This window comes from Chryseotalea sp., assembly GCF_057350905.1.
Window position 1 is genome coordinate 1 of the sequence record NZ_JBMRCF010000016.1, and the last position, 57,671, is coordinate 57,671.

Annotated in this window: 48 protein-coding genes and 1 tRNA gene (1 of these 49 running past the window's edge); 32 read left to right on the forward strand and 17 right to left on the reverse strand. The window is 41.0% G+C overall.

The window, feature by feature from the left end:
• Positions 1 to 251: 251 nt before the first annotated feature.
• Entirely contained in the window at positions 252 to 1,715 is a 1,464-nt protein-coding gene (locus ACO1XM_RS17515) for a glutamate synthase subunit beta (RefSeq protein WP_486231382.1), read from the reverse strand.
• A gap of 38 nt (positions 1,716 to 1,753) precedes the next feature.
• Entirely contained in the window at positions 1,754 to 6,274 is a 4,521-nt protein-coding gene (gene gltB / locus ACO1XM_RS17520; protein ID WP_486231384.1) for a glutamate synthase large subunit, read from the reverse strand.
• 257 nt (positions 6,275 to 6,531) lie between these two features.
• On the opposite strand from gltB, the gene ACO1XM_RS17525 reads away from it, so the two are divergent.
• Entirely contained in the window at positions 6,532 to 7,434 is a 903-nt protein-coding gene (locus ACO1XM_RS17525) for a hypothetical protein (protein WP_486231386.1), read from the forward strand.
• A 17-nt stretch (positions 7,435 to 7,451) separates the two neighbouring features.
• Here the strand turns inward: ACO1XM_RS17525 and ACO1XM_RS17530 are convergent, their stop codons facing one another.
• Positions 7,452 to 7,796, reverse strand: coding sequence for an MmcQ/YjbR family DNA-binding protein (locus tag ACO1XM_RS17530; RefSeq protein WP_486231388.1), 345 nt, complete (start codon positions 7,794 to 7,796; stop codon positions 7,452 to 7,454).
• A 158-nt stretch (positions 7,797 to 7,954) separates the two neighbouring features.
• Between ACO1XM_RS17530 and ACO1XM_RS17535 the strand changes: the two genes are divergently transcribed.
• Together ACO1XM_RS17535 and ACO1XM_RS17540 are read left to right on the forward strand one after the other, a co-directional pair.
• Complete coding sequence (locus tag ACO1XM_RS17535) at positions 7,955 to 9,844, forward strand: CocE/NonD family hydrolase (RefSeq protein ID WP_486231390.1); 1,890 nt, start codon at positions 7,955 to 7,957, stop codon at positions 9,842 to 9,844.
• A 353-nt stretch (positions 9,845 to 10,197) separates the two neighbouring features.
• A complete protein-coding gene (locus tag ACO1XM_RS17540) occupies positions 10,198 to 10,644 on the forward strand; it encodes a DUF6232 family protein (RefSeq protein WP_486231392.1) in 447 nt (148 codons plus the stop codon).
• A 77-nt stretch (positions 10,645 to 10,721) separates the two neighbouring features.
• Here ACO1XM_RS17540 and ACO1XM_RS17545 read toward each other — a convergent pair whose 3' ends face one another.
• The 3 genes from ACO1XM_RS17545 to hflX form a co-directional block, all read right to left on the reverse strand.
• The gene (locus ACO1XM_RS17545) at positions 10,722 to 13,136 is read right to left on the reverse strand and encodes a DUF5686 and carboxypeptidase regulatory-like domain-containing protein (protein WP_486231394.1); all 2,415 of its coding nucleotides are present in this window, start codon (positions 13,134 to 13,136) and stop codon (positions 10,722 to 10,724) included.
• A gap of 476 nt (positions 13,137 to 13,612) precedes the next feature.
• A tRNA-Arg gene (locus ACO1XM_RS17550) sits at positions 13,613 to 13,684 on the reverse strand.
• A 22-nt stretch (positions 13,685 to 13,706) separates the two neighbouring features.
• Positions 13,707 to 14,915, reverse strand: a complete 1,209-nt coding sequence (gene hflX / locus ACO1XM_RS17555) for a GTPase HflX (RefSeq protein ID WP_486231396.1) — start codon at positions 14,913 to 14,915, stop codon at positions 13,707 to 13,709.
• A gap of 149 nt (positions 14,916 to 15,064) precedes the next feature.
• Here hflX and ACO1XM_RS17560 point away from each other — a divergent pair, with 149 nt between their 5' ends.
• From ACO1XM_RS17560 to crcB, 13 genes are all read left to right on the forward strand, one after another.
• Positions 15,065 to 16,177 carry a glycosyltransferase family 4 protein gene (locus ACO1XM_RS17560; RefSeq protein ID WP_486231398.1) on the forward strand — a complete coding sequence of 371 codons (1,113 nt, stop codon included), beginning with the start codon at positions 15,065 to 15,067 and terminating at the stop codon, positions 16,175 to 16,177.
• On the forward strand, positions 16,167 to 16,724 hold the full coding sequence (gene rfbC, locus ACO1XM_RS17565) for a dTDP-4-dehydrorhamnose 3,5-epimerase (protein ID WP_486231400.1): 558 nt from the start codon (positions 16,167 to 16,169) through the stop codon (positions 16,722 to 16,724). Before ACO1XM_RS17560 ends, rfbC begins: the two co-directional genes overlap by 11 nt.
• Before the next feature lie 91 nt (positions 16,725 to 16,815).
• Complete coding sequence (locus ACO1XM_RS17570) at positions 16,816 to 17,511, forward strand: polysaccharide biosynthesis/export family protein (RefSeq protein ID WP_486231402.1); 696 nt, start codon at positions 16,816 to 16,818, stop codon at positions 17,509 to 17,511.
• A 14-nt stretch (positions 17,512 to 17,525) separates the two neighbouring features.
• Complete coding sequence (locus tag ACO1XM_RS17575; RefSeq protein WP_486231404.1) at positions 17,526 to 19,841, forward strand: polysaccharide biosynthesis tyrosine autokinase; 2,316 nt, start codon at positions 17,526 to 17,528, stop codon at positions 19,839 to 19,841.
• Positions 19,841 to 20,569, forward strand: a complete 729-nt coding sequence (locus ACO1XM_RS17580; RefSeq protein WP_486231406.1) for a tyrosine-protein phosphatase — start codon at positions 19,841 to 19,843, stop codon at positions 20,567 to 20,569. The genes ACO1XM_RS17575 and ACO1XM_RS17580 overlap by 1 nt, the downstream gene beginning before the upstream one ends.
• Positions 20,569 to 21,555, forward strand: a complete 987-nt coding sequence (locus ACO1XM_RS17585; RefSeq protein WP_486231408.1) for an NAD-dependent epimerase/dehydratase family protein — start codon at positions 20,569 to 20,571, stop codon at positions 21,553 to 21,555. The genes ACO1XM_RS17580 and ACO1XM_RS17585 overlap by 1 nt, the downstream gene beginning before the upstream one ends.
• Positions 21,556 to 21,610: 55 nt before the next feature.
• The gene (locus tag ACO1XM_RS17590; protein WP_486231410.1) at positions 21,611 to 23,017 is read left to right on the forward strand and encodes a tetratricopeptide repeat protein; all 1,407 of its coding nucleotides are present in this window, start codon (positions 21,611 to 21,613) and stop codon (positions 23,015 to 23,017) included.
• Positions 23,017 to 23,820, forward strand: a complete 804-nt coding sequence (locus ACO1XM_RS17595) for a phosphosulfolactate synthase (RefSeq protein WP_127122649.1) — start codon at positions 23,017 to 23,019, stop codon at positions 23,818 to 23,820. Before ACO1XM_RS17590 ends, ACO1XM_RS17595 begins: the two co-directional genes overlap by 1 nt.
• Before the next feature lie 8 nt (positions 23,821 to 23,828).
• The gene (locus ACO1XM_RS17600) at positions 23,829 to 24,767 is read left to right on the forward strand and encodes a polyprenyl-phosphate transporter (RefSeq protein ID WP_486231412.1); all 939 of its coding nucleotides are present in this window, start codon (positions 23,829 to 23,831) and stop codon (positions 24,765 to 24,767) included.
• 1 nt (position 24,768) lies between these two features.
• A complete protein-coding gene (locus ACO1XM_RS17605) occupies positions 24,769 to 25,515 on the forward strand; it encodes a shikimate dehydrogenase family protein (protein ID WP_486231414.1) in 747 nt (248 codons plus the stop codon).
• 83 nt (positions 25,516 to 25,598) lie between these two features.
• The gene (gene uvrB / locus ACO1XM_RS17610; RefSeq protein ID WP_486231416.1) at positions 25,599 to 27,623 is read left to right on the forward strand and encodes an excinuclease ABC subunit UvrB; all 2,025 of its coding nucleotides are present in this window, start codon (positions 25,599 to 25,601) and stop codon (positions 27,621 to 27,623) included.
• Between the two features lie 6 nt (positions 27,624 to 27,629).
• Complete coding sequence (locus tag ACO1XM_RS17615; protein WP_486231417.1) at positions 27,630 to 28,367, forward strand: lysophospholipid acyltransferase family protein; 738 nt, start codon at positions 27,630 to 27,632, stop codon at positions 28,365 to 28,367.
• Positions 28,364 to 28,732 (forward strand): fluoride efflux transporter CrcB, encoded by a 369-nt coding sequence (gene crcB, locus ACO1XM_RS17620; RefSeq protein ID WP_486231419.1) that lies wholly within the window; start codon positions 28,364 to 28,366, stop codon positions 28,730 to 28,732. The genes ACO1XM_RS17615 and crcB overlap by 4 nt, the downstream gene beginning before the upstream one ends.
• A gap of 1 nt (position 28,733) precedes the next feature.
• Here the strand turns inward: crcB and rsmG are convergent, their stop codons facing one another.
• The 5 genes from rsmG to ACO1XM_RS17645 all read right to left on the reverse strand — a co-directional run bounded on the left by rsmG (position 28,734) and on the right by ACO1XM_RS17645 (position 37,125).
• Positions 28,734 to 29,360, reverse strand: a complete 627-nt coding sequence (gene rsmG, locus ACO1XM_RS17625; RefSeq protein ID WP_486231421.1) for a 16S rRNA (guanine(527)-N(7))-methyltransferase RsmG — start codon at positions 29,358 to 29,360, stop codon at positions 28,734 to 28,736.
• A gap of 37 nt (positions 29,361 to 29,397) precedes the next feature.
• Positions 29,398 to 30,009, reverse strand: a complete 612-nt coding sequence (locus tag ACO1XM_RS17630) for a sigma-70 family RNA polymerase sigma factor (RefSeq protein ID WP_486231423.1) — start codon at positions 30,007 to 30,009, stop codon at positions 29,398 to 29,400.
• The gene (locus tag ACO1XM_RS17635) at positions 29,997 to 31,109 is read right to left on the reverse strand and encodes a glycosyltransferase (RefSeq protein WP_486231425.1); all 1,113 of its coding nucleotides are present in this window, start codon (positions 31,107 to 31,109) and stop codon (positions 29,997 to 29,999) included. Before ACO1XM_RS17635 ends, ACO1XM_RS17630 begins: the two co-directional genes overlap by 13 nt.
• 75 nt (positions 31,110 to 31,184) lie before the next feature.
• Positions 31,185 to 34,463: a hypothetical protein gene (locus ACO1XM_RS17640; RefSeq protein WP_486231427.1), complete on the reverse strand. Its 3,279-nt coding sequence runs from the start codon at positions 34,461 to 34,463 to the stop codon at positions 31,185 to 31,187.
• A gap of 682 nt (positions 34,464 to 35,145) precedes the next feature.
• Positions 35,146 to 37,125, reverse strand: coding sequence for an alpha-ketoacid dehydrogenase subunit alpha/beta (locus ACO1XM_RS17645; protein WP_486231429.1), 1,980 nt, complete (start codon positions 37,123 to 37,125; stop codon positions 35,146 to 35,148).
• Positions 37,126 to 37,229: 104 nt separating this feature from the next.
• On the opposite strand from ACO1XM_RS17645, the gene ACO1XM_RS17650 reads away from it, so the two are divergent.
• From ACO1XM_RS17650 to ACO1XM_RS17680, 7 genes are all read left to right on the forward strand, one after another.
• The gene (locus ACO1XM_RS17650) at positions 37,230 to 37,667 is read left to right on the forward strand and encodes a tellurite resistance TerB family protein (protein WP_486231431.1); all 438 of its coding nucleotides are present in this window, start codon (positions 37,230 to 37,232) and stop codon (positions 37,665 to 37,667) included.
• A gap of 66 nt (positions 37,668 to 37,733) precedes the next feature.
• Complete coding sequence (locus tag ACO1XM_RS17655) at positions 37,734 to 38,978, forward strand: M16 family metallopeptidase (protein ID WP_486231433.1); 1,245 nt, start codon at positions 37,734 to 37,736, stop codon at positions 38,976 to 38,978.
• 14 nt (positions 38,979 to 38,992) lie between these two features.
• Positions 38,993 to 39,499 (forward strand): 2-C-methyl-D-erythritol 2,4-cyclodiphosphate synthase, encoded by a 507-nt coding sequence (gene ispF, locus ACO1XM_RS17660; protein ID WP_486231435.1) that lies wholly within the window; start codon positions 38,993 to 38,995, stop codon positions 39,497 to 39,499.
• A 2-nt stretch (positions 39,500 to 39,501) separates the two neighbouring features.
• On the forward strand, positions 39,502 to 40,167 hold the full coding sequence (gene mnmC2 / locus ACO1XM_RS17665; RefSeq protein ID WP_486231437.1) for a tRNA (5-methylaminomethyl-2-thiouridine)(34)-methyltransferase MnmC2: 666 nt from the start codon (positions 39,502 to 39,504) through the stop codon (positions 40,165 to 40,167).
• A gap of 46 nt (positions 40,168 to 40,213) precedes the next feature.
• Complete coding sequence (locus tag ACO1XM_RS17670) at positions 40,214 to 41,095, forward strand: carbon-nitrogen hydrolase (RefSeq protein ID WP_486231439.1); 882 nt, start codon at positions 40,214 to 40,216, stop codon at positions 41,093 to 41,095.
• 32 nt (positions 41,096 to 41,127) lie between these two features.
• Positions 41,128 to 41,481, forward strand: a complete 354-nt coding sequence (locus tag ACO1XM_RS17675; protein WP_486231441.1) for a four helix bundle protein — start codon at positions 41,128 to 41,130, stop codon at positions 41,479 to 41,481.
• Positions 41,478 to 42,560, forward strand: a complete 1,083-nt coding sequence (locus ACO1XM_RS17680) for an agmatine deiminase family protein (RefSeq protein ID WP_486231443.1) — start codon at positions 41,478 to 41,480, stop codon at positions 42,558 to 42,560. Before ACO1XM_RS17675 ends, ACO1XM_RS17680 begins: the two co-directional genes overlap by 4 nt.
• Here the strand turns inward: ACO1XM_RS17680 and ACO1XM_RS17685 are convergent.
• Entirely contained in the window at positions 42,553 to 43,125 is a 573-nt protein-coding gene (locus ACO1XM_RS17685) for a 5-formyltetrahydrofolate cyclo-ligase (protein WP_486231445.1), read from the reverse strand. The genes ACO1XM_RS17680 and ACO1XM_RS17685 overlap by 8 nt on opposite strands.
• A gap of 168 nt (positions 43,126 to 43,293) precedes the next feature.
• Entirely contained in the window at positions 43,294 to 43,713 is a 420-nt protein-coding gene (locus tag ACO1XM_RS17690) for a nucleoside-diphosphate kinase (RefSeq protein ID WP_127122672.1), read from the reverse strand.
• A gap of 187 nt (positions 43,714 to 43,900) precedes the next feature.
• Between ACO1XM_RS17690 and ACO1XM_RS17695 the strand changes: the two genes are divergently transcribed.
• The 5 genes from ACO1XM_RS17695 (at position 43,901) to udk (ending at position 47,763) form a co-directional block, all read left to right on the forward strand.
• Positions 43,901 to 44,917 (forward strand): DHH family phosphoesterase, encoded by a 1,017-nt coding sequence (locus ACO1XM_RS17695; RefSeq protein WP_486231447.1) that lies wholly within the window; start codon positions 43,901 to 43,903, stop codon positions 44,915 to 44,917.
• 9 nt (positions 44,918 to 44,926) lie between these two features.
• Complete coding sequence (locus ACO1XM_RS17700; RefSeq protein ID WP_486231449.1) at positions 44,927 to 45,838, forward strand: FKBP-type peptidyl-prolyl cis-trans isomerase; 912 nt, start codon at positions 44,927 to 44,929, stop codon at positions 45,836 to 45,838.
• Positions 45,835 to 46,401: an FKBP-type peptidyl-prolyl cis-trans isomerase gene (locus ACO1XM_RS17705; protein ID WP_486231451.1), complete on the forward strand. Its 567-nt coding sequence runs from the start codon at positions 45,835 to 45,837 to the stop codon at positions 46,399 to 46,401. The genes ACO1XM_RS17700 and ACO1XM_RS17705 overlap by 4 nt, the downstream gene beginning before the upstream one ends.
• Complete coding sequence (locus ACO1XM_RS17710) at positions 46,401 to 46,988, forward strand: non-canonical purine NTP diphosphatase (protein WP_486231453.1); 588 nt, start codon at positions 46,401 to 46,403, stop codon at positions 46,986 to 46,988. Before ACO1XM_RS17705 ends, ACO1XM_RS17710 begins: the two co-directional genes overlap by 1 nt.
• A gap of 136 nt (positions 46,989 to 47,124) precedes the next feature.
• Positions 47,125 to 47,763, forward strand: coding sequence for a uridine kinase (udk, locus tag ACO1XM_RS17715; protein WP_486231455.1), 639 nt, complete (start codon positions 47,125 to 47,127; stop codon positions 47,761 to 47,763).
• A 24-nt stretch (positions 47,764 to 47,787) separates the two neighbouring features.
• On the opposite strand, the gene ACO1XM_RS17720 is transcribed toward udk, so the two are convergent.
• Positions 47,788 to 48,780 carry a thioredoxin domain-containing protein gene (locus ACO1XM_RS17720; RefSeq protein WP_486231457.1) on the reverse strand — a complete coding sequence of 331 codons (993 nt, stop codon included), beginning with the start codon at positions 48,778 to 48,780 and terminating at the stop codon, positions 47,788 to 47,790.
• Positions 48,781 to 48,787: 7 nt separating this feature from the next.
• The gene (locus ACO1XM_RS17725; protein ID WP_486231459.1) at positions 48,788 to 49,711 is read right to left on the reverse strand and encodes a hypothetical protein; all 924 of its coding nucleotides are present in this window, start codon (positions 49,709 to 49,711) and stop codon (positions 48,788 to 48,790) included.
• A 184-nt stretch (positions 49,712 to 49,895) separates the two neighbouring features.
• Here ACO1XM_RS17725 and ACO1XM_RS17730 point away from each other — a divergent pair, with 184 nt between their 5' ends.
• From ACO1XM_RS17730 to ACO1XM_RS17745, 4 genes are all read left to right on the forward strand, one after another.
• Entirely contained in the window at positions 49,896 to 50,252 is a 357-nt protein-coding gene (locus ACO1XM_RS17730) for a hypothetical protein (RefSeq protein WP_486231461.1), read from the forward strand.
• A gap of 139 nt (positions 50,253 to 50,391) precedes the next feature.
• Complete coding sequence (gene secDF, locus ACO1XM_RS17735; RefSeq protein ID WP_486231463.1) at positions 50,392 to 53,391, forward strand: protein translocase subunit SecDF; 3,000 nt, start codon at positions 50,392 to 50,394, stop codon at positions 53,389 to 53,391.
• Between the two features lie 100 nt (positions 53,392 to 53,491).
• On the forward strand, positions 53,492 to 54,955 hold the full coding sequence (locus ACO1XM_RS17740) for a potassium/proton antiporter (RefSeq protein WP_486231465.1): 1,464 nt from the start codon (positions 53,492 to 53,494) through the stop codon (positions 54,953 to 54,955).
• A 43-nt stretch (positions 54,956 to 54,998) separates the two neighbouring features.
• Entirely contained in the window at positions 54,999 to 55,448 is a 450-nt protein-coding gene (locus ACO1XM_RS17745) for an RDD family protein (RefSeq protein WP_486231467.1), read from the forward strand.
• Positions 55,449 to 55,535: 87 nt separating this feature from the next.
• Here the strand turns inward: ACO1XM_RS17745 and ACO1XM_RS17750 are convergent, their stop codons facing one another.
• Together ACO1XM_RS17750 and ACO1XM_RS17755 are read right to left on the reverse strand one after the other, a co-directional pair.
• Positions 55,536 to 56,867, reverse strand: coding sequence for a DUF58 domain-containing protein (locus tag ACO1XM_RS17750; protein WP_486231469.1), 1,332 nt, complete (start codon positions 56,865 to 56,867; stop codon positions 55,536 to 55,538).
• A protein-coding gene (locus ACO1XM_RS17755) for an AAA family ATPase (protein ID WP_486231471.1) crosses the window boundary here: on the reverse strand, positions 56,867 to 57,671 show its 3' portion. It continues 185 nt past the right edge of the window; 805 of the gene's 990 nt are visible here — the last part of the coding sequence; the start codon falls outside the window, past its right edge; its stop codon occupies positions 56,867 to 56,869. The genes ACO1XM_RS17750 and ACO1XM_RS17755 overlap by 1 nt, the downstream gene beginning before the upstream one ends.

The following is a 57,671-nucleotide window of genomic DNA, read 5'->3' on the forward strand; positions in this document are numbered from 1 at the left end:
CGAAGATAGCATAATGCCTTGTCTGAGCATGCTGTGATGAAGCATGGGAAATTCAAATTTAACTATAAGAACATTTTTTTGATTTCTTCAATCAACGAATTAACACATCAGCACATCAACTCAGATTGCTTCGTCATGCCAGCGCACAACCAAACGCTAACTCCTTGCAATGACGTGTATATTTTATTTAATTCTTTAATCAACGAATTAGCACATCAGCATATCATCACATTAGCACATCAACCCATCAACTACACTACACTCAAGATTCCTTTCTCTTTCGCTTCTAAATTTGATTTGCCCATCAGGCTTTCATCAATCGCTCTGGCAGCTTCACGTCCTTCGCTGATGGCCCATACCACCAGACTTTGTCCTCTGCGGCAATCGCCAGCGGCAAATACTTTTTCTTTTGAGGTCTTGAAATTTCTACCTTTAACATTGCCGCGCTCATCGTACTCAAGGCCTAACTGATCAAGTAGTCCGTGATGTTGTGGATGCAAGAAGCCCATAGCCAGTAAAGCAAGCTCGCAAGGAATTATTTTTTCACTTCCCGGCACTTCTTCAAAGGTGGGCGCTGAACCTGGATTCGTTTTCATCACTACATCGGCTACTTTAATACCTTTAAGCTGACCTTGTTCATCACCTATAAATTCTTTACTCACAATACTCCACTGGCGCTCACACCCTTCTTCATGCGAGGTTGAAGTTCGTAATATCGTTGGCCAGTTCGGCCATGGCATGGCGGCAGTTCTTTCTTGTGGGGGCTTATTCAGAATCTCAAGTTGTGTTACTGACTTTGCACCCTGTCGGTTAGAGGTGCCCACGCAATCAGAACCTGTATCGCCACCACCAATCACCACCACATTTTTGTTTGTAGCCAACAGTACTTCTTCTTTCACAGCTTTGTCTGACACTCTTCGGTTTTGTTGTGTTAAAAAATCCATTGCAAAATGTACGCCCTTCAACTGTCGACCCGGTAAGGGTAAATCTCTCGGTACAGTGGAGCCTACACAAAGTAATATAGCATCGAAGTTATCAAAGAGTTGATCGACAGCATAGTTTACACCGATGTTTGTATTGGTTTGAAACTTCACACCTTCTTCCATCATCAATTTGATTCTTCGGGTGAGCACAAGCTTATCCAGTTTAAAATCCGGAATACCATAACGCAACAAACCGCCTACTTCATCGGCACGTTCGAATACAGTTACGGTATGCCCCGCATAATTCAATTGCGCTGCGGCAGCCAGACCTGTTGGTCCGGAGCCGATGATGGCTACAGTTTTATGCGTTCGGTTAGCAGGAATACGTGGCTTTACATAACCGGCTTCAAAGGCTTTTTCAATAATTGACTTCTCAATGTATTCAATAGCAACAGCAGGTTTGTTAATGCCTAACACACAGGATGCCTCGCAGGGTGCGGGGCAAATTCTGCCTGTAAATTCAGGAAAGTTATTGGTGGAAACTAAAATTTCGTAAGCAAGTCGCCAGTTCTCCTGGTAAACAGCATCATTAAATTCTGGTATGATGTTACCCAACGGACAACCACTATGACAGAAGGGTGTGCCGCAATCCATACAACGGGAGGCCTGCTTGTTGGTGATACCGAAATCCAGTGCACCATCAACTTCATTATAATCTTTTACACGAACCTTTGGATCGCGTTTTTTCGGCAGCGCTCTGTCTTCTTCTAAAAATCCTGTTGGTTTCCCCATGTTAAAATGATTTGAATAGAATACCTGATGTATTTATTTTAATTCGTTGCTTGTTTAACCTTCCCAGTAAGCTTTTGCTTTTCTAAAACAGCTTTGTACTCGACTGGCATTACTTTTACAAATTGTTTAAAGGCAGTTGACCAATAACTGAGAATATGCGCAGCAACAGTGCTGTTGGTATAATTCGCATGCGTCTGAATAATTTTTTTCAACAGTACTTCATCATCTGATTCCAGTGTATCGAGTAATACCATTTCCATATTGCAGTTCTTGACAAAGTGTTTATTCACATCCCATACATAGGCCACACCACCACTCATCCCGGCTGCAAAGTTCCTACCGGTTTCTCCCAGCACCACCACTACACCACCAGTCATGTATTCACAACCATGATCACCTACACCTTCTACTACAACGCGTACACCAGAGTTGCGCACAGCAAAACGTTCGCCCGCCATGCCATTGATGTAACTTTCACCGGAAGTGCCACCGAAGAAAGCAACATTGCCTACGATAATATTTTTTGCAGCGTTGTATTTTGATTTTTTATTTGGATGTAAAATCAGTTTAGCGCCGGAAAGTCCTTTACCAAAATAGTCATTGGCATCACCTGCTAGTTTAAAAGTAATGCCATGTGTTGTAAAGGCACCAAAACTTTGTCCTGCGGTACCTGTAAATGAAAACTGGAGTGTATCATCAGGTAATCCTTTTCCTTTATAAATTTTTGATACTTCATTCGAGAGCATCGCACCCACGGAACGATCCTGGTTGGTGATAACAAATTCTTCAGCCACACTTTCACCCTTCAGTAAGGCAGGCTGTGCCGCAGTGATTAGTTTTCTGTCCAGCACATCTTCGATGTTATGATCTTGTGCTTCTTGCTGGAAGATAGCAGTGTCTAATTGTACTGCGGGCTTAAACAATAAAGGTGAAAGATCAAGATGCTTACTTTTCCAATGCTGATTCGATTCACGTAATGCTAAACGATCACTCTGTCCAACCATTTCGTCTACTGTTCTGAAACCGAGTTCAGCCATTAGCTCTCTCAGTTCTTCAGCCAGAAATTCGAAGAGGTTTACCACATGTTCAGGCTTGCCGGTGTACAAGGCACGCAGTTCTTTGTTCTGCGTTGCCACACCAACGGGGCACGTATTCAAATGACACTTGCGCATCATAATGCAGCCTGTGGTTACAAGTGCCGCAGTAGCAACACCCCATTCTTCAGCACCAAGTAAAGCAGCAATGGCTAAATCTCGTCCGGTTCGTATTTGTCCATCGGTTTGTAGCACAACACGTCCACGCAATTTATTTTTTACTAATGTTTGATGTGCTTCGGCTAAACCTAATTCCCAGGGCAAACCAGCATGACGAATGGAGCTGAGTGGAGAAGCACCTGTACCACCATCGTGGCCGGAAATAAGAATGACATCCGCATGTGCTTTGGCTACACCAGAAGCGATCGTGCCAACGCCAGCTTCACTTACCAACTTAACGCTTATGCGCGCTTCGCGATTGGCATTTTTTAAATCGAAAATGAGTTGGGCTAGATCTTCTATTGAATAAATGTCGTGATGTGGTGGTGGAGAGATTAAACCAACACCGGGAGTGGCATGACGCACACGACCAATCCAATCATCTACTTTATGACCGGGCAATTGCCCGCCTTCACCCGGCTTGGCGCCTTGCGCCATTTTTATCTGCAATTCTTTAGCGTGCGTCAGATAGTTGCTGGTAACACCAAACCGACCAGAGGCTACTTGTTTAATGGCTGAGTTCTCCCAATCACCATTTTCTTTTTTATAGAAACGACTTTCTTCTTCACCACCTTCACCACAATTACTTTTACCACCGATGCGATTCATGGCAATCGCCAGTGTGCTGTGTGCTTCATGCGAAATGGAACCGAAAGACATAGCGCCCGTAGCGAAGCGTTTAAAAATGTTTTCTTTTGATTCTACTTCATCGATGGGTATAGATTTTCCTTTTTTGAATTTTAAAATGCTACGCAGGGTAATGGCTTTTTCACTTTGCTCATTGATGAGTGCTGTATACTTTTTGAAAAGTGAATAATCTTTTGTTCTGGTGGATTGCTGCAGCAAGTGTATGGTCTGAGGATTAAACAAATGCGCTTCTCCTCTTTGTTTCCATTGGTAGACGCCTCCCACTTCCAATTTTGGTTGCGTACCATAATTTTTTGGAAAGGCCAACTGATGTTTTACCAATGCCTCTTTCGCAATATCATCCAGCGTTAAACCGCCAATACGGGAAACAGTTCCGGTGAAGTAGTGGGTGATAACACTTTGATGAATGCCCAGCGCCTCAAATATCTGTGCACCATGGTAAGATTGTAGCGTGCTGATGCCCATTTTGCTCATGATTTTTAGCAACTCACCACCTACTGCTTTTTTATAGTTATAGATTGCTTTCTCTTCTGTCAAATCATTTTTTAACAGATTTTGTTTCTTCATATCGTGTATAGTCTGGTACACGAGATAAGGATTAACACCAGAGGCGCCATAACCAATCAACGTTGCATAATGATGTGTCTCCCATACATCGCCCGCCTCAACTAACAAACCAACTTTACCACGCAGCCCTTTGCGAATCAGATCGTGATGTACTGCGGCAACAGCGAGTAGCGAAGGGATTTGCGCATGACCACTGTCGAAGCTTCGGTCAGAAAGTATAATAATAGTAAAACCATCTTCAATGGCATCCTCTACATATTGACAAACGCGATTGAGACCATTTTCCAGCGAACCCGCTTTGCCATCGGCACGAAAATAGGTGTAGATGGTTTTGGTTTGAAGATGGCGATGATCGATGTACCTGATTTTTTCTAACTCAGTATTGGTCAGGATGGGCGTTGGTAATTCGAGTGTAATGCAATGCTCGGGTGATTCTTCCAGCAGATTCAACGAACCCCCTACATGCGAAGCAAGTGACATCACCAAACGTTCGCGAATGGAATCAATCGGTGGGTTGGTAACTTGTGCAAAAAGCTGCTTGAAGTAATTGGATAAATGTTGTGCCTGATTGGACAGTACAGCCAGTGGTGTATCATTTCCCATGGAGCCGATCGCTTCCTTGCCCGTTTCACACATTTGTAACAGAATGGTGCGGATGTCTTCCGAGGTGTAGCCGAAAGAGATCTGTCGTTTTAAGAAGGTAACAGGATCGTATTTGTGAAAACTTCCTCCGGGCTCAGGCAGGTCTATAAGTCTTACTTTATTTTCTTTCAGCCATTTTCCATAGGGTTGGAGTGTGCAAATTTCTTTTTTTAATTCATCATCACTGATAATACGGCCTTTCTCCAAATCAACCACAAACATTTTACCCGGTTGCAAACGACCTTTGGAAATGACTCTGGCAGTATCAATGTCTAAGACACCCACTTCTGATGCCATGATCACCATGTCATCATCGGTAACAATAAAACGCGATGGACGAAGTCCGTTTCTGTCGAGTGTAGCGCCCACAATTTTTCCATCAGTAAACGTGATGGAAGCGGGACCATCCCAGGGTTCCATCAAATTAGCGTGGTATTCGTAAAAATCTTTTTTCTCCCGACTCATCGCTTCATTGCCGTCCCAGGCTTCAGGAATGAGCATCATCATCACGTGCGGTAAGGAGCGGCCGGCATGCACGAGTAATTCAATGGTATTGTCGAGGTTGGAAGAGTCCGATTGTTTGGGATTACAAATCGGTAAAATCATGTCCAACTCTTCACGGGTAAAATAAGGTGAAGAGAAAAATGTTTCTTTGGCTTTTAACCAATTGATATTGCCCTGCACAGTATTAATTTCTCCATTATGTGCGATATAACGGAAGGGCTGTGCTAATCTCCAGGAAGGGGAGGTGTTAGTTGAGAAACGAGAATGGATTACCGCAAGTGCAGAAACCACTTCTTCATTTTCCAGGTCATGAAAATAGTAACGCAGTTGGCCTGACATGAGCATGCCCTTGTACGAAATCGTTTTATAAGATAGCGATGAGAAATAAAATTGATTATCGACACCTTTTACAGACTCCGTTATTAATTGCGTGACATATTTTCTAAGAATAAAAAGTTTACGTTCGAAATCATCCGCATGAGTACCATCATCCAGTCTTTTGATAAAGATCTGCTCCATTACGGGTTCTGACTGAAGTGCAGTTTCTCCCAATGCTTCGTTGCTGGTTTCGAGCGTGCGATAGCCCAACAACTGCATTTTCATTTTTTTGATTTGTCTGCTAAGCACCGTGCGACACTCTTCACGCACTTTTGCATCGCGTGGAAAAAAAATGAGCCCTACCCCGTAGTTACCGAATGAAGGTAACTTAAAACCAAGCTTACGACATTCGCTGCTGTAGAATTCATGTGGCACTTGTATTAAAATGCCTGCGCCATCACCCGTGTTGGGTTCGCAGCCACAAGCACCTCTGTGCTCCATGCGTTCTAACATGGTAAGTGCATCGCTTATAATCTGATGCGACTTATGCCCTTTAACATTGGCAATAAATCCAACACCACATGAGTCGTGTTCAAAACTTTCGTGATACAATCCTGCTGATGACAATTCTTTGAAGTTAAGGTTGACGTAAGACAGTCAATTTAATGAATCAAAGAATCCCATCCTGATCGTTGAGAAAAAAGTGTTATAAAAAGATTTAAAAACAAACTAACGATCAGTAGCGAAAACGTTTGTGTTGGAGACAGTAACCCTTGTTTAGCATAGTCATGGGGTTGATTTTAAATTTGAAATTTCAAATTTGAAATCAACTCATCCAGCATTGAGGATTTTATAATGTTGTAGAATAGTGTTAAATTACTTTCATGCAAGTAAAAGCGCTGGTATTAAAGCTGATGGTGCTTTGTTCACTTTCGGCAAACGCACAACAATTGGCTGACACTTTGTTCAAGCCTACGATTATAAATCCCGCTTATCAAAGAGGAACAGGATCTGTAGTGAGGATTGATGAAGCACATCATAACTTTCACACCATGCACGGACGCTACCTTCCTTTTACCCGCGTGCTGGAACAGGATGGTTACAGGGTTGAAAGGGGCACACAACTTGTTTCAAGAGAAAATCTGGATTCAGCTAAAATTTTTGTGATTGCGAATGCTTTGCATACTTCTAACCAGCAACGTTGGACGTTGCCAACACCCTCTGCTTTTACAGATGAAGAGATTGAAGTGATAAAAAAATGGGTAGAAGATGGTGGCTCATTATTTTTGATAGCGGATCACATGCCTTTTCCGGGAGCCGCTGAAAAACTTGCCAAGGCTTTTGATGTAACGTTCATCAATGGTTTTGCCATGAAAAACGGAGGCAAGGATATTTTTACTAGCGATGATGGACTAGTGAAAAGTAGTATAACACAGGGTCGCAACGAAGAAGAGTCTGTTACTGCTGTGCAGACTTTTACAGGTCAGGGATTTAAAGTTCCTGAAACTGCACAAGCGATTATTGCATTGAATAGTAAATATCAAGTTAAAATACCGGAGGTTGCCTGGGAGTTTGATAAAAAAACATCTTCAATATCAGGTGAAGACCTTGTGCAGGGTGCTTATATGAAATTTGGTAAGGGTAGAATTGTGGTGTTTGGTGAAGCGGCTATGTTTACGGCACAGCGCCAAGGCAATAGTAAAATTGGAATGAATGAGAAAAGTGCTTCGCAGAATATGCAATTGCTCTTAAACATTATTCACTGGCTGGATGGCATGATTGATTAAATCAATTACGCAGCCTCTTAATCTTTAGGCCTTACTTGTTCAGCCAGTTTTTTTGGAGCCACTTCACAATAGGCCGTAGTTAAAGCATCCGCAAGTAAATCTTTCCGCACCTTTTTCATTTCAATTAAGGTCCAGCCTTGCTTACCCCATTTATTGTCTAATGGATAAATGATTGTTTTGTCAGCTGAGGAAAACACGTGCTGATCAACTTCAGAAAGTTTAATGCAAAGTCTTTCATTTTTCTGATCGTAGGTAGCAAATATCTTTGCTTTCACCCTGAATGAAGTCTTTTCAAAATGTGGCATTTCTGTGGCTTCCGGAAATGAAAGCGCCAGTTTTCTCACGGAATTAATTTTTACCATATTTTAAACCATTGTTCTGTTTATACTTTGAAAAGGATGTTTCCGCATAAACCTACATACAAATAAGTAAACGCTACAGAAGCCATTGACCGATCATCTAATTTCCAATACATATCAAGATCAATCATTTAACTTCAATTTCCAACCAAGTCGATGTTATGAAGAAACCTAAACTAATGCTTGCCTTCCTGCTATTCTTGCTATGCTTAATTAACGGATATGCACAAGACAATACGAATGTACTGGAAGAACTTAAGAAAGTAGCCGTTATCGATCAGAAAGTAATGATGCCGATGCGTGATGGCGTACGTCTTTCAACCGACATCTACCGACCGAAAGGTGAGGGAAAGTATCCGATAATATTTTCACGTACCCCCTATAATTTTAACAGCTACCGCGATGGTGAGTTGGTAACACGGACCTTGCAAACTGCTTTGGAAGCGGTGCAGAAAGGGTATGCCTACGTAGTACAAAATGAACGTGGTCGCTTTTTCTCAGAAGGAGAATGGGATATTCTGGGTACACCTACTACGGATGGCTATGATGCCTTTACCTGGATGGCAGCACAAAGCTGGAGCAACGGAAAGATCGGAACCCTGGGTTGTTCATCAACGGCAGAATGGCAAATGGCGATTGCTGCGCTTGAGCATCCTAACCTGGCTGCTATGGTGCCGCAAGGTTTTGGTGCAGGCGTGGGTCGCATTGGTAAATACTATGAGCAAGGTAACTGGTTCAGAGGCGGTGCACAACAAATGTTATTTACTGCCTGGTTGTATGGTACGCAACACGATGAGTTTAAACCTTCCTTGCCTTCAAATATTACACAAGAGGATTTGCAGCGTATACAACGTTTCTACGATATGGCACCACGTTACCCAAAAGTAGATTGGTCTGTAGGTTTGAAACATTTACCAGTGCAGGATATTATTAAAAATGTAAATGGACCCAAAGGCATTTACGAAGACATGATACGGAGAACACCTAACGATTCGGCCTGGTATAAAGGCGGGCTGTATCATGACGACATGCCTTTTAACACACCAAGTTTCTGGTTTGTGTCATGGTACGATGTTTCTAGCAGTCCTAATCTTGCCTTATATAATCATGTGCGTAATAATGCGAAAGATGCAGCTGTACGCGACAATCAATATTTAGTAATTGCACCCACTTTGCATTGTGCTTATACAAGAGCAACTGAAAATACCATTGTGGGTGAGCGTAGTGTTGGTGATGCACGTCTTAATTACAGCGAACTTGTTTATGGCTGGTTTGATGTATGGCTAAAGGGTGAATCAAAAGATGCCTTGAAAAAAATGCCTAAGGTAAAGTACTTTACTATGGGGAGTAACCAATGGCAAAGTGCTGATACCTGGCCACCTGAAAATGCAGTGATGACGACTTACTATTTAAACAGTCAGGGGAAAGCAAACACAGGTACAGGTAACGGAACCTTGAGTACGAAAAAACCAACAAAAGATAATCCGGATACTTTTAAGTATGATCCCATGAATCCTGTGATGTCGTATGGAGGCAACGTATGCTGTACTGGAAATGCAGTGCAGGGCGGATCGTTCGATCAGCAGGAAATGGAGAAACGCGATGACATATTGGTGTATACCAGTGAACCGCTTGCAGAAGGAATAGAGGTAAGCGGATTTATTGAGTCTACACTTTATATATCTTCTGATGTGAAAGATACTGATTTTACGATCAAGCTGATTGATGTATATCCGGATGGTAAGGCATATAACCTCGATGAAACTATTCAAAGAGTCCGTTATCGTGAGGGTTATACAAAAGAAGTATTTATGCAGGCTGGCCAGGTGTATAAAGTGGACTTAACACCCATGTCCACTAGCAATTATTTTGAGAAAGGACATCGCATTCGTATTGAAGTGTCGAGCAGTAACTTTCCACGCTTCGACAGAAACTTAAATACAGGCGGGAATAACTATGATGAATCGGAAGCAAAAGTGGCAACGAACAGTGTGCATCACGCAGCAAAATATTTAAGCAGCATCCGTTTGCCTATTGTAAAAAAGAAGTAGTAGCCGCTAATTGATTTTAAGTAACACCCGTTTCTATTTACGGTAATGCTAAAGAGTATACATGCGTCTGACCGATGATTGCTGAAGAATACATCGGTCTGACGCATTTGCTATTGAAAGGATCAGTAGTGAGAAATTCACTCCTGATCTTTTTGTTTGATCATAGCGCATCTCATTAATTATAAGTTTTCTTAATATCCGCACAGAAACCATCTTTTTACTAGGATTTAACACTTACAGTCCTCGTTGTAATCAGCAGTTCGTCAATAAAAATAAGCCGTTTAAAGATGCAAGTGCCTCGCAACTCATCCGCAATATTTCGTGCATCGTTTAAACAGTAAAACCAGTATGCTATGAATACGGAAAAACTATTGTATACAGATGGTCATAAGATCACTGTTACGGATTCGACTTTTAAAGTGAATAAGAGCTTGTATCACTTAGAGGGAATCATCCGGCACGATTTCAGGGTAATTCCACCCAGGCGCATTCCGGTGCTTGTGATGCTCGCACTGGGTCTTGTCTTTTTGGCTTTGGGTGTTTTTAACCTAACGCCTGTTAATGCCATACAAAATTTGCAAGTAGGTGAATACGTACTGACAGCACGTTTGCTTTCATTGATCTTTGGTGCCATGCTATTTTTGGCGGGCATTATTTTTCTGATCATTGAAAAGGAAAAGTATGGTGTACAAATTGTAACAGCAGAAGGAGAGAAGGAAGTGGTTGTCAGTAAAGAAAGAGCATACATCGCCATGATACACGAAGCACTTAGCAAGGCTTTGGAGCGGTGGAGATTCTAAACAGTCAGTATAAAATAAAAAAAACCGGAGTGCTCCGGTTTTTTTTTGGAAATAAATTTGACTTTTGGCCTCAGTCTTTAATAACTCCAATCCAGTTTCCAGGTATCAATAATATCAAACGATATTTTAAAATCTGATGTAGGTGCTAAACTGTTAGACTGACCGAGAATGCCATAAACGCCTAAACGCAATCTCCTTCTTGGCCCGAGTTTAAAAATACGTTCCAAGCCTGCAAAAATTTCCTGGTGACGATAATTACTATCCTTTATCCACATAGCGCCTGCACCGGCTACCGTTCTGATTTTTGTTTTTTTGATCAAGGGAATATTGTTGATCATGGCTCCGTTGAAATGATGGATGTAGTGTGCCTCTAAAAACCAATTGGTTGTGGTAAGAGAGGTGTCTAATAATTGAAAAGAGTGTAGTGGCTCAGAATATAGAAAGGGATCCGATTGTCTGAAACGTTTTACATCAATGTCAGGAAGCTCTTTGGTGTTAACAAACCTTCCTGCTTGAAGGGTGTACCGGGAATCACCGAGTGTACCTAAGAGTAAATTTTGCTGAATAGAAAAATCGATGTAGTCAAAATTAACATCGCTTCCGAAAATGTAATTCCAACCTTTTCTGTGATTAAAAATAAGGGTAGGATACTTGCTGCCTAGCACAACCTTTCGTGTGGGCTCAGTCATGTATTGTTGTCCGGGCGTATAAGATAACGTGGTATTGGTTACAAAGGCCTGGTAGTTATTAAAAATCAGTGGATCTCCCTGATCGTAAATGTCATCGATGATGGATGTTGCATTTAATGAATCAATAGGCTTTCGATTGGCAAAGCCCCATTGCGATCTTACATAAAAGCCATTGAACAGCTCTCTCCTGTAAAAGATATCAGCATGCTCATGTAAAATATAATTGGCAATTTTCAATTGGTTGAGATAAGCATCAAATGGATAAATGGTGTAAAAAGATCTTCCGACAATTCCACCTAGATCACCCTGGTGGTAGGGATCATGCCGCCACCAGGCGTTTGCATTTCCCTGAAAGTCTCTATTTTTTAAACCCATTTTGAAAGCACCATTCACCCATAGGGTTCTGTCGTTTTCATATCTGCGAAAATAATTGGCATAAGGGCCCACTCTAAATCCACCAACAACAGCAAAATCGACAAGGCTTATCAATGACGCAATATTAACGGAACTTTTCTTCTCACCATTTCTGAAACCAACACCATGGTATATCACTTCACCGACTGTAATTTTATTGAATTTTGCATTGATAGAATCCAGGTAACGCTTACTATTTCTGACAGCTTCAATGCTATCGCGAATGGCGATCAACTTTTTTTCGTCTTCCGAAAGTGCTTCCGGTCTGGCCTGATTCCAATAGCTTGAATCTTTTTTAAAAGCATCTTTGGTAATAACAGAAACCTCATTGCCAAAAAAGCGTGGCGGAAACACGGCATCTTTTTCGTAATTCGAATAAGCAAGAATGGTTTTTCCTTTAAAAATTCTTCCACTGGCTTTTGTTTCATAGGTAAACTCTTGTCGTGTCGGAATCCACCAGTCCTTACTCACCTCTTCATAATTTTGTTTAATGGTGAAGAGATCGTAGAATTTTAGCCCTCCTTTTTCAATGGTAAACTCAAGGCGATTGATGTTCCAGGTGCTGTCATTTACAAAGAGATAACCATTAACGGTAGCATCTCCGCTTTTTCTTGGAATTACTTTTATTTTGTAAACTACTTTTTCATTTTCTTTTAACACTGCGTCCAGTTTGTACTTGTATGATAAAATAGCCGTTCTACTAATAGGGGAGATGAGTGGAATTTCAGAGATACCTTTCATGTCTACCAGGTTATGATAGAAATTAAAATCCGCCTGACTAAATATGGGAATAAACAACCCTTCCTTGCTGCCGTATAATTTATAGGCGGTTCGTTCTTCTTTATAATTTTCGGGGAATTGATAATTGAGCGTAAGCTGCATTTCTACCAGATTGATTTGCATCAACCTGGCTTCTTCCTGTTTGCGTGCTTCTTCTACAGGATCTTTGGTTGGATCTATTTTAGGAATTCCGTCTGGTGAATTTTGTTGAGCTGTTTTTTTCTTTTTATCGGATTGTTCCAGGGCGCGCACATAAATGTTTGTCTTGTAACTTTTAACCTGTGTCAGATGCTTTTCCTTATTATCAATAACGGATTGTATGATTTCAAAGGCAGGATCACGCCTGCTGGCTCTCACGACCAGTTCATTGAGTTGGGTGCTGGACGTTTGAAGTTTTATATTTTTAACTAACTCTGTATCCGCTACAGTAACAACAAAGGCCTGCGACTCATAACCAACACATGAAATGGCAACATGATAAATGCCGGTATTCATTAATATAAAATACTTACCCTGCATATTGGACGTAGTGCCCGAGTTTAGTTCTCTTATAAAAATGGTAGCGTAAGGAACAGGCTGATTATTTTCATCTGTAATGGTACCACTCATGCTTTGGCTTAAAGCATGAAAGGATAAGCAGAGCAAAACACTGCAATAAAGCAGTCGTTGATATTTACAAGTATCCTGGCTCAAAGAATATAGGAATGGTTAGTTTATTACTTTGCTCAGGTAAGCTTGTTGCTTTACTAACATCCTACATTACCAAAGCAATCAGATGACTTACTTTGTAATATTCATTCCACGCAGCGTGTACTTACCTTTATTGTATCTCCTGACTGCACATACCGTAACAATACATATAAATGGATAAACATACCTTATATTGTGTGGGACCTGATTTTTTTATGAATAGCCGATCAGTAATTCGGTTTGGTTGGTAATTATCCATTAAAATGAGCTTACTATTGTACTACTTGAATTTTGAATCAGGCTATTCAAATATGATTATCGTGCCTGTTAGCTTTCATAACAGTTATTAAAAGCAAAAGACCAGCAACGCTGGTCTTTTAAGCAAGATCTATAAGTAGTCTCACCCAGAATCGAACTGGGATCAAAAGTTTAGGAAACTTCTATTCTATCCGTTGAACTATGAGACCATTGAAATGCAAAAGTAGAAAACTATGTGGTTTGATCAGCTTCCGAATTATTAATAAATGAAAATTCATATCCATCTCCCATATAGTTGGGATAAAACTGGAGATGTTTCTTTTTCACCTCTTCAAATAGAAGTTGTTTTAGTGCGGCTATGTTCTGCTTTTTGGCGGCTGCAATAAAAATGATTTGCGCAAAGCCCATTTGCCGGTAATAACCCTTAGCCGCTTCTTCATCAAATTCTGGCCGCTGCTCTTTTAACATATCTACTTTATTCAACACCAGTACAACCGGAATTGAACCGGCATTGAGTTCAGCCAAAGTCTTGGACACTACTTCAATATGGTTTTCGTGGTAAGGATGCGATACATCAACCACATGGAGTATTATATCAGCCTCTCTTACTTCATCTAAGGTAGATTTAAAAGATTCAATCAAATGGTGAGGCAACTTGCGAATGAAACCTACAGTATCCGACAATAAAAAAGGAATAGTGCCCAAATTGATTTTTCTTACGGTTGCATCTACTGTGGCGAAGAGTTTATTCTCGGCCAGTACATCCGACCCAGAGAGTAAATTCATAAGGGTAGATTTACCGGCATTGGTATAACCCGCAATGGCAACGCGTACTATGTTTTGGCGAGCCTTGCGTTGTGTGGCATGCTGACTCTCAATTTTTTTCAGTTTCTCCTTTAACAAAGAAATCTGATCACGGATAATACGCCTGTCTGTTTCAATTTCTCTTTCACCGGCACCACCCCTTGTCCCTGTTCCGCCCCGTTGGCGCTCCAGGTGAGTCCACATGCGGGTAAGTCGGGGAAGTAAATACTGGTTGCGCGCTAGTTCTACCTGCGTTCTCGCCTGTGAGGTCTGCGCCCTTCGAAGAAAAATATCCAGTATCAATAAGCTACGGTCGTAAATACGCACCTTGGCCTCTTCGTCTTTCGGATTCAGTTCTTTCTCCAGGTTGCGAAGTTGCGAAGGACTGAGGTCATCATCAAAAATCACATGGTTTGCAGACAGGGCACGCACATATTCTTTCAATTCCTCCAACTTACCTTTCCCGATAAAGAATTTACCATCAGGCTTTTCCAGGTTTTGAATAAGTCTTTTCCCTGTTTTTATTCCGGCTGTTTCAGCCAGAAAGGCCAGTTCGTGCAAATACTCTTCAACAATTTCCGGGTGTTTGCTGTTACCTAAAGCAACCAGCACTGCAATGTTTTGTTTTTCAGTCATTTATAAAAGGTGCGAAATAAACGGAAAAAAAGGATAGGAGGTTTCGCCTCAGGTTACTTTTTATTAGTTTTGTAGTATTAATGTCTATAAAAGTGCTTTAACGATTTTTTCGGCTGACCACCGATTAATTGTTGCTGCGATCGAGCCCTATGAGAGTTGCTGTCGTCTTAAATACCTCCTGGAATATTTACAATTTCAGGCTGAATTTTATCAAATCTTTGCTGGCAGAAGGGCATGAGGTTCATACCATTGCACCTGTTGATGACTATACGCATTTCCTCACAGAAATTGGCAGTATTCACCACAATGTAAAAATGGATAGTCGAGGTGCGAATCCCATTAAAGACCTGGGGCTGCTCATCGAATTATGGTCAATTTATCGTAAGCTGAAGCCAGAGGTAATACTTCATTTTACTATAAAACCAAATGTATATGGCACACTTGCTGCGGCCATGCTGGGTATACCCTCTGTAAACAATGTGTGTGGTTTAGGCACGGTTTTCTTAAAAGACAACCTGGTTTCCAAGATTGCTATTTGGCTTTATAAATTGAGTTTCCGTTATCCTTCAAAAATATTCTTTCAAAATCCTGACGACCTCAAGCTGTTCGTGTCCAGAAAACTTGTTACAGAAGACAGAGCCGACATTGTTCCCGGATCAGGCATTAACCTTCAACATTTCACACCTGCTAATTTTCAGCGCAACGAAACCTTTACCTTTCTAATGATCTCAAGATTAATTACGGATAAAGGTGTGTTGGAATATGTAGATGCGATCAAACGCTTCAAGCAACAGGGTGTCAAGGCAAAATTCCAGGTGCTGGGCGCCATTGACCCCGAGCATAAGCGCGGTATCAAAGCGGAAACAATAGCTAAATGGATAGAGGAGGGCACTTTTGAATACCTGGGAACAACCAACGATGTTCGGCAATTCATTCATGACGCTGATTGTGTGGTTTTGCCTTCTTACAGGGAAGGAACACCAAGAACCCTGCTGGAGGCGGCCAGCTCTGCCAAACCCATTATAGCTACGAACGTTCCGGGCTGCAACCATGTAGTAGAGAATGACATTAATGGGTTACTCTGCAAGATTAAAGATGAAAAAGACCTGGCCGATAAGATGATACAGATGCAGGCCATGGACGATTTGAGGCTTAAAACATTTGGGCAGAATGGCCGTAATAAAATGGAGCTTCAGTTTGATGAAAAATTAGTGATCAACAAGTATCTTGCTGAGCTGAAAAACATACAAGTTGTATCCTAACGTTTCCTTCATTGAAACCGGCTTTGCCGGTCTTATCCAGATCATTCCAAAGCTTTTTCCTGACGAAAGAGGGCATTTCCTCGAAACGTACCGTGAAGAATGGTTAAATAGTTTTGCACCAGACCTACAATTTGTTCAGGAGAATCAGTCATTTTCCCAAAAAGGCGTTATCAGAGGCCTGCATTTCCAACTTCCACCCTATGCTCAGGCTAAATTAGTCAGGGTAATTTCAGGTAAGGTGCTTGATGTAGTTGTTGATTTGAGAAGAGAATCGGCCACATTTGCCAAGACCTATTCCGTTGTGCTGGATGCTGAAAAACAGAACCAGTTGTTTGTTCCTGAGGGCTTTGCACATGGCTTAGCAGCCTTAGAAGACAGTATTTTTTTCTATAAATGCAGTAAGATATATAATAAGGCTTCAGAGCAGGGTATACATTGGAATGACCCCGATCTACACATAGACTGGCCATTTGATGCACCCATTATCTCCGAAAAAGACAAGCAACTCCCACCGTTACAAGAGTTAATCAGAAATTCAGTAATTTAACTGCTAAATCGAAGTGCCTTTGAAACCGTTTTATTGCATAGTGCTAGTCTCGTTATTATTTGCTTCTTGTGGCTCCTACAAGCAGAGCATTATGTTTAAAACATCCGAATCCTCGGCAATTAAACAAGCCGCAGATAATCTAAATCAGGCGTATGTGCTTACTAATTTTGATAAGATTTCAATTAAAGTCTTTACCAAAAATGGCGAACGTATTATCGACCCTGATGATCTGTTAATGCGTCAGGGTGTATCCAATGCCGTGCAAGCACAAAGTCTTGTAAAGAATCAGGATTTCGAATTAGATCAGCTTGGTGTTGCCAAGCTACCCATGTTGAATGAGGTAAAACTAGCAGGTTTAACCCTTCGCGAAACTGAATTGTTGCTACAGAAAGAATTTGCTAAGTATTACGAAAACGCATTTGTAACTGTTGAATGTGTGTCACACCGTGTCGTGGTGTTGGGTTCAACGGGAGGGCAGGTGGTGCCCCTTACTTTTAACAATACCTCAGTGCTGGAAGTATTAGCCTTAAGTAAGGCTTTTACTATCGATTCGAAAGCGCAAAATATCAGGTTGGTAAGAGGCGATGATGTATTCTTGCTCGATTTTAGTACGGTTGAAAGTTATCGTAAAAGTAATATGACTGTTTTGCCAGGAGATATTGTGTATGTTGAACCTGTGCGCAGGCCATTTGTGGAAGGTTTACGAGACTACGGGCAGCTTATATCAATCACTACCTCTATTGTTGCCATATTAATAGTTTCATTGCAAACTAATAATAATCCGTAGTTAAGGCTGGTTGTATGGACAAAGGATTTACAAACGAAACGGAAACAATTGATTTCTCTAAACTCAAGGCTATTCTGCTCAAGAATACGCTCTGGGTGCTCCTGCTTTTTTTATTGTGTAATCTATCGGCCTATCTCTATATACGGTATACTAAAAATGTTTACGAAGCTGATGCAGAAATAAAGCTTGAAGTAAACAATGAAGCCAATGAATTTGGTATTACCAAAATCATAGAGGATCAAAACCTGAATCTGATTTCGGGAGAAATTGAACTCATACAATCAAATTTGTTTTTAAGCCGGGTAATTGACTCCCTTAAACTGGATGTTTCCTATTACAGCGTAGGTGAGTTTCTGGATTATGAGTTGTATAAAAATGCACCCTTCAAAGTGATCCCAATCGCTGTAGATAAATCATATTATAACGAGAATCAAACCATCGATAAAAAATCCGAAACACAATTTGAAATCACACTGAGTGACGGTAAAAAAGTAAATGGTGAGTTTGGAAAACTTACACAGGCACCTGGCTTTAAGGTGATGGTAGAACATGCCAGCGGATACGAATTCGAAGCTAAGAACACCTACTCTTTTACACTGAACAATGCACAAGCCCTGCGATCGTACTTTACAGAGCGGCTCATGGTTACGCCAAAAAACTATAATGCAAATACCATTCGCATTTCTTTTAAAGAGTTTAGCCCTGAAAAAGCGATGGACATTGTTAATAAAATTGTAACCATTTACCTGGGTTTTAGCAACGAACAAAAAAACTTTGCCAACAAGCATAAGATTGATTGGGTAAACAACGAGCTTGAACAGATTGAGGTAAAAATGGCTCAATACGAAGATTACTTTAAAGACTTCACGCTTAAAAACAAAACACAGGACCTTACTGCTGATATTGGCAGAACTGTTGAACAAATTAATACGCTCGATACCTCAAGTTTTATAATTAACAATCGCTTACGACTGATACGTAAATTGAAGGAAGATTTGAAAGAGGGTCAGACCGAGCGTTATGTAAGTCTTACAGATAAGGAAATATTACCTCAGGAGGTGGTTGCAGATGTTCTGGCCTACCAAAAAAAGAGAGAGGCACTGAACGAATTAAAACTTTCTTATAAGGAATCAACCTTTGCATACCAGGAACTAAAGCGCGATATAGAGTTTGCTGAAAAAGCACTGGTTATTCAGTTAACCGAGTTAGAGAAAATTGTACGTGATCAGGCAAAAAGAGCAGACACAAGGCGCAGAGTATTAGAGAGAGAATTTGCCGCCATGCCGGATAAAGCCACTGAGTACAGTAAGAATCAACGCTACTATAAACTTTATGAAGAGTTTTATTTCACCCTTATGCAATCGCGCTCTGAATTTGAAATTGCTCAGGCGGGTACCATTCCTGATTTTAAAATTCTATCAGCAGCAACCTTGCCGGTCACGCCTATTTCGCCAAACAGGTTTTTGATCACAGTAGGCGGATTTACGACAAGTCTTGTCGTTATATTTTTCTTTGTTGGCTTATTATACCTGATTGATGATAAGATCACCAGTGTACATGAGCTGGAGCGAATTGCCAAAGTTCCTATTCTGGGTATTATTCCGGCCTTCAGAAATTCAAGAAAGGATAATCTGCCCGTTCAGAATCAGCCACACTCTATGGTGTCTGAATCCATTCGTACACTGAGAACCAACCTGGATTTCTTCAACGTGAATGGTGTGCAGAAAGTAATATCTATTTCTTCTACCGTATCAGGCGAAGGTAAATCTTTTGTCGCGCGTAACCTGGGGGCTGTTATTGCTATGTCCAACAAAAAGGTAGTGCTTGTCGATTTGGATATGCGCAAACCAAAAGATGACCAGCCACCACCCTTTAATAATAAAGCACTGGGTGTTAGTGGCGTATTGATTAGTAAAAACACATGGCAAGAATGTGTGCAGGCTACCTCCGTTGCTAACTTTGATGTTATACCGGCTGGCCCTCATCCGCCAAATCCTTCTGAGTTATTAGTTAATGGTGCATTTGAAAAACTGATTCAGGAATTAAAACAAGCGTACGACTATGTAATTATAGACACACCACCGGTTGGTATAGTTACAGATGGTATTATGGCCATGAAGCGTTCGGACGTTTGCGTGTATTTATTCCGTGCCAATTATTCCAAGAAAGAGTTTCTCCACAATTTAAAAAGGATTAACTCCTTGCATAACTTCTCAAACGTAACAGCTATCCTCAATGCACTGCCGGCCACTGCACAAACGTATGGCTATGGCTATTATCACGAAGAGAAGAAGTCTAAATATTTTGAATCCATTTTTTTTAACAGATAGTGTTTCATTGGTTTAAAAAGAAAGAAGAGCCCGTTTGGATGCCAGCGTTTACTACAGACGTGCATTCACATCTTTTACCTGGAATTGACGATGGCGTAAAATCACTGGAAGAAGCAGAGCAGGTAATTCTTAAACTTAAGGCACTCGGTTTTACAAGACTCATCACCAGCCCGCATGTACACGAATTGTACAGAAACAGTACAGAGACAATTCAACAAAAATTGGCTCTGCTTAAAGATTACCTGAAAGAAAAAAATATTGAGGTGACCCTGTCTGCCATTGCTGAGTATAATTTAGATGAGTGGTTGATGCAGCAAGTAGAAGCAAAAGCTAAGCTGCTTACCTTTTCCCAGAATCATCTGCTTTTTGAAACAAACTTCTTCTCAGAGCCACTCATACTGAATGATTTCATTTTTAAGATTACAACCTTAGGTTACAAACCTGTAATGGCACACCCGGAGCGCTACATGTACCTACTGAATAATAAAAACAGGATCGAAGATTTATTATCACGTGGGGTGCTTATGCAGCTTAATACGATGTCTCTGGCAGGATTATACGGCCCTGAAGTTGAAAAACTGGCGCGCTTTTTAATTGATCAAAAATTTGTAAACCTGTTGGGAAGCGATTGTCATAACCTGCAGCATGCAGAAATTTTGAAACGCGCACAAAAAACTAAATACTATAACAAAGCATTGGCGCTACCACTTTTAAATTATTCTTTATAATGATTGTAGTTACAGGTGCTAATGGTTTACTGGGAAGTTACGTGGTGAGAAGACTCATAGAAGCCAACATGCCTTTTATGGCCATGCGCAGAAAGCACAGTGATGTAACATCCCTTTCAGATGTCAATGATTCAATTCAATGGGTAGAAGGCGATGTAACAGATCCAGACGCACTTATTGAAATATTTTCTAAAGCGACAGGCGTTATCCATGCTGCTGCTATAGTTTCTTATCACAAACAAGACGAAGAGATTATTAAATTAATCAACGTAGAGGGTACACGCAATGTGGTAAACGCCTGTCTGGCAGCAGGTATTAAGCGACTGCTGCATGTGAGTTCTGTGGCCGCCATAGGAAAAGAAAAAGGACAAGAATTTATTGATGAAACCAGCAAGTGGATTGAGGGTGCGATTGTAAGCAACTATGCGGCTTCAAAATACCAGGCCGAACTTGAGGTGTGGCGCGGACAAGAAGAAGGTCTCAATACCATCATTGTTAACCCATCAGTAATATTGGCGCCCACCGATTGGGACAAGAGCAGTGCACAACTTTTTAAATATGCATGGCAGCAGCGGCCGTTTTATACTGCAGGGTCCTTTAGTGCAGTAGATGTGCGCGATGTAGCCACTGCCATTGTAAAACTGTATGATTCACCAATTACAGCAGAAAGATTTATTCTGACAGGAGAATCAATTTCTTACCTCGATTTCTTCACAAAGGCAGCAGCGCACTTTGGGAAAAAAGCCCCTTCAATACGGGTAAATCGCAGTCTGATTCAGATTGCCGCCAGATTTGAGGCTTTTCGCGCTTTTTTAACAGGATCGAGGCCATTAATCACCAAAGAAACTGCCCAATTGGCGGGAAAAAACTTTACCTATAGCAATGCCAAGGTAAAGAAAGCCTTAGCACTTGAATTTCAATCGATTGAAAGTACTATTTCATGGTGTTGCGGGGAGTATAGGCAAAAAATAAGTCTTAAAAAGTAGGATTTGCTATTTAGTTTTGCCCCTGTATTTATTAACTTTTGCAAACCGATTGCACATGGCAAAAGAGTATCGTAAGCGGGAAGAGGAAAATGAGCTGATAAAGACTTTTGAGGAGAACCTGCGAAAAAAGAAACAAGGATTTTTCGATCTGGAAGCTTTTCAGGAAATCATAGACTATTACCTATTCAGAGGAAAAAATAATAAGGCATTACATGCCGCCAATCTTGGAATTAATCAATACCCTTTCTCAGCCGAGCTTAAGGTGGTGAAGGCACAAATTCTTTCTAATTTAGGTGAGCATGAAGAAGCTTTAGACATACTCAGTGATGTAGAGAGCCTGCAACCCAATGACCCTGAAGTACTATTAACTAAAGGCTCCATCTTTTCACTACAGAACAAACATGCAGATGCCATTGAGTGCTATGAAAGAGCACTCAATCTGGCGGAGGACAAAGACGAAGTTTATTATAATATCGGACTGGCCTACCAGCAGATGGAGCAATACCAGCTTGCGATAGATGCTTATAAAGAAGCAATAGAGTTAAACCTTAATCATGAAGGCGCACTTTATGAATTGGCTTTCTGCCTCGATGTAACGGATCAGCTGGAGAGCAGTGTAGAATATTATCAAAAGTTTATTGACGAAGATCCCTACTCGGCAGCCGCCTGGTACAATTTGGGTATTGTCTATAATAAACTTGAAAAATTCAGTGAAGCTTTAGTTGCTTACGATTACGCGCTTACCATTGATGAAACGTTTGCTTCGGCCTATTTCAATGTGGGCAACACCTACATGAATTTGGGTGAGTATACGAAAGCACTTGATTCATTTAAAAAGACTATTGAACTAGAAGGCCCTAGTGCAGAAGTATATTGCTGCATTGGTGCAGCTTATGAAAGTTTAGAACAATTTGAATTAGGCCTTAAATATTATCAGAAGTCAACCAAGATTGACAGCTTATATGATGAAGCCTGGTTTGGTTGTGGTGCTTGTCTTGAAAAGATGGAGAAGTGGAGTGAAGCTAACCATCATTACACAAAAGCACTGAAGTTGCATACCGAAAATTCAGAATACTGGAAAGCGGTAGCGCACTCCGATTTCAAAATCGGACACATTCCACGCAGCTTAGAATCATATGAAGAAGCGGCCAAACTTGATCCAACAGACAAAGAAATCTGGCTCAATTGGTCTTTTATTCATTATGATCAAGGTGAATTTGAGCGTGCGATTGGTATTTTAGCTGAGGGTTTTGCTGAAATTCCCGATGATTCGGAAATGTTTTACAGAATGACAGTCTACTTAATTGCAGGTGGCAAATTTAAGGAGGCCTTTAACTATTTAGAAAATGCATTAATTTTGGACTTCGATGGTCATACAATCCTCTTTGAGTTCTTTCCGCAATTGGAAACACAGAAAGCGCTCTATAAGATCATCGAACAATTTAGAAAAGAAAACAGCTAATGAACTACGAACTAAAAAACCTGCCTGAGCGCACCCGTAAGCCCAGGCAATTCGGTTTTACTATGGCCATGGATAAAGGTCTTAGCGTGCGGGAAGCAGAAGACTTTGTCGCTACCTGTGCCGATCATGTTGACATTGTAAAACTGGGCTGGGCAACTTCCTTTGTTACCCCCAACCTGAAGGAAAAACTAAAAGTATTTAAAGATGCAGGCCTGCCTACTTATTTTGGCGGAACACTCTTCGAAGCTTTTATTATCCGAGACCAATTTGATGACTACCGCAGGGTATTGGATAAATTCGATATGCAGTTTGCTGAAGTATCAGATGGTTCAATAGATTTAGATCACGATAAAAAGTGTGATTACATTGCTAAGCTCTCTGAACAAGTAACCGTACTGTCAGAAGTGGGGTCTAAGGATGCAGATAAAATTATTCCACCATATCAGTGGATTGAATTGATGCAAAAAGAATTAGATGCCGGTGCCTGGAAAGTAATTGGTGAAGCCCGTGAAGGTGGTAACGTTGGTTTATTCCGTTCCACTGGTGAGGTGCGTTCAGGATTGGTACAAGAAATTCTGACTAAAATTCCATTCGAAAAAATTATCTGGGAAGCACCTCAAAAAGCACAGCAAGTTTGGTTTATAAAACTGTTGGGAGCCAACGTAAACCTGGGTAATATCGCACCAAATGAAGTGATTCCATTGGAAACAATTCGCCTGGGTTTAAGAGGAGATACCTTCTTGCATTTCCTGGGTATTGAACGAAAGAAAACAAACACGACACCACCTTTCGAGGTTGAGTAATTATTACTTTGAAAAATCCTGTTGATTATATTCTTCTTTACCTGAAAGGTATTGCCATGGGCGCTGCCGATGTGATACCAGGTGTTTCAGGTGGAACCGTTGCATTTATTAGTGGTATTTATGATGAGTTGTTAGGCTCAATAAAAGCCATAGATGGTGAAGCTATAAAATTGCTTTTTCGCTTTCGAATAGCTGACTTTTGGAAAAAGATCAATGGTAATTTTTTAATTACACTCTTTGCCGGAATACTAACGAGCTTGCTTTCATTGGCCAAACTAATGACGCATTTATTACAAACTCAACCCATACTGATTTGGTCTTTCTTTTTTGGTTTGATCCTCGTTTCTGCTCCATTAGTATTACGTGAAATAAAACAATGGAGTGTTGGGCCAGTCGCCAGTTTTGTGTTGGGTGTTATTGTGGCATATTACATTACCATTGTAACGCCAACGGAAAGCCCGACAAATCTTTTCTTTATCTTCTTCAGTGGGGCACTTGCAATCTGCGCCATGATTTTACCGGGTATATCGGGTGCATTCATACTCTTACTCATAGGGAAGTATCAGTACATGATCACTGCGCTGATTGAATTTAATATCCCTATTGTACTGGTTTTCGCGTCAGGTTGCCTTATTGGTATTATTTCCTTTTCCCGCCTGCTTTCCTGGGTCTTAAATAATTACCATAGTATTGCAGTGGCTGTGCTGGCTGGTTTTATGATTGGTTCGCTTAACAAAGTTTGGCCCTGGAGAGAAATAAAAGAGTATGCAACGAATAGTAAGGGTGAGCAAATTTCAGTTTTTGATCAGAGTATTTTACCGGGGCAGTATTTTGAAGTAACCGGTAAGGATCCATTACTTTTGCAGGCCATATTGATGATGGCATTGGGTGTATTTATTGTGATTTTGATTGAGCGCATTGCTACGCGGCTAAAACTAAAACATTAACATGGAAAAAATATTTGGTTTAATAGGTTCAACAGTTAGTCACTCGTTCTCTAAAGCATATTTCGATGAGAAATTTTTCAGAGATGGTTTAAGAGATCATCATTACGAATTATTTCCACTGAGTTCCATCAACGAACTCACGGATTTAGTAGAAAAGAACAAAGGATTGAGTGGTTTAAATGTAACACTTCCCTACAAAGAAAAAGTAATTGCTTTACTGGATGAAGTTGATGCAGCAGCTAAAGAAATTGGTGCAGTGAATGTTATAAAAATTCAGGAAGGAAAACTTAAAGGATACAATACTGATGCAGCGGCATTTTATGAAACCTTAGAACGCTGGTTGCCAAAAGGTACTACTTTTAAAGCACTGGTGTTAGGCTCTGGCGGTTCTTCAAAAGCAGTACGTCAGGCACTGAAAAAACTTAAGATTGAACATCAGATTGTTTCTCGTGAAGCTGGCAAAGGTCAGCTTACCTATGAAGCATTAAATGCAGACAATAAACAGATATTGGGAGAATGTAATCTGGTGATTAACACAACACCACTCGGTATGCACCCCAATACCGAAACAATGGCGCCTATCAGCATGGAAAATATAGGAAAGAACCATTTTGTTTACGATCTGATCTACAATCCGGCCCGCACCGTATTCTTACAAAAAGCTGAAATGCATGGTGCCACCATTAAGAATGGCCTCGAAATGCTTCATGTACAGGCAGAGAAGTCCTGGGAAATCTGGAATTCCTAACAGGTTTCAAAAAATACAATCCAAAATTCAAAATTATGCTGTAATAATTTTGAATTTTGGATTTTGCACCTTCCATTTACATAATGGATTTTAAACTTACCAGCGAGTATAAACCAACAGGTGACCAGCCAAAGGCTATTGACCAATTAGTGGCCGGTGTTGAACGCGGTGAAGCGCACCAGACGTTGTTGGGTGTAACCGGATCGGGAAAGACTTTTACCATAGCCAATGTGATTGCGCAAACCAATAGACCCACGTTGGTATTGAGCCATAACAAAACCCTGGCGGCACAATTGTATGGTGAGTTCAAACAATTCTTCCCTGAAAATGCAGTTGAGTATTTTATTTCCTACTACGACTACTATCAGCCAGAAGCTTTCATCCCCACTTCTGGATTATACATAGAAAAAGATTTATCCATCAATGAAGAAATTGAGAAGCTGCGCCTGAGTGCAACTTCCTCTTTACTTACAGGCAGAAGAGATGTTATTGTAATAGCTTCTGTTTCGTGTATTTATGGTATTGGTAATCCCGATGAGTTTGGTAAAAATGTAATCAGACTTAAAGCAGGTGAAACCATTGCGCGTAACCGCCTGCTCTTTGCTTTAGTCGATATTTTATACAATAGAACAGAAGCTGAATTTAAACGTGGCACCTTTCGTGTTAAAGGCGATACTGTGGATGTATTTCTCGCCTACGCTGATTATGCACTGCGTATTTATTTCTGGGGTGATGAAATTGAATCCATACAAAGAATAGATCCCGTTAGTGGCAAGAAAATATCTGACGAGAATGTTGTTACTATTTTCCCTGCCAATCTTTTCGTAACCGGAAAAGATTCGCTGCACCAGGCGATAAAAGAAATACAAGACGACATGGTGTTGCAGGTTAAAATGTTTGAAAGTGAAAAAAGACATTTGGAAGCCAAACGCCTGAAAGAACGTACAGAGTTTGATATTGAGATGATGCGCGAACTGGGTTACTGCTCAGGCATAGAAAATTATTCACGCTACTTCGACAGACGTAAAGTAGGTCAGCGACCTTTCTGCTTGCTGGATTATTTTCCCGATGATTATTTAATGGTGATTGACGAGAGTCATGTAACGGTGCCACAGATACGAGCTATGTGGGGTGGAGACAGATCCAGAAAAGTAAATTTGGTTGATTATGGATTCCGTTTGCCTTCAGCGTTGGACAACAGACCACTTACCTTCAATGAATTTGAAGAAATGCACCGACAGGTTGTGTATGTAAGTGCAACACCTGCTGAATATGAATTGAGGAAATCAGAAGGTGTTGTAGTTGAGCAATTGATCAGACCCACAGGCTTATTAGATCCTATCATTGATGTGCGACCCAGCAAAAATCAGATTGATGATTTGCTTGAAGAAATTGATGAGCGCATCAAGAAAAAAGAACGCGTACTGATTACTACCCTGACCAAGCGTATGGCAGAAGAGCTGACCAAATATTTAGATAGGGTAGGGGTGAAGTGTCGTTACATACACTCAGAAGTAAGTACGTTGGATCGTGTTGAGATTTTACGCGAGTTGCGTTTAGGTGTATTCGATGTGTTGGTTGGTGTAAACTTGCTTCGCGAAGGTCTGGATTTGCCAGAAGTTTCTTTAGTTGCCATTATGGATGCTGACAAAGAAGGTTTCTTGCGTAACCAACGTTCATTGGTACAGACCATTGGTCGTGCGGCACGTAATGAAAATGGACGCGTAATCATGTATGCAGATAAGATTACCGAGTCGATGGAGCAAGCCATTGATGAAACAAACAGGCGTAGAAAAATTCAGCTTGATTATAATGCGGAACACGGCATTACGCCTAAAACAATTATCAGAAGTAAAGATTCAATTCTGGGACAAACCAAAGTTGCAGACTCTAAACGCAGCACTAAAAACTACTATGTTGAAAACGAGGAGATAACATTGGCTGCTGATCCTGTTGTAGCTTATTTGAGTAAGGATGAGTTACAAAAAATGGCAGATCGCACGCGTAAGGCAATGGAGAAAGCTGCCAAAGACCTCGAGTTTATTGAAGCAGCAAAACTGCGTGATGAATACCTGGCCATTCAAAAATTAATTGAAGAGAAAAAATAATCTACAGTGAACGGTTTAAGAAAAACGCTTTCTGCTTTCTACACGATATGGGTCTTTGTTATTTTCACAGTATCCATGATCATTTTTCTGCCCGGCATTGTTCTGCCTTTTCTTTTTGGTGAACGCAGTGGTTGGCTTGGCTATAAGTTTTTATGGATATGGGCTTCTGTATTTGATAAACTTACAGGTATTCGCTACAAGCTGATAGGTAGAGAATTTATTGAAAAGAATAAGTCTTACATTTTTGTGAGTAATCACACTTCTTTTTTAGATGCGCCCGGTGTGCGCTTAATGATACCCGGTGAGTTTAAACCCTTGGCAAAAAAAGAGTTGGGGAAGATTCCAATCCTGGGCTTGATCGTGCGATCAGCATGCATAATAGTGGACAGGGGTGACCATAACAGCAGAAAGAAAAGTTTAAACAAATTGGTAGAAGTAATTAAGCGTGGTATATCTCCGCTGATCTTTGCTGAGGGCACCCAAAACAGAACCAAAGATTTATTGCAACCTTTTAAAGACGGTGCTTTTAGAATTGCGATTGACACGCAAACGGACATTCTACCAATGGTGGTCATTGGGGCATCTAAATTAATGTACCCTGGAGAAATTATGATTTCATCGCCTGGTGTAATTAAAGTTGTGGCAGGTAAGCCAATAGCCGTAAAAGATTTTGGAAACGACTTGGCTGCTTTGAAGCAACATACTTTTGAAGTGATGACCAACATGATGTTAAACAAATCATGAAAAGTTTTTTACTGGTTTTTTTGGGTGGAGGATTGGGCAGTGCCTTGCGTTACCTGGTTGGTCGGATAGTAAATCCTTATGCACTTGCATTTCCCTACGCAACACTGATAGCGAATGTATTGGCTTGCTTTGTATTGGGGGTTATTGTTGGTATGGCTGACAGCAAACAGCTAATTGGAAGCAATAGCCGTTTGTTTTGGGCTGTCGGGTTTTGTGGTGGCTTTAGTACCTTTTCAACCTTTAGTCATGAAACGTTGAATTTGTTTAATGCACCTCATCAGTTGATGTCTGTTTTGTATGTCGTACTCAGCGTTACACTTTGTCTGGCTGCAGTATTTACCGGACAATGGTTAATCAAATCTTGATTTATAGTGGCACGTAGACCACTTTTTTTGTTTCAAAAAACTCTTCGTTAAAATATTCCGGAAGATCATAGAGTTGATAAGGTCTTTTCAGTTCATTCAGCTCTTCTTCAAGATCGCCACCCTTTAAATAGAGTATGCCATTATCTCTTTCATGCATAGACTTAGCTTTTGTCTTGCGGTGAATCCACTGGTGAAATTCTTTGATACGCGTAACAGCCCTGCTTACAATAAAATCATACTCGCCTTTTAATTGTTCAGCCCTGGCCTGTTCTGCTTTTACATTTTTTAAACCCAAAGCAGCAGACACTTCTTTCACCACGGTAATTTTTTTTCCGATGGAATCAACAAGATGAAAATTTACTTCAGGGAAAAGTATCGCCAAAGGAATGCCCGGGAAGCCTCCACCTGTACCCACATCAAGAATGTCTGAGCCTGCTTTGAATTGCTGTACTTTGGCAATCCCTAGTGAATGCAGTACATGATTTGTGTAAAGATTGTCAATGTCTTTGCGCGAAATAACATTGATTTTCTCATTCCAATCCGAGTACAGATCAAACAACATTTCGAATTGTTTTTTCTGCGTTTCAGAAAGATCGGGGAAGTATTTTAAAATGATATCGGATCTCAAGCTGGAGAATTTGAAATTTCAAATGTTAAATTTAAAATTAAATATGGTCTCTTTTGTTCTTGACCATTTCATACATCAGTTCTCTCGCTCGGTGCAGCTGTGCTTTAACTGTACCCAACGGAGCCTCTATACGCTCTGCTATTTCTTCATAAGATAATTCTTCGTAGTAACGCAGTCTGACCAGTTTCTGATATTTAGCGGGCAACTTATCAACAAAGATTAACAAGAGCTCAGCTTTCTGGGCACGAATGGTTTCCTCCTGTGGGTTGTTGTTTTCGTCTTCTACATCAATGGAAACAGACTGTCCATCGTCATCAGTATATGTGTTTTCTATACTGAGTGTATTCAGTTTCTTTTTGCGAATATGGTCAATGGTATTGTTGGTAGCAATCCTGAAAAGCCAGGTGCTGAAGGTATAATCTTTTTTGAAACGGTGCAGACTTCTGAAAGCTTTGGCGAAAGATTCGATCGTAAGGTCTTCGGCATCATCTACATTTCTGACCATCTTAAGCACCATGTGGTAGACAGCACGCTTATAACGCTGCAACAGCTTGGCATAAGCGGCATCATCCCCATCTACGGCACGATCGATCAGCTGGAAATCTTCCAGTGCTTTTTGTGAAAACCTGCTTTCGTCTAATTCTTCCATTGAATCTTTTTCGTTAACAGAGCGGTCGGAGCTGTGGTAAGATAGTAAATGCCGTAAATAATGTCTAACGCCAACACCGACCAAAGTTCAAAACCATCTCCGAAACGTTTTGTGGCAATGTACAGTGTTATAGTCATGACCATTAAACGCAATAATAGAGCCGCGGCTATAAAAATGGGATTAACGGAAAGAAAAAGTAAAACGATACCCAAAATAAGGCTTACCACCCAGCTTAAAACAAAGGGTGCCAGAAGTAAGCGGTCGATAAATTTATATCTTTTCCCTGCTGCCAGATGCCGTATTTTCTGGTGAAAAAACCCCGCTACCGTATCTTTAGGTACAGAGGATACAAGCGTTTGCGCACCAATGGCCACAGTAGTATTACTGCCTTTGGCATGCTTGTTCACAAAAAGATCATCATCACCACCCGTATAAGAGAGCATGTTGGTAAACCCCTTATTGTCCATGAACAAGGATTTGCGATAAGCCATATTTCGCCCCACACCCATATAAGGTCTTTTTAACAAGGCAAAGCCCAGGTATTGCAAGGCAGTGATAATCGATTCAAATCTGATAAAACGATTAAGCCACCCGGCTTTCTTTTGATATGGTGAGTAGCCTAAAATGATTTGTGTGTTCTCGCTAATACTTTCACCCAAACCAGACAACCAATTGAGTGATTCAGGTCTGCAATCAGCATCGGTGAGCACGATCCAATCATGTTTGGCGGCACGAATGCCAAGGGTTAGTGCATATTTTTTACCATTGATGTGATCGGGGGTATGGTCAACATGCACCATGCGCAAAGCAGGATGTAAGCTTGTCTCTGTTAAAAGCCAATCACGTGTGGCATCATTACTTCTGTCGTCAACAACTATGACTTCAAAATTGGGATGCTGCTGCTGCAAAAGGGAAGGGATAAGCACTTGTAAGTTCTCTAATTCATCGTGCGCACACACAACCACAGAAAGTGGCGTGGCCATTTTGGGGGATAAAGCACTGTTAACTTTTGTTCTCTTCGAAAAAGCAATTACGAATAGCGTGAAGTAGATGAGTTGCGCAATAATGGCAGCAAAGAAAAAATATTCCAGATACAGCAAGACAATAAATTTGGGGCACAAGATAAGGAAATGAAAAAGGAAGAAATGAGCAATCTTCAAATTTTTAAGATACAATTACTCGTACCAAAGCCCAACCTCTCTTCTGTCGTACCTTGGTTTACGCACTTTCTCTTTAATGTTGTCAGGTTGTGTTTCGTTTTTACGGAAATTCTTAGCCCAGAATAAGCGGATGTTGGTAAAGAGGTCGCGCTCGCCTTTTACATTGTTCTTATTTGTTTTCACAAACTGTGCGTCAGGATGATAATCCGGATTCTTGAAGAAGTTGAACTTTTGCATTTTTATATTGCCCTGGTAATTGGCTGCCTTTGCAAAAGCTTTGCCGGGCTCACGTACTTTTAATGCCTCTCGGCTAGAGGACGGGTTGCGAATGTACTGGTAGGCTTTGGTCTTGCCGTAAATTCCGCTGGTAGCAAAAACAGACTTGCTTGGGTCGCGCTTTAGCAGGGCATCTTCATGGGCATTTTTATTTCTTGCCCACCCAGGTTGTTTCACTTTAGTAGTAAGGTTGTTAATGGCAAAGGTTCCGGCACTCTGCTTGCGTTTCATAATGGAGGCGTCATGTGCATTCGGATTTTGTTTGTACCCAGGGCTCTTCATTCGTATTTGTAAACCATCTGTCAGGAATACAGTGCCGCTCGGATCTTTCTTTAACAGGGCATCCTCGTGGGCATTTTTGTTTCTAGCCCAGCCATTTTGCTTTACTTTGGTAGTGATACCATTGGCCAGATAAGTTTGTTCTGATTGTTTACGTTTCAGTATAGCGCCAGCGTTGGCATTTGGATTGTGTGTGTATCCCGGACTTTTAACAGCGATCTGTAAGCCGTCAGTTCGGAATACATTTCCTCCCGGATCCTTTTTCAGCAAAGCTTTTTCGTGTGCATACTTACTTCTTGCCCATCCAGGCTGCAACTTTCTTATTGGCATGATGCCAGCTAACCAGGCATTCTTTTGTTCCTTCTTCCGTAATGCACTTGCATGCTGGTAAGGGCTCTTAAGGTATTTGTTCTGTTTCTTAAAGCCTGTGAAAGATTCTCCCTGATCTACCAAAACCTTACCAACACCAATGGTTCCTTTGTAAGTAGCTGCCTGTATACCAGTCTTTGAAGGTGCGCGTTGGGCAATGGGTCTGTTGTTATTATTCCATAGTTGACCACTCACACTTCCTCCGCCTTTGAGGGGTCGGGTTGCAGGAATATTGCCAGCATAATTAACATTTTTAATACCAATGCCTGGCTGTCTTGGATTAATGGGTCGACCATTATTGTTCCACAACTGACCACTTACACTGCCACCTCCTTTAAGTGGTTTGGTGGCAGGGATATTACCGGCATAATTAACATTTCTGATACCAATGCCTGGTTGTCTTGGATTAATGGGTCGACCATTATTGTTCCACAATCTACCGCTTACACTGCCGCCTCCCTTAAGAGGCTTGGTGGCAGGGATATTACCGGCATAATTAACATTTCTGATACCAATGCCTGGTTGTCTTGGTGTAATGGGTTGCCCATTATTATTCCACAGTTTACCGCTGACACTACCACCACCTTTGAGGGGTTTGTTAGCTTTTAAATTACCGGCATAATTAATATTTCTGATACCAATGCCGGGCTGTCTGGGTGTAATAGGTTGTCCATTATTATTCCAGAGTTTACCGCTGACACTACCACCACCTTTGAGGGGTTTATTGGCTTTTAAATTACCGGCATAGTTAATATTTCTGATACCAATGCCGGGCTGTCTTGGTGTAATGGGTTGGCCATTGTTATTCCACAGTTTGCCACTAATGCTACCACCGCCCTTGAGGGGTTTGCCTGCTTTTAAATTGCCAGCGTAATTAATACCCCGGATACCAATACCTGGTTGTCTTGGCGTGATGGGTTGTCCATTGTTATTCCACTTTCGACCACTTACACTACCACCTCCACTGATTACTCTTTTGCCATTAAGTCTACTTTGATAACGCGCTGTTTTCTCTGCACGTTTACCAGGCGTTTTTACAGGAATAGGCATGCCTACTTTGCCAACATATTTGCCTGAGTAGGATTTAAAACCACCAATACTTTTGTTCTTTGGATGATCGCCTACTTTTGCTCTGGCGAGTTTTGGTGCATAGATGGGAGCATTGCTTCCACCTTTTTTGGATTCGAAGTTGCGACCTCGAATTTTGCGACCAGATAAATCACCCAACCATGCCTTAGGCTGTTTTCGGGTAGCTGATTTATAAGACCCTGCGGCTGGACCTTTATAAGCACGATCTCCCCTTGGCTTTTTGCTTCTTGGATCGATGGTAGGTTTAATAACAGCTTGTGCTGGGGACTGGAAATTGCGCATGCGCAAAGGTCTTCCGGCAAGATCTTTACCGGATACATCGCCTTCTTTCTTTTTCACACTAAAGAAACCCACAAATGGATTGAGTCCTTTATGACGTATGAACGCCCGTGATGATGATTTCGGTGTGGCACCTATTCTTTTAGAAGAGATTGGCCGTGAGCGATTTCCTTGTAAACGGGCAAGCTCTCGCCTATTTGAGGCAGGTTTTTGAATAATGGGTGATCGATAATTTTTAAAGGCACCACCTTGTTTGCCTGACATACTTTGTCTCTTCAGCTGAGCACTACTTGATCGTACCTGCACCTTTCTGCCGGAGGCTGCTCGTGCACTGGCTTGTTGTGTGTCGCGTGGCTTGCGCGATGCATTGTTGACGTAACGATTACTGCGGTTCGAATAGATATTTTGTCTTGAAGATTTTGCAGTGACTGACCTTACCTTAACGCGCCTTTTGGGTGTGGACCCACTCATGCCCTGTGGATCCTTTGGTTTGCGAGAGGCATTATTGACATAGGGGTTTGATCGCTGGGAATAAACATTCCGCCTGCTGCTCTGTGAGCTAACACTTCTCACATTTTTTTGCGGGTAAACATTCCGCTTTGAAGCAGCAGCAGAAACAGACCTTACGGCTACGCGCTTGGCAGGTTTACCTGCAGATCTTCCTCTTTCACGATCACGAGGGGTGCTGCTATAAATCGGTCTTATTGGTGTTCCCGCCCTGTCACGTCCCTGGCGCGGACTTCGTGTGGCAGTTCTGGGCTGCGGGTAACTGGCATTGGCCTTATTGGCTGATGATTTATTTTTAGTTCTCAGCCGTCTTCCGGCAATATCCTTGGTTTTGGCCCTGTCGCCTTGTTTGGATTTAACTTTAAACCGTGTTTGACGTGTTTCTTTTTTATTGGGTGCTGCTGGCCTGTCGCCCTTGGTATTTTGAGCATTTACCTGCCCGGATGATAGTAAAATAAACATCCAAAGCCCCAGTAAAACGGGCCAGCGAAGCATACAAGCGATATGACGGGGTGATCCTTGCAAAAAATTGGCTAAGTAAGGAGCTAAGATAACGAAAAAAACAGCATCACTGTATTTGTATGCGTTAAGTAAAATCTTCCAGGAGACTTTTGTTAATACAGGACTTGCTCCATGTTCGACTATGTATAGGCTCTCCTAAACCGGATTAAAAATCCTTTGAGATGGCTTCCGAATTTTAAATTCGGAAGAGCTAAAAAGAGCTTAGATTCCTCAAAAAGATGCGTCTTTGATTTCCCTTTTATCAAACTTGAATTTCCTATGCTTCCTTGCAGCATGCTCAGGCAAGGCCTTATGCTATCTTTGGTCTGGAAGGGAATGCGGGGATAGCATACAGCCTTGAATGAGTATGCGAGGCCCAGCGGCCTGAGAGCAAAAACTCGCATGCTGCTAATTGCTCTAATAATCTAAATTAATCATGTGATTTTCTTCAAGGGATTAACATATCAGTGTTTAGTTTTCTTCGTCATGCCTGCCACTACCTCATGTCATTCCTCGCAAAGACGCGTTGTTCTTAAGTTAGTCCACCGATTTGTCAATTCCTTATTGCTAATGATCATTTCTTTTCAATGCAGACTTCTTTGTCAATTCTCAACTTCATAAAACCCCATTGTCCCTACAAAGAAGATGCCCGAAATAAATCTGTTCTCAGCTTTTCTTAGAAGCTTAAGAGTTTTTCTATTGCTTCCTTGATTCTTCCTTTTGGCAAAAAGTTATTTTCTAAAGTAGGTGCAAAAGGAATGGCTGTATCAAGACTGGCCACACGCATAACAGGTGCGTCCAGATCGCGGAAACAATGCTCGCTTATCCAGGCACTGATCTCACCACCAATACCACCTGTTAAAGTGTCTTCGTGGAGAATGAGTACGCGGTTAGTTTTCTTCACAGTTTCAGCCACGGCTTCTTTATCCCAAGGCAGCAAGGTTCGTAAATCAAGGATGTCAGCTTTTACTTCAGGCATCGTGCTGATAATTTCTTTTGCCCAATGCACACCCATACCGTAAGTAATAATTGATAAATCACTTCCCTCGTTAACAAGCTTTGCTTTACCAATCTCTACTGTATAGTAATCATCCGGAATCATCTCCTTGATGGAGCGATACATAAGCTTATGCTCAAAGAACATGACTGGATTAGGATCATCAAACGATGCACACAATAAACCTTTTGCATCATAAGGATTAGATGGATACACAATTTTTAATCCGGGCGTATGAAAAAACCAGGCTTCATTACTCTGCGAATGGAATGGGCCCGCAGCAGTACCAGCACCTGTAGGCATGCGTACGACTACATCAGCAGCTTGCCCCCAACGCCAGTGTGCTTTAGCCAGATTATTAACTATTTGATTGAAGGCCTCTGTTACGAAGTCAGCAAATTGCATTTCAACCATGGCCTTCATGCCTTTAATGGATAAGCCAAGGCCAGCTCCCGCAATAGCCGCTTCACAAATAGGTGTGTTGCGCACACGTGCTTTACCAAACTTCTCTACAAAGCCTTCAGTGATTTTAAACACACCGCCATACTCTGCAATGTCTTGTCCCATAAGCACCAGGTTGTCGTGGCGCTCCATGCTTTGGCGCAAGCCATCACTGATGGCATCGATAAAACGTTTTTCTGATTGTGTGTTAGAAGCGGGAGCAATAACAGATTGTATATAGGGTGCATGAACGTCCTGCAACTCTAGTTCAGTACTTGCTTCAGGGTGTGTCTCTTCAAAGGCTACTGCCAGTCCGTCTTCAATTTCTTTCTTTAGTTCTTTTCGGAGGTTTTCAATGTAAGCCGCATCAACTACACCTTCCGCCAATAAAAACTGTTCATAATTTTCAACTGGATCTTTTTTAGCCCAGGTCTCCATCAGTTCTTTGGGAACATACTTGGTGCCACTGGCCTCTTCGTGTCCGCGCATGCGGAACGTTATACACTCCAAAAGAACTGGCTTGGGATCTCTCCGCATTTTTTCGGCAATGCGAACTACTGTGCTGTAAACTTCCAGGATATTATTGCCATCTACCTGAACACCCTCTATGCCATAACCAATGGCCTTGTCTATAAATTGTTTGCAGCGAAACTGCTCATTGCTGGGTGTTGAAAGGCCGTAACCATTATTTTCAATGACAAAGATTACGGGTAAATCCCACACGGCAGCCACATTCATGGCCTCATGAAAATCGCCCTCACTGGTGCCACCATCCCCGTTAAATACGGCAGTAACTTTTTTCTCACCTTTTAGTTTGGAGGCAAGGGCAATGCCATCAGCCACACCATTTTGTGGGCCAAGGTGAGATATCATACCAACAATATGATGTTCGTTGGTGCCGAAATGAAAAGAGCGATCGCGCCCTTTTGTATAACCCATCATAGTACCCTGCCATTGGGCAAACAGCCTGTCAAAAGGCATCTCGCGACCGGTAAACACCCCTAAATTGCGGTGCATAGGTAAAATATATTCGTCTTTTTCCAGGGCTTGCGTAAGTCCCACAGAAATAGCCTCTTGCCCTATGCCGCTAAACCATTTACTGATTCGATTTTGGCGAAGAAGAATTAGCATTTTCTCCTCGATTAACCGGGGAAAAAGAATGGCGCGGTAAAGCTTCTTAAGGGTGTCGGGTGTTAGTTGCTGGCGATCAAATTTCATACTGCAAATTCGATGCGAAGATAGGAGATTTTAGCAGATGCGCTTGCTAAGCCAAGGTCACATCCTTATCTTCATCCCGACTAAATAACCAATCCAGCCCCCTCATGAAATTCTCTGAAATTCTCAATTTATTTAAACAAGGAAAAGGCTCTGCACGCAGCCACATGAAAAACCTTATTGAAATGGCCGCTGTTGATGGCAATTTCGATCAGGTAGAATTTGAACTATTGAAAACCATTGCCAAGCGAAACGGAATTTCTGAAAGTCAGCTCAAGGAAATAAGGCAGAACCCCAATGATATTGTATTCGAGGTACCTGCCGACAAGCGTGAAAAATTCCATCAACTGTATGACCTTGTACACATGATGAGCGTAGATAATGCCATTCATGATGAAGAGTCGAAGCTATGTAATTTGTATGCCATCAAGTTTGGCTACAACCGCGATCGCATAAAAGAACTCATTGAAGCTATCCGCAATAACATTGTCAACAAGCAAAATCATGACGAAACCATGAAGCGTGTTGAGTGGATGATTAATTAATCTGGATTTTAGGGGTAGCCTTAAACCAAGAAGAACTATGTTTGTTGTTGAATTTGTTCTTCTACCATGATTTCATTTAACGAATTTACACTTGATAACGGCCTGCAGGTTATTGTACACGAAGACCCGAGCGTGCAGATTGCTGTTCTTAATATTTTGTATGACGTAGGCTCCCGCGATGAACGTGCGGATAAAACAGGTTTTGCTCATTTGTTTGAGCACCTGATGTTTGGCGGCTCAAAAAATATACCTAGTTACGATGAGCCGCTGCAACGCGTGGGTGGCGAAAACAATGCCTTCACCAGTACAGATATTACCAACTACTACCTTACCGTACCCGCTACCAATATAGAAACAGGTTTCTGGCTGGAGAGTGACCGGATGTTGAGTTTGTCATTCGATCCACAGGTGCTGGAGGTTCAGCGCAAGGTGGTAATAGAGGAGTTTAAGCAGCGTTATCTCAACCAACCCTATGGCGATGTTTGGCTCAAGCTAAGGCCGCTCGCCTATCAGGTGCACCCTTACCAATGGGCGACTATCGGTAAGGAGATTAGTCATATTGAAAATGCTACCATGGATGACGTGAAGCATTTTTTCTTTCAGCACTATGTGCCCAACAATGCCATTTTAGTAGTGGCAGGTAATGTTAAGCTTGATCAGGTAAAACAATTAGCAGAGAAATGGTTTGGGCCTATACCCGCTGGCAAACGACAAGAAAGAAATTTACCGATTGAACCTAAGCAAACACAGAAGCGCAGTGCAACAGTAGAAGCAAATGTACCTGCAGATGCCTTGTATATGACATGGCACATGCCCGGTCGCTTTCATGATGATTACTACGCCAGCGATTTACTGAGCGATGTGTTAAGCAGAGGAAAATCAAGCAGGTTGTACAATCAGCTGGTGAAAGAAAAAGAAATATTTACTTCAATTTCTTCCTTTGTGATGGGCACTGTTGACCCAGGCATGTTTGTGATTAGTGGCAGAGTAAACAAAGGGATAAGTCTGCAGCAGGGAGAAGAGGCTGTACAGGCAGTGTTGTCGCAGATTGTGAAAGACGGTATTCAGAAGGAAGAGTTGGTGAAAGTAAAAAACCAGACTTTATCAACCCTGGCTTTTGGTGAAGTGGAGGTGATGAACCGTGCCATGAATTTAGCTTTTGCTAAATTATCTGGTGATGCTAATCTCGTTAATCAGGAGATGAACAAGATTGATGCTGTCTCTTCCGATGAAATCAAACGTGTGGCTGGTAGCATCCTGACAGAACAAAATCTCTCAACCTTGTATTATCAATCAGCAAGTACTAAGTAAAATCATTTATTATAATGAATATACGTATAGGCATGGGCTTCGATGTGCATGAACTGGAAGCAGGACGCAACTTTTATCTTGGAGGCATTCAGTTGACAGATGCGCCTAAGGGTGCCGTTGGTCATTCAGATGCTGATGTTTTGATTCACGCCTTGTGCGATGCGCTGTTGGGTGCTGCTAACCTGAGAGATATAGGTTATCATTTTTCTAATACTGATAAGCGCTGGAAGGGTATGGATAGTAAATTCTTTTTAAAAGAAGTGACCAGACTGCTCGCTGAAAAAAACTGGCGCGTAGGCAATGTGGATTGCACTATTGTTTTAGAAAAGCCCAAGATTAACCCACACATTGAGGCCATGAAAAAAGTGTTGGCACCCTTAATGAATGTGGAGGAAGATGCGGTGTCGATTAAAGCAACTACGAACGAAACGCTGGGGTATGTAGGTAGAGAAGAAGGTGTGTGTGCCTATGCTGTAGCTTTAATACATAAAGAAAGTTCTCCGGTGATGAAAGCCGAATGAGCATGATTGAATTAATTACCACGGGCGATGGTTCGCACTCCTTGCTGAATACAGCATTGGATGAAACTTACCATTCGCGTCATGGTGCTTTACAGGAATCGAAGTATGTATTTATTAAACAAGGACTCGATTTTTTTGTGGAGAAAACTGGTGGTAAACAGGTGTCCATTCTTGAAGTTGGTTTTGGAACCGGTTTGAATGCGTGGCTGAGCTTGCAACAGGCGCCAATGCTGAACATCAACATTTCGTATACAACTTTAGAGACCTATCCTTTGCCAGCCTCCGTATGGCCTGGTTTGAATTATGCCGTTGATGGCAAATTTAAAAGTGAGTTCCTGAAACTGCATGAGGCCGAATGGAATAAGGAAGTCGAAATTGCTACTGATTTCACGCTTCATAAAGTAGAACAGCGTCTTCAGGATTTTGATTCGGCAGGAGAACTATTTGACATTATTTATTTCGATGCTTTTGCCCCCAACAAGCAACCGGAGTTGTGGGAGGCACCCATGTTGTTTAAGGTCGTCAATGTACTCAAGCCATCAGGAGTTTTTGTAACCTATTGCGCTAAGGGGCAACTCAAGCGCGACCTCAAATCTTTTGATCTGGCCGTTGAATCCCTGCCGGGCCCTCCGGGTAAAAGAGAAATGGTAAGGGCTTCAAAAAAATGAGCAATAAAATAGACTTGTTCTATCTTTGCGGTTTAACGGAACAATTGTGTCGAACAAGAAAGTAAATATTGGTACTGTACAGATGACTTGTACAGCCAAGCCAGCCGAAAACCTGGATAAGGCAATTGCAAAAATCAGAGATGCAGCCGCAAAAGGTGCGCAGATCGTTTGCCTGCAGGAGTTGTTCACCTCACTGTATTTCTGTGATGTGGAGGATTACGAAAATTTTAAATTAGCGGAAGCCATTCCCGGCCCCTCTACCGATGCGCTTTCGGCTGTAGCCAAGGAATTGAATGTTGTCATCATCGCTTCCCTTTTCGAAAAACGAACAGAGGGGTTGTATCACAACACCACAGCAGTTATTGATGCAGATGGAAAATATTTAGGGAAGTACAGAAAAATGCACATCCCGGATGATCCTGCTTACTACGAAAAATTTTATTTCACACCGGGTGATTTGGGTTATAAAATATTCAGGACCAAGTTTGCCACATTTGGTGTGCTCATTTGCTGGGATCAGTGGTACCCTGAAGCAGCACGTATAACCTCATTGATGGGAGCGGAGATTTTGTTTTACCCTACAGCAATCGGGTGGGCTACCTCGCAGGATGAGGCTACGAATACCGAACAGTATAATGCCTGGCAAACGATTCAGCGCAGCCATGCTGTTGCCAATGGCGTACACGTTGTAAGCGTAAATCGTGTTGGTCTTGAGCAAAATGGTGCTATGAAATTCTGGGGTGGTTCTTTCATCTCTAATCCTTTTGGCAGTGTGATTTACCTGGCTTCGCATGATAAAGAAGAAGTGCATGTGCAGGAACTTGATTTAGCCAAAACAGATCGTTACAGAACACATTGGCCATTCTTGCGCGACAGGCGTATTGATTCTTATCAGCCTATTACGAAAAGATATATTGACGAAGAATAAATAGTCCGGAAGTCAGTTAAGTCCGAGAGCAGATGAGTTTTAAATTCGAGAAATTGATTGTCTGGCAGAAGGCTGTTGACCTTTCAGATAAGGTTGATAACCTGACAAAGAAATTTCCAAAAGAGGAACTATATATTCTTACCTCTCAGTTTAAAAGAGCCGCAGATTCTGTATCCTTAAATATTGCTGAAGGATCTACAGGACAGACCAATCCTGAATTCAGTAGATTTCTCGGCTATGCACTTCGGTCCAATATTGAGGTTGTGGGCTGTTTATATCTTGCTAAGAGAAGGCCATGTATCTGCGAAGAAGAGTTTAAAGAAATTTATGACTTCTGTGAAGAAATACTTGTAATGATAAATTCACTTCGAAAATCACTTAAATGACTAACAAACTTTCTGACTCCTCAGCTTCCCGACTTTCGGACTTGCCCACACCTAAGCAACTCGGTTACCACTTTCCCGCAGAATTTGCCAAGCATGATGCCACCTGGTTAAGCTGGCCGCACAAAGAAGCCTCGTGGCCGGGTAAGATTGAAACCATCTATCCACGCTATGCAGAATTTATAAAACTGGTAGCAGAAGGGGAGAAGGTGAAGATTAATGTGCTTGACGAAGCGATGAAGCAAAAAGCACTGCGTCACATTACTAAAGCCGGAGCTGACCTGAATAATATTGAATTCTTCTTTCATCCTACAAACGATGCCTGGTGTCGTGATCATGGACCTGCCTTTTTAATCAATAAGGTTGAGCAAAAAAAGATGATTGTGGATTGGGGCTACAATGCCTGGGGTGGAAAATATCCGCCTTTCGATCTCGATGATGTAATTCCAACCCTGATAGCGAAGCATTACAACATACCGGTGGTACATCCCGGGATTGTAATGGAGGGAGGCTCAGTAGAGTTTAATGGTAAAGGAACATTACTGACTACACGGGCTTGTCTGTTGAATGAAAACAGAAATCCGCATTTGAATCAACAGCAGATTGAAGAATATTTGATTAATTACTATGGCGTTAACCACATTTTGTGGTTAGGCGATGGTATTATAGGTGATGATACTGACGGACATATTGATGACCTTACCCGTTTTGTCAATGAAGATACTGTTGTAACGATTGTAGAGGAGAATAAGCAGGACGAGAACTATGAAATTCTGCAGGAGAATTTGAAGGATTTGAAGCAACTCAGACTTGAGTCAGGAAAACAATTGAATATTGTGGAGTTGCCCATGCCGTCAGCTATTGTTTATGACGACATGCGTTTGCCAGCGTCTTATGCCAACTTCTACATTGCTAATAAATATGTAGTAGTGCCAACCTTCCGCGACAAGCATGACGACCGTGCATTGGATATTTTACAAAGCTGCTTTAAAGATCGTAAGGTAGTCGGTGTTGATTCAGTAGATATTATCTGGGGGCTTGGCTCTTTCCATTGCCTCAGTCAGCAGGAACCTGCTATTTGAATGAGTGCAAGCCATTGGGTGTAAGCATAGCATCCAATGGCACATCATGCACATCCACATCATCAATAATCTCGGGTGTGTCGAAAAGTGAAACACCTATTTTTCTACAAGTTGGTTTACAAGTTTTGAGAAAAACATCGTAGTAACCTTTTCCATAACCTACTCTGTTACCCTTGGTGTCATAGCAGAGTAAAGGGACAAGAACCAAATCTATTTTTTCTGCCGGTGTGGGCACACCATGTTTGGGTTCCTCTATACCCCACTTATTTTTTTCAAGTTGATGAAGCCCTTCGAAATAAATATTTTCCATGCCGCCTGCTGCATTGATTTTTGGAAGCGATAGCCGAATGTGTGGAGATTCCCTGCGTATCCGGTCAATCATCATCCAGGTGTCGGGCTCGTGCTTTTCGCGAATGGGTAAAAAAACATGAACTGTTTTTATAAAAGATAAATCGATGCTACTGAAAAAAGTATGATAGAGTGCCAGGTTTAATTGCTGATAGTTGGCTTCGCCAATAGCTTGACGTTTTCGCAAATACAATTTTCTAAGCTCGGCTTTTGTCATAGAAGTTTACAAAACAATTTACAAAGCTTTCTTGTAAGGCAAACAATGAAAGATTTTGGAACACATTAATCTTGTTTGCGGCAAACAAAAAATACAATAGAGTGGACGTATATTAAATAAAAAAGTCAGGGCATTTGCCCTGACTTTTTATTATGAAACGAATACAGCTTAGAATTGCTCAAATTGAGAGAAGAAGAAAGCGCCTTCAATAGCGGCATTCTCATCACTGTCACTTCCGTGAATAGCATTTGCTTCGATAGACTTGGCAAATAAGTTTCTGATGGTACCGGGTGCTGCCTTAGCAGGATCCGTTGCGCCAATCAGTTTGCGAAAATCTTCAACTGCATTGTCTTTCTCTAAAATCATGGGTACAATGGCACCACTGCTCATGTAAGCACATAAATCGTTATAGAAAGGACGTTCTTTATGTATGGCGTAGAACTTGCCAGCCAACTCCTTGCTCAAAGCAGTTTTCTTCATCGCAATAATGCGAAAACCAGCCTCTTCAATCATTTTTGTAATCGCACCAACGTTATTAGCCCCTGTTGCATCAGGCTTAATCATCGTAAAAGTTCTGTTTGTTGCCATTTTATACTATTAATTTTTAGTTTTTTTAAGAATGGAATCGGGCGTACTACCTTGAATTCGGGCGCAAAATTAGCCTTTATTCCCTTAAATCCCTATAAAACATCGAGAATTGGACAAATAGAGGTCTAATCGTTAAAAACCATAAATCCTGATTAAATCCTGATTATTTTTGCCTTCTTTTTTACCTATGGAACAGGCCCAAGCCTTAAAAGCTTTTCTTAACCAACCCAGAAGGGTAGTGGTCACCACGCACCATAAACCTGATGCGGATGCTTTGGGCTCTTCACTTGGCCTGGCCGGCTATTTAAAGAAGAAGGGACATCAGGTGCAGGTAATCACACCAAGCGATTACCCAAACTTTTTAAGCTGGATGCCCGGCAATGAAGAAGTGATTGCTTACGAACCTGCCAAGGCAAAAATGGTGGCTGACAAAATCAACGAGGCGGAAATTATTTTCTGCCTGGATTTTTCGGCCCTCTCAAGAATTTACGATATGGCTGATATGGTCAGACATTCCAAGGCGAAAAAGGTAATGATCGATCACCACCTGGAGCCGGAAAATTTTGCAGACTTTGTACAATGGAATGTTGATGCAGCCTCTACTGCGCAGCTGGTGTATCAGTTAATAATTGAATTCGGAGAACGTAATATTATCGATACAAATATTGCCTCGTGTTTGTACGCAGGTCTGATGACTGATACAGGAGGCTTCAGACACAATAACACACACCACGAAGAATTTTTGATTGCATCCGACCTTGTATCGCTGGGTGCAAACCCTTCCCGCATTTCTAAATTAGTATACGAAACAAATACCCTGGAACGTTTAAGACTTACAGGTTTTGTGTTAAGCGAAAAACTGGTGGTATTGCCTGAATATAAAACGGCTTACATCACCCTTACCGATCAGGAGTTAAAACGTTTTAGCTCACAGACGGGCGATACTGAAGGTCTGGTTAATTATGGCTTGTCAATACAAGGCATTAAAATGGCTGCTTTCATTTACAAGCGTAAAGACGATGTAAAATTATCCTTCCGTTCCCTGGGTAGTTTTTCGGTAAGTGATATGGCACGTGCACACTTTGAAGGTGGAGGCCACAAGAATGCAGCCGGAGGGCAGTCCAAACTATCATTAGAAGAGACCATTCAAAAATTTTTAAAACTTCTTCCCAATTATAAAGAACAATTAAACGCAATCGATTAAATCCATACAATGAAAATTACACACTTATTTTTTGCAGCCCTGGTAGTTATTGGCGCTGCCTGCAGTTCATCAGAAAAGGAAACTCCCAACGGTTTTAAATATACTGTATTAGCAAAAGGAGATGGCAATCTGGCAAAACCTGGTCAGCTGTTAATGGTTGATTTTGTTTTTAAAGATTCTAAAGACTCTGTTTGGAATGATACCTACAAGGCGGGCATGCCTGCTCCTGTGATGATCAATGACAGTGCATCGATGGCCACTGAGTTTGGTGTTATGCAAATGTTCCGCATGTTATCGCCTGGCGACAGTGTGACTTGCAGCATGCCTATTCAAAAGTTTTTTAATGAGATGGCGGGTGGACCTGTGCCTCCGGGCATTGATACAACCCTCACCATGACTTACATTTTTAAAGTAAGAGAAATCAGTGAAGTGGCCGATTTCCAGGCTAAGCAAATGAAACTGGCGGAAGAACGCAGTGCAAAACAATTGCAATCAGATATTGAAGCAATTGATGTGTACTTGGCCGCTAAGGGCATTACGGCAGAAAAAATGGAATCCGGCATTCGCTATGTAATAACAAATCCAGGTAAAGGAGCCAATGCCCAATCAGGTCAGGCAACAACGGTAAATTACACCGGCTATACACTTGATGGTTTGTACTTCGACTCCAGCATTAAAACAGTTGCTGAGGAAAAAGGTATTTATAATCCACAACGCGAACCTTATGCGCCTTTTGACGTAACCATTGACCAGACCGGTGTAATAAAAGGCTGGCACGAAGCGTTGAAGGTTATGAACAAAGGTTCTAAAGCTACCTTCTACATTCCTTCGCCCCTGGGCTATGGTGCACGTAAGGTGAGCAACGAAATTAATGAGAACCAGATTTTAGTGTTCGACATTGAAATGTTAGATATCAAATGAGATTAAGTTTATTTTTTATTGTTGTAATCTTTTTTATTTCACTGGCTTGCGGAGATGACGAAAAGTCAGCGGATGAAAAACTAAGGGATCAGTTGAATTTAGACACCTTGGCAATTGATGCCTACCTGCAAAGCAAGGGTATTGTAGCGCAACGAGGCAGTAGCGGTATACGCTATGTTATTCATGAGAAGAGCACCAGCACCGTTTCTCCACAATACTACACCAACAATACACCTCCTGGAGACTGTTTTGTTACCTCCTACAAAGGATTTGTTGTTTCTGTTGATACAATCTTTGATCAAGGATCGAATTTTGAGACTTCCTTAGCTCGTGATCCCATTACGGGTAAAGATATCATCAATGGCTGGAAAATTGCTTTTCAATTGTTGGATGTAGGTGATTCGGCAACTATTTATATTCCATCAGTTTTTGCGTACGGAAGTGCAGGTAGTGGTAAGTCCATACCTCCAAACTCCAATTTATATTTTCATGTAAGACTCAAGCAGGTATTCAAGCAAGAGTTTAACCCGGCAAACGGACAGTACCGTTGCTACTTTGATTAATGATGACATCGATTTGTTTTGCAACCAATAATCAACACAAATTAGAGGAGGTCAGGCACGCACTCGTGCCTGACTTTCTTGTTTTAAGTCTCAAAGAAATTAATTGTGTTGAAGAATTACCCGAGACAGGTAATACCTTACAAGCAAATGCCTTGCAAAAAGCAGATTACGTTTTCAAAAATTACGGTATAAGCTGCTTTGCGGATGATACCGGGTTGGAGGTTGAGGCTTTAAATAATGAGCCCGGTGTTTATTCTGCCCGCTATGCAGGCCCACAGAGAGACAATGAACAAAACATTAACCTCCTACTCACAAATCTTAAAAATAAAAGCAGCAGAAAAGCGCAATTCAGAACCGTGATTTGCTGGCGAACTGCTGCAGGGGCGCAATATTTTGAGGGGGTAGTGAAAGGCGAAATTATTGAAACGCGAAGAGGAAATGCTGGGTTTGGCTATGATGCCGTATTTGTACCCGAGGGTTTTACCAGAACTTTTGCCGAGATGAGCCTGGAAGAGAAAAATCAACTTAGTCACCGCGGCCAGGCAGTTAAAAAACTGACTGCTTTTTTAAAAGAAAGCCTCGGTTGAAACTTCTAACTCAATATCGTTTAGTTAAGCTTCCTTATTTGTCCTCTCCCGCTGGAGAGGATTAGAGGTGAGGCGGTAAAAAAGGCTTAACTAAACGACATTGAATTCGTAATTTGCAGCCTCAAACCTATCATCTGTGTTAACCTATACCATTGGCATTACGGGCGGCAGCGGTTCAGGCAAAACCTACCTGATCGAAAACCTGTCAAATCAGTTTAAACCTGAGGAAATCTGCCTGATTTCGCAGGACAACTATTACCGTACCCGCGAAGAGCAGGTTACCGATGAAAAGGGCGTTAAAAATTTCGATCTGCCCAATGCCATAGATCATGAGCGTTTTTATGCCGACCTCATGAAGTTGAAAAGCGGACAGGAGGTTGAAAAACTCGAATATACTTTTAACAATCCCAACGCCACACCAAAAACCATTGTTCTGAAACCGGCCCCAATCATTATTGTGGAAGGTATTTTTGTTCAATACTTTAACGAGATTGAAAACGAACTTGACCTTAAAATTTTTCTGGAGGCCAAAGACCACGTAAAACTAAGCCGCAGAATCCGCAGGGATAATGAACAAAGAGGCTACGACCTGGACGATGTATTGTACCGCTATCAGTACCATGTTATGCCTGTCTATGAAAAATACATAGAGCCACTGAAGCACAGCTCAGACCTGGTTATTCCTAATAACAGCCATTTTGACCGCGCTATTGAGGTTTTAGTATTGTCTTTAAAGGCTAGATTATATTATCTAAGCAGTAAATTAATTCATTAGAAACTTATTAGAACTAGATAACATTTAATAGAGCTCAAGGGCAGCATCAATGGATTTTGTTATATTCTCGAAATCGAGGGAGCCTAAATATTTTCGGTTATCAATTATTACAAAAGGCGTTTGATTGATTCCTTTAAGCTTTAGTTCATTAATTGATTTATCAATTTTATTTCTAACAACTTTATTATTTTTAATACAGGTATCTAGATAAGAAGAATTTAGGTTTAAACCTTTAATCAGTTTATTGTACTTATCATCACCAACCTCCTTTAACAAGGTAGTAAAGAGAAAATAATTATTTCCTTCCTTCACTGCACATTCGCAAAAAATGGTAGAATAACTCAGAGTGTCAGCCAATATCGCAAAATCAAAGATAACATTAGATTTGTAATGATTAATTAGCTTATCAATTAAGTGAAGAGTTGAGTTACAAGCAGAACAGTCAAAATTTATTACAAATGTTACACGGACATCCGAATCGCTGTCATTTATATTATGTCGCGCTAAATTTGTAAAATTAATTTTTGGAGTGATTGGAGCTTTCAAAAGTATTTTTACTTTGTACTCCTCTTTAAGTTTATTAACAAAGTCAAATTTCAACTTACTATGAGCCAATTGATTGATTCGATAGAGTCCTTCATCGGAGCTACTTTCAATCCATCCACCACTTCCATCTGGAAATCTGTTTTGGAGTCCATTTTCTTCAATAATTCTTCTTACTAAAGAATCTGATAATTTAGATTCAATTTCATAATACAAGAGACTGTCAATAGTAATCCCTCTACGGACAGCCTCTTGAATCAATAATTTATCCTCAATAACTGCATCCAGAGCAATTTTTCTGTTATAGTAGATATCATAGAGCCTCTCATAAAGCTGTTGGCTAATCATGCTATCAACCTCGCTGAGATAGATTTCATGGTCACCGACCAGTGCAATTGGTTCAGATTTTTTTTTATAAGAACATGCATTTAACCAAAGAAACATTGATAAGAATAACAGCAAAACTGGACGCATATGTTGGTTAATTACCCCTTACTAGTTTCATTGAAGTGTTATACTGACCATATATCATATTGTAACCAGAATTGCTTTGTGTGCCTTGGTTATTAATTCTGTAATGATTAGCGTTTCTTGAATCCTCATCATCAATGAAATAGTCATAGGTAGTCTTAAACAACGGGTCATACTGTGTTGAAGCAATTGCCAATTGTCCACTTGCTAGATTCTCTCCAATCATTGGTGCAGGAACCTGATCTAATGTTAACGCAGGAATTATGTAGAAGATAAGAGTGCTATTAGAATTGACAATATTTGGAGAAATATTTCCAACATATGAGTTTTTGTTATTGTTATCTTCGTTGTCGAAATATCTCGTCAACCTTGTAATATTAGGCAGGTTTAAAGGGCCTAGTTTTAGAACTGCATGCTGACCTGTAAATCTAAGTGGATCCGCATATGGTGAGACTGTTTTATTAGTCCACAGATATTGCAAACCATCGACCCTACAGAAGTATGTTCTTATATTTTTATTACCATCAATAAACCATGGCGCGTTAGCTATTCCGAGTGGATAGACAGCTGTCTCTGGAGTGTTATCTTCAGTGTCCATATAGATTTGTATTCTTTCACCAAAGCAAGGAGATGTTGCTGAGGCGGGTATTCCAATATCATAATCACCAACAGCTAAAGATCTGCCGTTACTGCGTTCAGCCATTAAAGACTGAATTTCTGCTTCAACTTTCTTAGCAACATTATTGATATAATCTGCAGAAGCGACAGTTTCAATTTTTGGACCGATTGAAGTGCCTTCAATTTTCACGGCTCCTTCGAAATAACTAGTTTCAACTTTTGCAAGTTCTTCAGAAATACTAGGCTCAGAGCTTTCAGTGCAATGAGTTAAAGAAATGGATGCGGCAATTAGTGCCCAAAGATGTTTTTTTTGCATAACGAGTTGTTTAATTATCCCAAATTAAATGAACGAAAGCTTATTTTTCAAAGATTTAATAGAAAAAATGATTAAACTCTATCTAGTGTTGAATTCTAATTCTTTAAGTTGAAATCAAATAAAGATATCCTAACAGGATAAAATATTTGAGTTTTTTAGGATTAACCCCTACATTGCGTCCCGAATGAACCAAAATAACAAAATAGCGACTCTTATTCTGGGTGTAATTACCGCTCTGGTAGTTGTATTCAGTCAGCTTTTTTGTTTTGAGGATTTTTCGACCAATGTAAAAGCAGATGGTACAGAACAAAGTGCAAATGCTGAAAACCAGTCTGGTACCGCAGAAAACTACATCACACAACTTTCATCTCCGTCTACGTCATCAAGTACCATCGTTGTTGAACAGGAATTTTCCTTTATCCAGGATATTACCCAACAAATAAAAGAGGTAAGACAGGAATTGGTAAGTGCACTGGTGATTCGCACCGGTAAACTTTTTGAAACACTCTTCAGCGCAATCATTTCTCCTAACGCGCCCTAAGCAATTATAAATTTCAGGTTGTAATATTTCAAATTATTGGGATAGCCAATAATGCTGAATTGATCACTTTAAGCCTGAGCCCAATTTTGAATTTCCGATTTTAAATTTTTGAATCACTTTTAAATGTTGAATTAAGTTTATGCAAAACAAAGGTTTCGTAATTACCCTGACGGTAGTCATCACAGCACTGTGTTTGTTCTACCTGTCATTTACCTACGTATCGCGTGGCGTGCAACAAGATGCTGTTACCTACGCCACAGATGCAAATGGTATTGTGAATTTGAATAAAAAGCAGGGGTACATTGACTCTGTATGGAATAAGCCGGTGTATAATGTATTCGGCTACGAGTATACATATAAAGATGTGAAGGACAATGAACTTCACATGGGTCTTGACTTGCAGGGTGGTATGCATGTTACGCTGGAAGTTTCTCCTGTAGATATCATCAGAGGTATGGCAGGCAATACAACTGACTCTGCTTTTGTAAAGGCAATCAGTGCTGCACGCGTTGCGCAACGCAATAGCCAGGAGAGCTTCGGTGACCTTTTCTTTGAGGCATATCAAAATGCAAATCCTGGCAAAAAGCTTTCATCTGTTTTTGCCAACGCTTCAACCCGTGGACGCATTAACGTTAGCGATGATGATGCACAGGTAATGAAGGTTGTAAATGAAGAAATTGAAAGTGCCATCGACCGCTCTTATACAATTCTTAAAAATCGTTTAGATCAATTTGGTACATCCTCACCAAACATCCAACGCTTGCCAGGCACAGGTCGTATTCAGGTAGAGATTCCAGGTGCCGATAACCCACAGCGTATTCGTAAATTATTACAAGGTGTTGCCCGTCTTGAATTCTGGGATGTCGTAGAGACATCTACACTCAGCAGTTCATTTATTGCGATCAACGATTTGCTGGTTAAAGAACAGAAAGAAAGAGCGGCTGCAAAAGCAACAGCCAGCACTTCAACACCTGCTGAAGCAGGTTCTGATTTAGAAAGTCAATTGGCTGCAGACAGCACAAAGTCAGGTTTAGATTCACTGCAGAACCTGAATATCTCTCCAATTTATTCTTTAAGCGTTCCTCCAGGTTCATTCCGCTTCGACATAAAAGATACAGCTGAAATTAATGCCATCTTTAAGCGTCAGGATATTAAAAACATGTTGCCAAGAAACGTTGGTTTGTTTTGGGCCGCAAAACCTGAAAAGGATCAGCAAGGCACTGAAGCCATGGAATTACATTTTCTTGATTTAGGCAGAAATGGTAAATCAAGATTAAGTGGTGAAGTAATCAACGATGCCAGAAACGACCTTGACCCAATGGCAAGACCAGCAGTGACCATGACCATGAATGCGGCTGGTACACGTGTATGGGCTAAGATGACTGCCGATGCTGCCGCTAAATCACCAAAAGGAAGAATAGCGATCGTATTGGATAATGTAGTTTACTCTGCGCCTAATGTGAATGATGAAATTCCAAATGGTAACTCTCAGATCTCTGGTAACTTCACCACAGATGAAGCAAAGGACTTAGCTAACATTTTAAAGGCTGGTTCTCTTCCTGCACCTACTCGCATTGTTGAAGAAGCCATTGTCGGACCTACATTGGGTCAGGTAGCGCAAAGCCAGGGTTTTATTTCCATCATCAGTGGTTTTGCATTGGTAGTTATCTTCATGATTATGTACTATGCAAAAGGTGGTTGGATTGCTAACCTTGCCTTGCTATTTAACGTGTTCTTTATATTGGGTATTCTGGCTCAGCCAACCCTTGGTACAGCCTTAACGCTTCCTGGTATTGCCGGTATCTTGTTAACAGTTGGTATGGCAGTAGATGCGAACGTGTTGATTTTCGAACGTATTAAAGAAGAAATGGCAGCCGGATTAAAGTTAAGAGCTGCAATTAAGAAAGGTTATGAGAAAGCTTTCGGAACCATTCTTGACTCAAACTTAACTACTTTAATCACAGCCTTCTTCCTGTTCATTTTAGGTTCAGGCCCGATTAAGGGTTTTGCAATCACCCTGATCATTGGTATTATCTGTTCATTCTTTACAGCTGTTTATATTTCACATGTTGTAATTGACTGGTTAGTGGCTAAGAAAGGTGACGACAGTAACATTTCATTTGATACCTTTATTTCTAAGGCAATTAAGAAACGTAAGTATTTCAATTTTGTAAAATACAGTAAGCCTGCTTACCTGGTTTCGTCTGCTATCATCTTGATTGGGTTCATCTTGATTTTTATTCAAGGATTAAACCTTGGTGTTGACTTTAAAGGTGGCCGTTCTTATGTAGTGAGTTTCAGTAAGCCTGTTGTAGCAACCGATATGAAAGTGGCGCTGAGTGAAAGCTTTGAAAACGCGGGAACTGAAGTAAAGAACTACGGTGGTAACAATGTTGTAAAAGTTACGACATCTTGGTTAATCGATGAGGACTCTGATGAAACTGATGAAAGAGTAAAGACGGCTTTAGTAAGCGGACTTGAGAGTTTCACTTCATTGAAATTCACCGAGAATCAAGGTGCATTAGATGATGGACACTTTACTATATCAAGCTCTACAAAGGTTGGTGCAACGGTAGCCGATGATATTAAAAACTCTGCATGGAAAGCCAGCTTATTTTCATTGATTGGTATTTTTATTTACATCTTAATTCGTTTCCGTAAATGGCAATACAGTGCAGGTGCTATTATTGCAACAGCACACGATACACTTTTTGTGTTTGCAGCTTTTGCTATCGCACGTGCATTGGGTGTTTCGTTTGAAGTAGATCAGGTGTTTGTGGCGGCAATTCTTACTATCATTGGTTATTCAATTAATGATACCGTGATTATTTTCGACCGTATACGCGAATATATTGGCTTAGGTACATCTCATGACAAAGCAAAAATTGTAAACGATGCCCTGAACGATACTTTATCTCGTACAATTATCACTGCAGGTACCACCTTATTAACAGTAGTTGCACTTCTTATTTTTGGTGGTGAAGTACTAAGAGGATTCTCTTTCGCATTACTTATTGGTATTGTGGTAGGAACTTACTCTTCAGTATTTGTTGCCGGACCAACTGTAATAGATCTTGATAAGAGCGACAGTGCTGATAAGCAAGCTGATCCTAAAAAGGCGAAGCCGGTAACGGCTTAATACTAATTTAATTTTAAGCATAAAATGCCTCCGAATTTCGGAGGCATTTTTGTTTTATCGGTATTGAAAGCCTGATAAAGTCCTCGTATCTTTAAAAGCTATGAGTCTATCTACTGAAAATATTTTACTGATCGGTTCAATCTTGCTCTTCCTTAGCATCATTGCCAGTAAGACTTCGTTCAAGTTTGGTATTCCATCGCTTGTAATCTTTCTGGCTATTGGTATGCTGGCAGGTTCAGATGGACCTGGAGGTATTTATTTTAACGATCCCAAAGCCACACAATTTCTGGGTGCAGTAGCACTAGCCTTCATTTTGTTTTCAGGGGGTCTGGATACCAAAATGGAAAGTATAAAACCTGTGTTACGCACAGGAATTTCTATGGCAACATTGGGTGTATTAATTACAGCCTTCACCTTAGGTACTTTTTCTGCATACATATTAGATATTCCCTGGGTAGATGGCATGTTGATCGGTGCCATCGTATCTTCCACCGATGCCGCTGCAGTGTTTTCTATTTTGCGTTCGCGAAGTGTTGGATTAAAAGGCAACTTGAGACCATTGCTGGAATTTGAAAGCGGGAGTAATGATCCTATGGCTTATTTCTTAACCATTAGTTTTATTTATTTAGTACAAGAGCCTGAAGCTTCAATCATTTCACTTATCCCAAAATTTTTTTACAACATGGCTGTGGGTGCCATTTGCGGATATGTATTTGGCCGTATTATGATCTGGGTAGTCAATAAAATAAAATTAGATGTAGAGGGTCTTTATCCGGTTTTGGTTCTGGCATTATTGTTCTTCACTTTTTCCTTCACTGAACAGATTAAAGGGAACGGCTACCTCGCACTTTATATTTCAGCCTTGATTTTAGGAAACAGTAATTTCATTCATAAGAAAAGTTTGATGAAATTTTATGATGGACAATCGTGGTTGATGCAAATTGTCATGTTTCTAACCCTGGGGCTATTGGTTTATCCATCACAAATTGTACCTGTCCTGGGACCTGCCATATTAATTTCCCTATTCCTTATTCTCTTTGCCCGTCCGTTGGCTGTTTTTGTGTCACTGGCTTTCTCCAAAGGATTTAACTTCAGAAAAAAAATATTCCTGTCGTGGGTAGGCTTACGGGGTGCAGTACCTATTGTTTTTGCAACCTATCCACTACTGGCTGGTGTAGAATATGCCGCTATGATTTTTCATATCGTATTCTTTATTTCAGCAACGTCCATTTTGTTACAAGGCACAACGATACCTCTAATGGCAAAATGGCTACATGTTAGTGTTCCTGAAAAGTTAAAACGTAAGTTCCCGGTCGATTTTGAATTGAAAGAACATTCCACCTCTGAATTGATCGAAATCGATATCCCTGCTAATTCACCAGCTATTGGTAAAGCCATCGTGCAACTTAAATTACCCAAGACCTCCCATATTGTAATGATTCACAGGGGCAATCTCTATGTAACACCCAGTGGTGAAACCGTTGTAAAAGAAGGAGATCACATGCTGGTAATGGCTGACTCCAAGGAAACCTCAACGCGGGTAAGCGAAATATTTGGTTGTTAGTAAATATTTTTTTGTATAACTTCATTTCTTAACCTTAATATGTATGTCAGGACAAATACTTGATGCGCCATCGTCTCCAGAAAGAAGACTCAGGTATGCAGGCTTCTGGATTCGCTTTGCAGCTGCCTTGATTGATGGAATTATTCTTTCTATAGTTTATTATGCTGTTCTTTTTTCTTCTATCGGAAGTCTATCTAATCCTGACTTCACTTCTATAGGTTTTGCTTTTGTGCTGGTTATACTCATGTATCTGCTCTACTATCCAATAATGGAGAGTTCTTCTAAACAAGCTACTTTGGGTAAAATGGCTGTAGGTATTAAAGTTGGAAAAAGTAATGGGGAACGACTTACTTTCTGGAATGCCTTTGGTCGATACTTCGCCAAAATTCCTTCTGCCATTATTTTATATATAGGTTTTATGATGGCTGGCTGGGACAGTAAGAAGCAAGCACTTCATGATAAAATTGCTGACACCTACGTATTTGAGCCCTGATGTAGGTAAGCATCAACTTTGATTTTCAAAAATTTAATAGCATTTCTGTTCTGGTAACACCAGTATTGCAAGGCCATTTCTTTTGACTCAAATCATACCTCTTGCTTTCAGTTCCAGGTACTGATTAATAGCATTCACTGTAAGTTCTTCAGGTCGGGTGAGTAAAGCAATAATGCCTAACTGCCGCAATTGCTGTACGAGCTGCAACTTAGTAAAGGTGTATTGCTCTGCAGTAACTTGTGTATAGATGTCCTCAAGACTATTTACTTCTTTAGCAGTGTCTTTGGCGATCTCCGTATTTTCAAAGAAGATTACAACCAAAAGATGTTGACGGTTTAGTTTTTGTAATTGCGGCAGGACTCTTTGTAAGGCGTAATGACTTTCAAAATTAGTGTAAAGCATGAGTAGACTTCTGCCATTAATCATATTACGACAAGTGAGGTACAGGTTTTCATAATTCGCCTCAACAAGATCTTCCTTCTCTTTATAAAGGGCATCCATGATTTTTCTGAGTTGATTCCTGCCTCTATCGGCTTTTACAAATGATTTTGTAGTATCGGCAAAACTAAGGAGCCCTGCTTTATCTTGTTTACCTAATATAATATTGCCCATTACCAGGGCTGAGTTTACAGCATAATCGAATAAACTAAGACCATGAAAGGGCATATGCATCACACGACTTTTGTCTACGATGCAATAAACCTGCTGTGATCTTTCGTCTTCATATTGATTAACCATTAGTTGAGCTCTCCTGCCAGTAGCCTTCCAGTTGATACTTCGGTAGTCATCGCCTCGGTTATAGGTTTTAATATGCTCAAACTCATAGCTATGGCCAATGCGTCTTACTTTTTTAACACCGTTTTCAGAAGCAATACGGGCAAAGGTCTTTAACTCATATTTTTTCAATTGTATAACAGAAGGGTAAACAGGCACCTGAATTTCTTTAGCTGTATGTATGCGCCTTTGAACCAGTCCTAAGGCTGAACGGCAATAAAGTTGAACGAAACCAAATCCATATAAACCTCTGCTTAAGGGGCGCAAGGTGTATTCAAGTTTTTTTTCAGCGCCAGGCTCAAGCATTATGCTGATGACGAAATCTCGAAGCTGAAATTGTTCAGGGAGTTCATCAATCAGATTAATGTGTAAATGCATGCCTGATTTATTCCTGACTTGTAAACGGATAATATTGTCATCGCCAAGCGACAGTACATGCGGGACAATTCGTTCGACCTCTGCTTTAACAGTTCGGTTGAATAGCGAAAATAAATCGTAGGCGAATACAACTGTTAAAAGCACTCCTATGCTTTGCGCCACAGCCATGAGCACAGGAAAGGCAAATGCCAGCATCAATAGCAGTATCACCAAGCCAAGTGCTATAAATAATCGAGATCCTAAATAAATATCTTTGAGCAAACGCATCAACGTGGTATTTCCAATTGCTCGGCAATTTCCTTTACTACTGTTTCAACTTCCACACCCTCCATCTCCCGCTCTGGTGTAAGCACGATGCGATGATTGAGTACGGGCCCTATTACATACTTAACATCATCGGGGGTAACAAAATCGCGACCACTCATAGCAGCAATGGCTTTGGCTGAACGCATGATAGCCAATGAAGCGCGTGGTGATGCTCCTAATGTCAGATCTCCGTGATTTCTGGTTGCGTGAACAAGTTTAGCGATGTAAGTAATGATCTCATCTTTAATGTGAATTTTTTCAATGAGCCCCTGGCAGCGTTTTAAATCAGGAATGCTGAGTACCGCCTTTACATCCTCTACACTGCGTTGTTGAAAATCATCTTTGAATCGGTTAAGGATTTGAATCTCCTGTTCTAAATCAGGATATTTTAGTTTTACCCTGAATAAAAATCGATCTAACTGAGCTTCAGGAAGTCGGTAGGTACCTTCTTGTTCAATCGGATTTTGTGTGGCAATCACCAGGAAAGGAAAATCCAATGTATACGTTGTGCCATCTATCGTAACCTGGCGCTCTTCCATTACTTCAAACAATGATGATTGTGTCTTCGCAGGCGCACGGTTAATCTCATCAATGAGTACCAGGTTGGTAAAAATCGGACCTTTGTTAAAAGTAAACTCAGAAGTCTTCATGTTAAAAACCGTAGTGCCCGTAACATCAGTGGGCATCAGATCTGGGGTAAACTGTATCCGCGTAAAATTGACAGACAGTGAACGCGCCAGTAACTTGGCGGTGAGTGTTTTGGCA

Coding starts and splice junctions, on each gene's coding strand:
- crcB (WP_486231419.1), top strand. CDS start 28,364: ATGAAAAGTTTTTTACTGGTTTTTTTGGGTGGAGGATTGGGCAGTGCC.
- ACO1XM_RS17605 (WP_486231414.1), top strand. CDS start 24,769: ATGGAAAAAATATTTGGTTTAATAGGTTCAACAGTTAGTCACTCGTTC.
- ACO1XM_RS17585 (WP_486231408.1), top strand. CDS start 20,569: ATGATTGTAGTTACAGGTGCTAATGGTTTACTGGGAAGTTACGTGGTG.
- ACO1XM_RS17540 (WP_486231392.1), top strand. CDS start 10,198: ATGAATACGGAAAAACTATTGTATACAGATGGTCATAAGATCACTGTT.
- ACO1XM_RS17675 (WP_486231441.1), top strand. CDS start 41,128: ATGAGTTTTAAATTCGAGAAATTGATTGTCTGGCAGAAGGCTGTTGAC.
- hflX (WP_486231396.1), bottom strand. CDS start 14,915: ATGACTGAAAAACAAAACATTGCAGTGCTGGTTGCTTTAGGTAACAGC.
- ACO1XM_RS17595 (WP_127122649.1), top strand. CDS start 23,017: ATGAACTACGAACTAAAAAACCTGCCTGAGCGCACCCGTAAGCCCAGG.
- ACO1XM_RS17525 (WP_486231386.1), top strand. CDS start 6,532: ATGCAAGTAAAAGCGCTGGTATTAAAGCTGATGGTGCTTTGTTCACTT.
- ACO1XM_RS17645 (WP_486231429.1), bottom strand. CDS start 37,125: ATGAAATTTGATCGCCAGCAACTAACACCCGACACCCTTAAGAAGCTT.
- ACO1XM_RS17650 (WP_486231431.1), top strand. CDS start 37,230: ATGAAATTCTCTGAAATTCTCAATTTATTTAAACAAGGAAAAGGCTCT.
- ACO1XM_RS17720 (WP_486231457.1), bottom strand. CDS start 48,780: ATGCGTCCAGTTTTGCTGTTATTCTTATCAATGTTTCTTTGGTTAAAT.
- mnmC2 (WP_486231437.1), top strand. CDS start 39,502: ATGATTGAATTAATTACCACGGGCGATGGTTCGCACTCCTTGCTGAAT.
- ACO1XM_RS17545 (WP_486231394.1), bottom strand. CDS start 13,136: ATGAGTGGTACCATTACAGATGAAAATAATCAGCCTGTTCCTTACGCT.
- ACO1XM_RS17685 (WP_486231445.1), bottom strand. CDS start 43,125: ATGACAAAAGCCGAGCTTAGAAAATTGTATTTGCGAAAACGTCAAGCT.
- ACO1XM_RS17590 (WP_486231410.1), top strand. CDS start 21,611: ATGGCAAAAGAGTATCGTAAGCGGGAAGAGGAAAATGAGCTGATAAAG.
- ACO1XM_RS17745 (WP_486231467.1), top strand. CDS start 54,999: ATGTCAGGACAAATACTTGATGCGCCATCGTCTCCAGAAAGAAGACTC.
- ACO1XM_RS17570 (WP_486231402.1), top strand. CDS start 16,816: ATGTTTAAAACATCCGAATCCTCGGCAATTAAACAAGCCGCAGATAAT.
- ACO1XM_RS17640 (WP_486231427.1), bottom strand. CDS start 34,463: ATGCTTCGCTGGCCCGTTTTACTGGGGCTTTGGATGTTTATTTTACTA.
- ACO1XM_RS17740 (WP_486231465.1), top strand. CDS start 53,492: ATGAGTCTATCTACTGAAAATATTTTACTGATCGGTTCAATCTTGCTC.
- ACO1XM_RS17750 (WP_486231469.1), bottom strand. CDS start 56,867: ATGCGTTTGCTCAAAGATATTTATTTAGGATCTCGATTATTTATAGCA.
- ACO1XM_RS17575 (WP_486231404.1), top strand. CDS start 17,526: ATGGACAAAGGATTTACAAACGAAACGGAAACAATTGATTTCTCTAAA.
- ACO1XM_RS17700 (WP_486231449.1), top strand. CDS start 44,927: ATGAAAATTACACACTTATTTTTTGCAGCCCTGGTAGTTATTGGCGCT.
- ACO1XM_RS17690 (WP_127122672.1), bottom strand. CDS start 43,713: ATGGCAACAAACAGAACTTTTACGATGATTAAGCCTGATGCAACAGGG.
- ACO1XM_RS17560 (WP_486231398.1), top strand. CDS start 15,065: ATGAGAGTTGCTGTCGTCTTAAATACCTCCTGGAATATTTACAATTTC.
- ACO1XM_RS17515 (WP_486231382.1), bottom strand. CDS start 1,715: ATGGGGAAACCAACAGGATTTTTAGAAGAAGACAGAGCGCTGCCGAAA.
- ACO1XM_RS17630 (WP_486231423.1), bottom strand. CDS start 30,009: ATGGAAGAATTAGACGAAAGCAGGTTTTCACAAAAAGCACTGGAAGAT.
- ACO1XM_RS17725 (WP_486231459.1), bottom strand. CDS start 49,711: ATGCAAAAAAAACATCTTTGGGCACTAATTGCCGCATCCATTTCTTTA.
- ACO1XM_RS17655 (WP_486231433.1), top strand. CDS start 37,734: ATGATTTCATTTAACGAATTTACACTTGATAACGGCCTGCAGGTTATT.
- ACO1XM_RS17530 (WP_486231388.1), bottom strand. CDS start 7,796: ATGGTAAAAATTAATTCCGTGAGAAAACTGGCGCTTTCATTTCCGGAA.
- uvrB (WP_486231416.1), top strand. CDS start 25,599: ATGGATTTTAAACTTACCAGCGAGTATAAACCAACAGGTGACCAGCCA.
- ACO1XM_RS17535 (WP_486231390.1), top strand. CDS start 7,955: ATGAAGAAACCTAAACTAATGCTTGCCTTCCTGCTATTCTTGCTATGC.
- secDF (WP_486231463.1), top strand. CDS start 50,392: ATGCAAAACAAAGGTTTCGTAATTACCCTGACGGTAGTCATCACAGCA.
- ACO1XM_RS17695 (WP_486231447.1), top strand. CDS start 43,901: ATGGAACAGGCCCAAGCCTTAAAAGCTTTTCTTAACCAACCCAGAAGG.
- ACO1XM_RS17730 (WP_486231461.1), top strand. CDS start 49,896: ATGAACCAAAATAACAAAATAGCGACTCTTATTCTGGGTGTAATTACC.
- ACO1XM_RS17705 (WP_486231451.1), top strand. CDS start 45,835: ATGAGATTAAGTTTATTTTTTATTGTTGTAATCTTTTTTATTTCACTG.
- ACO1XM_RS17710 (WP_486231453.1), top strand. CDS start 46,401: ATGATGACATCGATTTGTTTTGCAACCAATAATCAACACAAATTAGAG.
- ispF (WP_486231435.1), top strand. CDS start 38,993: ATGAATATACGTATAGGCATGGGCTTCGATGTGCATGAACTGGAAGCA.
- ACO1XM_RS17680 (WP_486231443.1), top strand. CDS start 41,478: ATGACTAACAAACTTTCTGACTCCTCAGCTTCCCGACTTTCGGACTTG.